We start from the raw sequence: 57671 nt of genomic DNA, 5'->3' as shown, positions 1-57671 counted from the left end.
AGCAAAAGCCATGCTGCGCGACATCTTCGATACTTCCGATTTGTTCAGCACACCCAAGCCTGTCGAATTGATAGAACGTCTATTGCGCATGATCAGCGACCCCAATGCCATCGTGCTGGATTTCTTTGCCGGTTCGGGCACCACGGCGCAGGCTGTGCTGAATCTGAATCGCGAGGACGGTGGCGAGCGCCGCTTCATTCTTGTCTCCAGCACCGAAGCCACGTCCGATGCGCCAGACAAGAACCTCTGTCGGGACGTCTGCGCCGAGCGCGTGCGGCGCGTGATCGCCGGTTACGACAACAAGAAGGGGCAAGCGGTAGCCGGGCTGGGCGGCGGATTCGCCTATCTGCGCTGCCGGCGGATTCCGGCGGCGACGGTGTTTCGTGGCATCCAGCACGCACAGGTGTGGACGGCGCTTCAGATGATTCACGACGTGGCGCTAGCGCCCTATCAAGACGCATTGCCGATCCAGTCTGCGGAAGGGCAGCGCGGCTTGGTGATCTATCTGCCCAAGCTGACGGACGCGGTACTCGAAGCGCTACAAAGTTCGATTCACGCCGCCGGGCAGGCGGTGGTGTACTCGTGGCAGCCGGCCTTGCTGGCGCAACGGCTGACCGATCCGCGCCTGGCCTTCGAGCCGATTCCTGCCTTCTTGGTCAATCGCTTCGGCGCTCGTTCCTCGGCGGTGGGGCGGCCATGAGCGCGCCAGCACCCAAAGGGTATCAGCGTGAGGCGGTGACCAACGCGCTGGAGATCTTCCGCTACGCCGAAAGTCAGTTGCGCCAGGCAGAGGATGAACCCAGCCGCGCAGCAGCGACGGCCTTCAACGGCTGCCTGCTGCTGGAAGCGCCAACTGGTTCGGGCAAGACGCTGATGGCGGGGATGATCGCCGAGACCTTTTCGGCACCCGACTGGGATGCCAATGCGCGCATCGTCTGGTTCTGGTTCACCCCCTTCGCCGGACTGGTCGAGCAGGCCAAGGGGGCGATCAAATCCACCTTCGTCGGCCTGCGCGTGCGTAACCTGCAAGGCGACCGCAAGACACGCGGCATCAAGAGCGGTGACGTGTTTGTCACCACCTGGGCCTCGGTGGCGGCCACGAACAAGGAAACGCGCAAGATTCGCAGCAGCGGCGACTCTGTGGTGGCGCTGGACGACTTGATTGGCGAACTGCGTGCGGAAGGTTTCCGCATCGGAGTCGTGGTGGACGAGGCGCACCATGGTTTCACGCGAGCGGCAGAGGCCGTGCGCTTCTACCGCGAGACCATGCGGCCGGACTTCACGCTGATGATTACCGCCACGCCCGACGATCAGGACGTGGACAAGTTCAAGAAGGCGGCGGGTATTGGGCACTTGCACCGCGTCTGCGTCAGCCGCAAGGAGGCGGTGGATGCGGGGCTGATCAAGGACGGCATCAAGTCCATCGCCTATCTGGCGGCGGACGATCAGAAAGAACTGGTGGACTTTCCGGCGACCGCGCTGGCCGATGGCTGGGGCATGCACGGGGCCATCAAGCAGGGTTTGCAGGCTGCCGGCATTGGCCTGGTGCCGCTGATGCTGGTGCAGGTGGGGAACAGCAACGCGGCGGTCCAAGAAGCGCGGACCCTGCTGGCCGCTTTGAGCGTGCCGGAATCGAAAATCGCCTGGTACACGGCGGACGACCCGAACGACGATCTGTTGGCGGTCGCTATCGACGAACAGAAGGAAGTGCTGATTTTCAAGGTAGCCGTTGCGCTGGGTTTCGACGCGCCGCGCGCCTTCACGCTGGTGTCGATGCGCGGGGCGAAGGACACGGATTTCGGCATTCAGGTGGTCGGTCGCATCCTGCGCGTGCATGGCCGGTTGCAGGGGCCGACGCTGGAACAGAAGCTGCCCGAGCTGCTGCGCTACGGCTATGTGTTTCTGGCCGATGCGGCGAATCAGAGCGGGCTGGTGCATGCCGGCGAGAAAATCAACGCGATCCAGAGCGAGCTATCCCAAGTTTGCCCGTTCACGATGGTGGTGAAGGTGGCCGGACGCAACGAAATTCAGGTCACGCACAATGGCCAGGCGCAATTGCTGTCGGTGCCCTACACGCCGCCCGCTTGGTCTGTAGCGGACGCGGGCAGCGGCAACGCTGGGGCGCATGTGGCTGCACCACCGAGCTGGCAGCCGACCGGGATTTTGACGCATCTGGTGCTGACGCCACCGGAAACCGCACCGCAATCGCCGGACACACCCCGCAGGAGCCCGCTGCTCTCGGGCAATCGGCGCTTTCCCGTTCGCAACGGTGTGCCGCGCGTCCATCGCGCTGAGCGTCTGCCGCTGTCAACCGGCGATCTGTTGACCTGCATCGCTGCCAGCATCGCCATTGACCATCAGGTCTTTCAAGCCGGCTTGCGTCAGTCGGTGAAGGTGACTCGGCGAATCGTTGACGTGTTCGAGGGCAGCGAGGAAACAGAGTCGCTGCAGGCTCGCCTGTCCGACGACGAAATCGCGCGACGGGCGCAAAGCGTGTTGTTCGACGCCGGCTATGTCGATCCACGGGATCTACACGATGCGCTCCTGACGCGGTTGAAAAGCGAGTTTGGCCACCGTGGGATCGACGTCGACCACACGGGGCTGGAACGTGCCTTGAACCGCATCATGGCCACCTGTCCCCACTTGATCCGGGTGGCGGCGCGTACCTGCGCGGCCCGCTTCAAGGAGGTTTTCGATACGGCACCATTGCCGGAGTTTGTCGAAACGCAGGCTGGCGCGCAGCGGTCGCGCCGCAATGTCTATGGCGTCATGCCGCAAGATCTGAACGGGCCGGAACGGGCGTTCGCCGACCTGCTCGACGCCGACACCACCGGCACGGTCGACTACTGGTTCCGCAACGAACCGCGCAAGCCGTGGTCTATCTGCATCGTGATGCCCAGCGGCGACCGCTATTTCCCCGATTTCGCCGTCAAGGTGGCTGGCCCTGGGCCGGATAGTAGACTGCTCCTAGTGGAAATCAAGGGTAGGCACATCCTCAACGGCGATGCTACGGTGGACAAGATTCTCGCCGAACACAAGCTGTACGGCGTGCCTTTGATGCTGACACAGAATGATGACGGTCGCTTCATGACAGTCAGGTTCTTCCCCAAGACCGGGCGCAACGAGGAAGACCAGATTTTCCGCCTGGAGAATCTAGCGGGCTACTGTCGCGCATCATTCATCTGACTCCGGGCAGATCGCTGCCCTTGGCGCGATTAGGTAGCCTGGCTGCGGTATTGCTGGCTGTCGTCGGGCCGCGATCCAGGCTATTGACGGGTCGCATCTGTCGGAAACGACAGATAGCCAAACCGAGACGCGCACGGTTACTGCGTAACGGTCCCGACCTGTGCAAGCGCCGGAGGATTGGGACTGTCACGAAGTAGGCTGCCGACGCTGGCCGGCCTGTCACTTGGTTTTCGCCAAGCGGGGATTTGCGAATCTCTCGCGAGCAAGTGATCGCCGACCAGGCCGGGCTGAAAACCTGTCGGCCGGCGTCGCACAGGGGGACAACCTAAAGAAGTGTGCCCATAGTTGTGCCCATTGCGGGCCTTCGCATTTTTCACCGCCTTTAACGGCAAGGCTTTGCACCTAGTCGCTAGCTTCTGCATCGATAGCGAGCCTTCCGACGCCGGCAAGGATTCCGAGCGACCGCCCGACGAGATCCATGAATCGACGGGCAGTGACCCCAGTGCGGCCGGACCCGCCTGCGGGTGGTGAGGACGCCAGGTGGCGACCCGCGGCCCGAGCCGCCCGGACGATGCGTCCCCAGCGGCCGGAGGTCAGCACAGGTCCGTCTGCACGTCGGATCGAGGAAGCGGGATCGACCACTTCGCTGGCCTGCTTCTCCTCCCGTCAGCTTCCCTGATGTGGCAGAATGCGCCTGCTCGCCGGGGCCGCCAAGCGCCGGCGGACCGTGCGGAACAGAAGCTGCTGGCGCAGCACGCATCGGCGATCAGGGATCCGGCGGAGGGCCTGGCGTTGCCGTTGTCGCTGCCTGCCTGAGAATCGAAAGGAAAACCATGTCGCAGTTCGACAACGTCTCGGTGGTCAAGAAGGCCAACATCTATTTCGACGGCAAGTGCGTGAGCCATACGCTGCTGTTCGCGGACGGCACGCGGAAGACGATCGGTGTCATCTTCCCCTCGTCGTTGACCTTCAACACCGCCGTGTCCGAGGTGATGGAACTCAATGCTGGCCGCTGCCGCATCCGGCTCGCGGGCGAGAGCGAGTGGCGCAGCTACTCGGGTGGTGAGCGCTTCGTGGTGCCCGGCAACTCGAGTTTCGACATCGAGACCCTCGAAACCCTGGATTACGTCTGCCACTTCGGATGATCCGCCGCCCTCGGCGCCGCCAGTTGCCGCGCTGAGCCAAGCCGCCGCCGGCCTTCGCCGCGCCGCCTTCAGGCGCTCACGCGGCCGCACCGGCTGGCGCGGATGATGCGGCACAGGCGGGCCGTCGCCGATTCGATCAGCGGCCCCGCCATTCGCATGGATTCGTCAAGTGGCATCGGCCGCTCGCAGATGCTCATCGTCGCGTCGATTCCCAGGGCCAGGACATCGTCCGCACCTTTGCCGAGAGCACCCGAGAGGCAGAAGACCGGAACGCCGAATCGCTTCGCGAGCTTGGCGACGCCGACCGGTGCCTTGCCGAAGGCCGTCTGGAAGTCCGTTCGGCCCTCGCCGGTGACCACGAAATCGGCTTGCCTTACGATCTCGGCGAAGCCCACCGCTTCGAGGACGATCTCGACTCCCGGCCGGAGTTTCGCCGGCGTGAAGAAGAGTAGCCCGGCACCGAGTCCGCCGGCGGCTCCGGCACCCGCCAATCCGGCGACGTCGCGACCGGTTGCCCGGCGAAGCTGCTCGGCGTAGCGATCGAGAGCCGAGTCGAGCACGGCGACGGCCGCGGCACTCGCTCCCTTCTGCGGGGCGAAGGTGGCCGCGGCGCCGCGCGGCCCGCAGAGCGGGTTGTCGACGTCGCAGGCGACGATGATCTCGGCTTCCTGCAATCTTCGGTCGAGGCCACCGATGTCGACCCGCTCGAGACGCGCCAGTGCCGCGCCGCCGTCTGGCAACTCGCGGCCAGCCGCATCGCTGAAGCGCGCCCCGAGGGCGCGTGCCATGCCGGCTCCACCATCGTTGGTCGCGCTGCCACCGAGCCCGATGATGATTCGGCGCAGTCCGCAGTCGAGTGCGGCGCGGATCAGTTCGCCGGTGCCGAAGGTCGTCGTCAGGCACGGATCACGCTGCCCGGGCGCCAACAGGGTGAGCCCCGATGCCGCCGCCATCTCGATGACCGCCGTCTTTCCATCGCCGAGTACGCCCCATTGCGCCCGTACCGGCTCGTGCAGCGGCCCGCTGACGCGTGTCTGGCGAAGCGTACCGCCGGTGGCGGCGACCAGCGCGGCGACCGTACCCTCCCCGCCATCGGCGATCGGAACCGCTCGCACATCGGCAGCGGGAAACACCAGCCGAATGCCGCGCTCCATCGCCACAGCGACGTCGCTCGCCGGCAGGCTGCCCTTGAAGGAATCCGGAGCGACGACGATGCGCAAGGCCATTCTCCCAGTAGTCACGATGCCGCACCGTCCGCTCCGGTGTATTGCCGACGCGGCTGCGAATGTCAGGGCGGCGCTTCAGCCACGGATACGCACCGACTGGACCACCGCTTCGAAGCGTCCGACGTTGCGCGCATAGTAATGGCTGCGCGCCGCCTCGAATATCAGCAGATACAGCTTGCCAGCGCGGACCGCACCGTAACCGATGCCGCGCATCTCGAGCTCATCCGCCTTGCGCACACGCGAGAACTCGAAGCGGAAGCCGTCGCCACCGGCGAAGGGAGCCGGCGCCAGCTTCAGGCGCTGGAACGAGCTGCCGTCGTGGGTGGCGAAGACCTCGTACATCTCGACGACCTCGTGCGCCCGCATGCTTGCCCGGAACTTCGGGATCTGACGGTCCTTGCGCTGCGCCAGTTCGGCCAGCGCCTCACCGTCGGCGATGCCGACGAAGAAGACGAGACGGTCCAGCGGCAGACCGTCGAGGGTCCACACTTCGCTCTTGCGCGTCAGGCCGATCGCATATTGGTTCCAGGCGCCATCCAGGGTCACCGCGAGCGAGTCGCGCACGGTCACCTCGCCCGGACCGACCTTCGCCATGCCGGCACAGCCCGCGAGGAGCGTCAGCAGCAGAAGCAGCAGCCAGCGTGACATCTCAGCGTCCCTCCTGCAGATAGCTGCGGATCATTTCGGCGTCGTCGGCCGCGGGGCGCAGCGCAAGGTAGCGGCTGAACGAAGCGCTCGCTGCAGCCGTCTCGCCAGCCTGCCGCTGCAACAGGCCACGCGAACGGTACATCTCCGGCGGGCAGTCGCTGCGTGACCCGGCAAGCGCGTACTCGGCGAGCGCTCGCGCTCCGTCGCCGTCGCCGGCGCGCAGCCGGTAGGCCTCGCCAAGGAAGAAACGGGTTTCGCCGTCATCGGACTGTCGCAGCAAGCGCTCGCAGAGTGCAATCGTTTCGCCCGCCTTGCGCCGTCGTAGCTCGTCTTCCAGCCACTGCCGGCGGTGGCCACGGATCTGCCGTGCGTAGGGGGCGCTCGCCACGTCGCCGCGGTCACCGTTCATCTTCGCTGCCCGACTCGCCATCACCTGGCTGCGTTCCTCCGGATCCGGGTGGCTGGCGAAGAAGATGCTGCGGCTACCGGCGTCCCCCGACCACTCCGCCTCCGCCTTGAGTTCGGCAACCAGTTGTTGCCAGACCTTCGCCGCTTCGATCGGCGGGTAGCCGGCGGCGGCGACGAGTTCCTGCCCGATGCGATCCGCCTCATGTTCGTGCTCGCGCGAGTAGGCAAACATGCCGGCGAGCAGGGCCAGCTGCGCGATCGAACCGGCCGCGCCGACACCGGCGGCACCGAACGCCATGCCGAGAAACTGGCCGAGAGCGGTGCGCGACTTGGCGTCGCGCAACTGCTCGAGGCTGTGGCGGCCCACGTAGTGACCGATCTCGTGACCGAGAACGGCCGCCAGTTGCGCTTCGTTGTCCATCCGCAGCAGCAGGCCGGTCCACACCTGCAACATGCCGTTGGGCGCCATCGAGGCGTTGGGTGATTGCCGCGAATAGTCATACCGTGGAAGCTGGCCGGATCAGGATGTCCCACTTGGGCAGGAGCGGGTTTCTTGCCAGTCGGGACTCAACAGCCTGCATGGCAACCTTGGCCACGGTGACTCCTTTTTCATAGGTGGTCCGGCTCAGTTGGACGACGGGATGGATGCCTTTCCAGGTCATGCTTTTCGCCCACGCCAACATTGTTTCGGTATCGGTGAGCTTGGCGCCGTTCCAGTGCTTCTCGAGGATTCCCCAGCAGCGCTCCACGGGATTGTATTTGCTGTGGTACGGCGGATAGTAGAGGAGGCGAATGGACTTGTCGATGTGGTCGGCGAACTCGACCATGCGCTTGAGAAACTGCGTGCGCCGACCATTGCTCTCGGGCCCGTTGTCGGCCTTGATCTGGATGTGGGTGACGCGCGCACACGCATCGGGGTCTTGACATGCCCACCAGGCGTACAGGCTGTCGATGATGAAATCGCTGGTCTTCGCCGAACTTCCGAAGGACAGATGAAGGGAGCCACTGTCTTCGTTGACGACACCAAATGGGGTGTGCTTCTCTTGGCACCCCATGTCGTGGTCTGCCGCCTGGTTGTCACCCCGCGTCTTGCCACCGCGCGAGTAGTCGCCAATATTCACCGTCGCCTTGCAGTCCATGCTCAGGCGCATGAACGCTGCGCCTTGGCAATCCCGGTCATGTTCCCGGATGTTGGCGAAGATGGCGTCGGTTTCGGGGACTTTTTTTGGGGTTTGGCCTTGAGCACCGGACGCAGCCGGTACCCGTTCCGGTTCAACACTTCCGACATGCAGCTTCGGGACGGCAGCACCTCGTCGGCAAATCCCAGCGCTTGCAACTGCTTGCGGGCCTCCTCCGCCGTCAAGCGGGTGAACGACAAGGTCGTGCGAAAAGTCGGATCCTGCTGGGCATGACTCTCCGCCAGTCTCCACAGCGCTTCCGCCACCTCCGGGTGTTTCTGCTCCCACAACTTCGCACCACAGAACGCGTGATGCCCCACACAAACGATCCCGGTGCGTTTCTCGTTCAGACCAAGCCGAACAGCCTCCCGACTCCAGCCGAAAACCTCCTCTGCGCACCGAGCGCTGCCGCTACAGTACTTCACCGCCATCTCCGCCTGAAACGCCCGGCGCTCCGATCCCGTCATCTTGCTCGACGCAAGCCGGATGTCTTCCACATGACTGGCTTCAAGAGAAACCCCCCCTTCACTTACCATGGCGACCTTCATCAGTGACTCCAACAATCTGAGAACTGACTCGAAGTATCGCATACAACACTATGAGCAAGAGACCATATCTAATCAGACAAGCCTGCCACCATGGCCGCTGGTATGACGTCTTGCGGAAATCGCCTTGAAAAAGGGCGAGCGAACGATATACACGCGGACATCCGGGCAATGCTCGCCGGCCAGACGGCAAGCGAGTCCGGACACGTAGGCGTTGAGGGCTTCGTCGCGCAGCAGGAAGCGGCTTCGCTGCAAGCGTTCCTCTTCGCGCGTCAGCAGCGACCAGAGCCCGCCCTCGTCGCTGCCTGGCTCTGGCCGGTCGAGGCGTGCCGGCAACACAGCCTGGCCGGCCACCAGCAGCGTCGATGCGCTGGCCAGTAGCCCGCAGCAGGCGCAACCAGTGACGAACCGACGTCGCTCCACGGATCCTACTCCGGGAACTTGTCGAGCAGCGCGTCGCACGATTCGCGTGCCTTTTCCGGGTCGCGGAGGTCGCCGGAAGCGCGCAGCAGGGTGTTGAACCAGACGACCCGTCCGGTCGAGAGATCGACCAGCGAAGCGTAGCCCACCTGCATGCCACCGCCGAGGCCGACGCCGAGCAGGAGACCGACGACCATCATGGCGACCCGTTCACTGCTCGCGTAACTGTCACGAACGAAGGCGAAGAGCGCGTAGTCGGCGCCCGTGCGCTCGCGCATCAGCGCCGCCTCCTCGCCGAGCGACCAGTCGAGCCTGCCCTCCTTGCTCGGTAGCGCGAAGCCACCTTGGTGGTGCAGGGCGATCGCTTGGCCGACCGCGCCATGCAGGCGGTTCAGCCGCTCGACGACTTCATCGACCTCGCCCGGCAGCGGCATGAAGTTGATCTTCAGCGCGCTGCTGCGGGTCAGGAAGGCCTGCCTGAGGTTTGCGTGCGCTCTTTCGGTCCACTCGGCCTGCGGTTCGAGAATTCCACCGGCGCTGACCGAGAAGAGCTCGATGTCCAGCGGCATCAGCAGAACGACGGCGCCTGCCGGCAGGCGGGAAAACCCTTCGGCGAGGCTCGCAGCCCTGACCGGTAGCGCCGAGAGGACGATCAGAACCAGCCAGATCCAGCGACTGCAACGACGCATGGCCATTCCCCGGCGACCACCACAGGACGACGCAACGGACACCCTGCAACTGTCACGGATTATGCGCCGGGAGCGGTCTGCTGGTCAACGAGGGTGCAATCGGAAGTGCGACTGTGGATCAGGCGGCCTGTTGACGTGTGGACTGCCAATAGCGGTCCCACTCCTGGTTGGCGCGGCAGACACGCAGCGCCAGCATGTGCTTGGCGTTTTTCAGTTTCCACCAAGCGCCGGCCCGCTTGAGACGGTCCTGGATGACGTAACGGTGTGCGCTTTCGATTTCGCCGGACCCTATTGGCAGCCCGGCCACGAGCGCGTCTTGATAGTTGAACTGTCCCGGGCGATTGGTGAGATAGCGATGCGCCGCGCGCACCGGGGCGTTGGCATCGGGAACGGTGTCGTCCTCGACGAATCGCTGCAGTTCCTCGACGACGTCCTGGAGGCGGTTCTGTTTCAGCCGATCCTTCTGCGTTTCCAGCCAAGCCCTCGCCGCCGTGCCGGCGATCGTGTCCCCTGCGGCCGTCAGGTAGTCACAGACATGGTAGAAATCGACGAGAAAGTGGCCTTGCAGTCCGAATTGCTCACTCACCTGATCCGCAATCCATGCGGCGCCGTCGCTGACCGCATGGACCTTGGTCTTACGCCCCAGTCCGGCCTGAACCGCCGTGCGCAACAGCGTCTCTCCGACCTGGTCGGGCGGGCCCACGGTGGCGCCGAACACCGGGGTGACGGAGCCCGGCGCATGGACCAGACTCAAACGCGCTTCCCTCCAGCCCACCCGGCGGGTCTTGCGGCGGTCCACTTTCGCGCTCTGGTCGTCCGATTCGGCCGTCTCCACGACGGGAATCATGCTCCCATCGATCTCGCCGATCAACTGCTCTACGCCGTCTCGTGCCGGGATTTTTGCCGCCGCTTTCGGGCGCTCGTCGATCGTCGCGGCATGCCGCAAGACGATCGGCCAGCACGTACTGGCGGACACCTCGATACCGTAGTGCTCTTTCAGCTTCTGCGGAATGCGCGCCGCGGGCGCGTCCGCCCCGAAATCAACGATCGCTCGCTGCAGCGGCTCCGAGCAGCCCCGGCAGACCACCTCCGCCGAACGCGTGAATGGCCGGATCTCCGGCCCGCGCGTCCCTTGCCGGAAGACCTGCTCCGCTACTTCGATCTGTCCGTACCGGGTCTGCCAATAGACGTTTTTTTTCCTTCCGCTGCACGCCCGGTTGTTGCGCCACCTCTTCTTCCTTCCGCTGCGCTTGCCGTCGCGCCCAGCCGTGCAACGCTTCGTTGCCCAACTGCCGCAATTCCTCCGTCACCCGCCGCTCCGCCTCCGCCGCCTTCTCAACATCGCCGGCCGCATTCTCGACCACCGCCAGCAACGACTCGATCTTGGCTTGGAGCTCGGGATGATCTCTAAACCGCTCTTCCAAACCCCGACTCGGCTTGAGTCGCCCCTCCATTTCCGACCACCTTTCTGTCATGGGTCTCGCTCCAAGGTGAAGTAACCCATCACTATTTACCCCACCTCCGCCCAATTGTCTAGTGCCGAATGCCACCGCCAACCACCTCGCCCCGGCGTCAGTCGCACTTCCGATTGCACCCGGTCAACGAGCGGTCAGCCGGCAGGCCACGATGCTTCTCCGCTGGCGCAGCCGCCGATTGTCGTCTCGCTGCCGGCGACGCGGGCGGCTGCCGCCGCCGCTGCCGACGCGTTCAGCCTGCCGGCGACGCCGCCAGCGGCCGCCGCAACGGTCCGGTGTAGAGCTGTCGTGGACGCGCGATGCGGTACTCCGGATCGGTCAGCATCTCTTCCCAATGCGCCATCCAGCCTGCAGCCCGTGCCATCGCCTGGGTGCAGGCGAACATCGATGACGGAACTCCGAGTGCATGCTGCGCGACCGTGCAGTAGAACTCCGTGTCCGGCTGCAGCCTGCGCTCGGCAAGAACGCGATCCTCGAGTGCGACACCTTCGATCGCCCGCACCAGCCTGCCGAAACGACCGTCCGCCAGACCGGTCTCCCGCAGGACTTCGTGGCAGGTCTCGCGCATCACCGGCAGGCGCGGGTCCTCCGCTCCGCAAACGCCGCCGCCGAAGCCGGGCAATCGTGCGCCTGCGGGCAATTCGCGCGCCCGCGCGACGAGCTCGCCGGCGCGGGCGGCGTCACCGATGCCGGCGAGCATCGCCAGGCACGCTTCGCCGGATCCGCCAAGTGCCTTTCCCGACAGACAGGCGATCCCTGCCGACAGGCAGGCGTAGGGGTTGGCCCCCGACGAACCGGCCATGCGCACCGTCGCACTCGCGGCATCCAGTCCACAGTCGGCGTGCAGCGTCAGCATCCGGTCGACGGCGCGGACGAGCACGGGATTGGGGACGTACTCCTCGCGCGGCGTCGCGAACAGCATGTAGAGGAAGTTCGCAGCGTAGGAAAGGTCCCGGCGCGGCTTCATGAACGGCTGTCCGATCGAATACTTGTAGGCCATGGCGACGATGGTCGGCAGCCGGGCGATGACCTGCTCGAAGCGAAGCTGTCGCTGCTCGGGCGCGTTGAACTCGCCGGCGGCGTGATCGAATGCCGACAGGGCGCCGACGACACCGACCATCACCGCCATCGGCCGGGCGTCGCGGCGAAAGCCCTCATAGAGCTTCACCATCTGCTCGTGCAGCGCCGCCTGACGCCCGATCGCCGCAGCGAAGGAGGCACGTTGCCGCAAGTCGGGCAGCTCGCCGCTGCGCAACAGGTAGGCGACCTCGAGGTAGTCACACTGCTCGGCCAGTTGCTCGACCGGGTAGCCACGATAGAGAACGTCGCCGCTCTCGGCGTCGACCGTGCTGATCCTCGACCGGCAACAGGCAGTCGAGCCGTAGCCGGAATCGTACGCGAAGCAGCCGCTGGTGGCGCCGAGACTGCGAATGTCCAGGCAGGTGCTGCCCTGCGTCGAGCGCAGCAGCGGCAGTTCGACCGCCGGCTCGGCATCCACCTTGAAGATCGCTACCGGTATCCCGCTTCCCATGTCGTTCCTCCCGAGTCTTGAAGAACCTCGTCGCTCACTCCTGGCATGCAGCGTTCGGCACGAGCCAATGTCCATTCCAGGGACCCCGTGGCGCGGCGACGCTCCGGCATCGTGCCACCGGTCAGCTGCCAGCGGAGCGCATCGTGCTTGCAGGCATGGCTGGCCGCCGCGGCGCTGCCACACCCAACAGCAAAGCAAGACGCGTACCTGATCGCAACCGCAGACGCCCAAGCGCCTCTTGCGTTGCGGCAGGAGCGCCCTGCGCCGTGACCGGCTGGTCGCTGTGAACTCAAGAGCGAATCACCGGTGCCCCGGCCCTGTTGGACAGGAGGAAGGACCGCCGTGGTTCGCGGACCGCAAACCGTTCGTTGCAGCAGGGCTGCCGTTGCCGGCAGCGGGCGAGCCGCTCTTGTCGCCGGCCAATGCCCAGTCCTGGGGCCCCATGGCGGGTCGACGCACCGTCTTTGTGCCGCCATGCCCCCGACCAGGAGGGTCCTTGCGATTGCTGGTCGAAGCTCCCGGCCACCGTGCCCTCGGCCGCAGCAGGGCGTCTTCCGGCAACCCGGCGGGCCACCGACGACTCGGGCGGCGGAGCGGCGGCAGCCTCGCCGGACCGACGAACGGCAAGTGCACGCCGCGTTGCGATCGGTGCTCGCATGGATCTTGCTTGACAAGAGGGCCAAGACCCCGGTCGCGCCAGTCGGCAGGTCAGGCCTGGCACCGCGTGGCCGCCGGATTTTCGTCTCCCGGCGTGTAGCGCCGGGCCAAACGCAGAGTGGAGCAACACCGATGAGAACACCGATGCTTCTTCCCTGGCTGGCCAGCCGGGCACGAGTCAGCGAAGCGCGCGCCGAGGTCCTGTGGCGCGCAGCGATCTTGCGCGCCGAGGAAGTGGTCGGCGAGACGGATTCGTCCGCCTACTGGGGTGCGTCCCTCGCGGCGCTGCAGGAACTGCTCGAGCTCGAGCGCTGGCGCCCGCAGGCGGCGGTGTTGTGGCCCTGGCGCATGCTGCGGGGTGGTCTCGAAAGCTGGTCGTGGTGGTCGCGCCACTGGCTGTGGTCCGGACTGCTGTCGTCCGCCTGGTCTTCCAGGCGGCTCGCGCCCCTCGTCACCCGACGATGAGCGGGCAGACGCCAGCGCGGAAGACGCTCGTCGCCGACCTCAAGGCCAGGCTGCTGGACGGGCAAAAGGCCATCGAGGAGTCCTTCGCCGCCACCGCCGATGCCGCGATCCTCCTGCGCGACCGCTGCCGGCTGACCGACGCGGTGTTGCGCGATGCCTGGGAAGCGCTGGCTGTACCGGCATCGCTCGCCCTCGTCGCGGTCGGTGGCTATGGCCGTGGCGAGCTCTACCCGGCGTCGGACATCGACCTCCTCGTGCTGCTGCCGGCAGAGGCCGATGGGCCGCTGGCCGAGCGTCTCGAACGGCTGGTCTGCCTGCTTTGGGACATCGGACTGGAGACCGGGCACAGCGTGCGCACCGTCGAGCAATGCCTGGAAGAGGCCGCCGGCGACGCCACCGTGCAGACGGCGATGATCGAATCCCGACTGCTCATCGGCGACCAGCGGCTGTTCGCCGGCTTCCGCTCGATCCTTGCCGACAGCATCGACGCGGGCGTCTTCCTGCAGACGAAGCGGATCGAGCAGGAAGACCGCCACCGCCGCTTCAGCGATACGCCGAACAGTCTCGAGGCGAACTGCAAGGATGGGCCGGGTGGGCTGCGTGACCTGCAGCTCGTCCTGTGGGTCGCCAAGGCTGCCGGTTTCGGCGAGTCCTGGCACGACCTCGTGCACGGTGGCTTCATCACCGCGGACGAGGCCAGTTTGCTGGTTGAGTGCGAAGACTTCCTGCGTCATCTGCGGACACGGCTCCACCTGCATGCCGGACGTCGCGAAGACCGCCTGCTCTTCGAATACCAGATTGCCCTGGCCGAGAAGTTGGGTTGCACCGGCAGCGCGACGCAGCTTCCGAGCGAGCAACTGATGCAGCGCTACTACCGGCGGGCGAAGACGGTCACGCAGGTTTGCGGCATCCTGCTGCAGAACCTGGCGGCGACCCTCTTGCCACCGCCGGACGAGCCACCGCTGGCGATCAACGAGCGTTTCCAGAACCTGCACGAGTTCCTCGATGTCGTCCACGAAGAGGTCTTCGTCGACGAGCCATCGGCGATCCTCGAGGCCTTCCTGCTGCTGCAGGGGCATCCCGAGCTCAAGGGCATGAGCGCGCGGGCGCAGCGGGCGCTCTGGCGGGCGCGCAAGCTGGTGGACGATGATTTCCGCCAGCGGCCGGAGAACCGTTCGCTCTTCCTGCAGATCCTGCAGCACGAACGGGGGCTCGTCCAGGTGTTTCGCCTGATGAACCGGTTCGGTGTCCTTGGCCGCTACCTGCCGTGCTTCGGGCGCATCGTCGGCCAGATGCAGCACGACCTGTTTCACGTCTACACGGTCGACCAGCACAGCCTGCAGGTCCTGCGCAACCTGCGCCGCTTCACGATGGACGACTTCGCGCACGAGTATCCGCTGTGCAGCCGCCTGATCAGCGACCTCGGCAGGCCCTGGCTGCTCTACATCGCCGCGCTGTTTCACGACATCGCCAAGGGGCGCGGTGGTGACCATTCGGAACTCGGTGCCATCGACGCGCGCGAGTTCTGCGACGAGCATGGTCTCGCGGCCGAGGATGCCGAACTGATCGTCTGGCTCGTCCGCCACCACCTGCTGATGTCGCGCGTGGCGCAGAAACAGGACGTCGCCGATCCGGCCGTCGTGGCGGCATTTGCCGCCGTCGTCGGTGACGAGCGACACCTGATCGCCCTCTACCTGTTGACGGTCGCCGATATCCGTGGTACCAGTCCAAAGGTGTGGAACAGCTGGAAGGCGCAACTGCTCGAACAGTTGTTCGACACCACCCGGCGCAGTCTGCTGTCGAACGGCGAGACCCTGATGAGCCGCGGTGTGATCGCCCAGCGGCAAAGCGAGGCAATGCGCCTGATGCGTTACCTGGCGCTGCCCGAGGGAGCGCAGGAAAGGCTGTGGCAACAGCTCGATACGGTTTATTTCCTGCGCCAGTCGCCCGAGGAGATCGCTTGGCATGCATCTGCCCTGTACGACCGTGTCGACAGTGTCCAGCCGGTCGTCCGCGCCCGTCTCAATCCGCTCGGTGCCGGCATCCAGGTGATGGTCTACACGCACGACGAGGCGGAGCTCTTCTTGCACATGGTCGGTTTCTTCAGCCGTGCCGGCTACAATATCGTCGATGCCCGCATCCACACCAGCGCGCATGCCTATGCCCTCGACACCTTCGTCCTGCTCGACGTCAGCGACCGCGACTGCGACCGGGCGATGATCAGCTACATCGAACACGAACTCGGCGACCGGCTGGCCCACCGCCTGCCGCCCGAGGCGCCGGCGAACGGGCGCATGCCGCGGCAGGTGAGGTACTTCCCGCTGCAGCCACAGGTCAGCATCAGGCCGGTGATCAGCCTCGAAGCCGACGACAGCGGCCGGCTCTTCGTCCTCACGGTGGTCGCCGCCGACCGGCCGGGCCTGCTGTTCATCGTCGCCAGGGAACTCGCCGGGCACGGCGCCAGCCTGCACACGGCAAAGATCGCCACCCTCGGCGAACGCGTCGAGGATACCTTCCTGATCAGTGGCGGCCATCTCGAACAGAGCGCCAGTCGCGTCAGGCTCGAGACCGACCTGCTCAGACAGTTGCAGCTCTGAGCCGACAGCGCCTCATCCTGCAACAGCAAGCCAGTCAACCACCCCCGGAGCCGAACGTGTCCATCCATGTCGCCCTCAACCATCTGACGCGCTACCGCTATGACCGCCCGGTCTCGCTCTCGCCACAGGTCGTCCGCCTGCGCCCCGCGCCGCATTCGCGAACGCCGATCCTCAGCTATTCGCTGAAGATCACTCCAGCGCAGCACTTCATCAACTGGCAGCAGGATCCGCAGGCAAATTACCTGGCGCGCCTCGTCTTTCCGGAGAAGACGCGCGAGTTCTGCGTAGAGGTCGATCTGGTCGCCAGCATGTCCGTGATCAACCCCTTCGACTTCTTTCCCGAGCCCTATGCGGCGACCTTTCCCTTCGCCTACGAGGAATGGCAGCAGGAGGAACTCGAGCCCTACCTGCACTGCTTGCCGCTGACACCACTGTTCGGCGAACTGCTGGCGAGCGTTCCGCGGGCGCCGCGCGGCAGCGTCGACTTTCTCGTCGACCTCAATCGACAGATCCAGCGCGCCGTCAGCTACGTCATCCGTCTCGAACCCGGCGTGCAGACGCCGGAAGAGACGCTGGCGCTCGGTCGCGGCTCGTGTCGGGATTCAGCTTGGTTGCTGGTGCAGTTGCTGCGCCATCTCGGGCTGGCTGCGCGTTTCGTCTCCGGTTACCTGATCCAGCTCGTGCCCGATGTGAAGTCGCTCGACGGTCCTTCGGGAACCGATCGTGATTTCACCGATCTGCACGCCTGGTGCGAGGTTTACCTCCCCGGCGCCGGCTGGATCGGCCTCGACCCAACCTCGGGCCTGTTCGCCGGCGAGGGACACATACCGCTCGCCTGCTCGCCGCAGCCGTCTTCGGCCGCACCGATAACCGGCTTCAGCGAAGAATGCGAATGTGAATTCGAGCACCACATGCGGATCGAGCGCTGCTGGCAAGCGCCACGCGTGACGCTTCCCTACAGCGACGGGCAGTGGCGGGCGATCGACCAGCTGGGTGAGCGGATCGATGCCGAGCTCGCGAGCGGCGACGTTCGCCTGACGATGGGCGGCGAACCGACTTTCGTCTCGATCGACGATCACGACGGTGCCGAGTGGAACACCGACGCCCTCGGACCGAGCAAGCGACTGCGCGCGGCGGAGGTCTACCAGCGTCTGCGCGAGAAGTATGCGCCACATGGCCTGCAGCATTTCGGTCAGGGCAAGTGGTATCCGGGCGAGCAGTTGCCACGCTGGTCGCTGAACTGCTACTGGCGGCGTGACGGTCAGCCGATATGGAACGACCCGGCGCTCTACGCCGACGAAGGTCGCGACCACGGCGCAGACGCGGCTCTCGCCGGTCGCTTTCTGGAAGCCCTTGCCGAGCGGCTGCGGATCGATCGGCAACACGTGTTTGCCGCCTACGAGGACGTCTACTACTACCTCTGGCGCGAACACCGGTTGCCGGCAAACGTCGACCCGCTCGATTCCCGGCTCGACGATCCACTCGAACGCGAGCGCCTGCTGCGCGTCTTCCGCCAGGGGCTCGACCACGTCGTCGGCCATGTGCTGCCGATCAGGCGCGTGCCGACAGGTGGCTGGCAGAGCGGACCATGGTTCCTGCGCGGCGGTCGCTGCTATCTGATCCCTGGTGACTCGCCGATCGGCTACCGTCTGCCACTCGATTCGCAGCCGTGGGTGCGCAAGGAGCACTATCCTTACATCCACACGCCCGATCCGACACAGGCCTTTCCACCGCTGCGCGAGCATGCCGAGATCCGCGCCCAGTTCGCCGTCAGCCACAGCGCAGGCTTCGCTGCCGAAGAGGCGGCGATCAGTGGCGATCGCTTCGGCGAGCGCGAACTGCAGCATGTCTCCGAGGCAATCGGGCATGCTGCCAGCGTGCAAGCGGGCACGTGGCGTCAGGACGCGGCGGCGGACGTCGTCCGTACCGCACTCTCGGCGCAGGCCCGTCATGGCGTGCTCCACCTGTTCATGCCGCCGACCGAGGCGCTCGACGACTATCTCGAACTCGTCGCTGCGCTTGAGGCGACCGCTGAGGCACTCGCGACGCCGATCATCATCGAAGGTTACGAACCGCCGCCCGATCCCCGTCTGGCCAGTTTCCGCGTCACTCCCGACCCGGGCGTGATCGAGGTCAATATCCAGCCTTCAGCGAGCTGGCCCGAACTCGTCGAGCGGACGACGCACCTCTACGAAGCGGCGCGCCTGTCCCGCCTGTGTACCGAGAAATTCATGCTCGACGGGCGGCACACCGGCACCGGCGGCGGCAACCACTTCGTCTTCGGCGGTGCGCAGGTGCTCGACTCGCCATTCCTTCGCCGCCCTGACCTGCTGCGCAGCCTGATCAGCTACTGGCACAATCATCCGTCGCTGTCGTACCTTTTCTCCGGCCTGTTCATCGGGCCGACCAGCCAGTCGCCGCGGGTGGACGAGGCGCGCAACGACTCGGTCTATGAACTCGAGATCGCCTTCAGCCAGTTTCCGGCTGGCGGTGGCGATGGCGAGTGTGTCGCGCCGTGGGTCGTCGACCGCGTCCTGCGCAATCTGCTGATCGACTCGACCGGCAACACGCATCGCGCCGAGTTCTGCATCGACAAGCTGTATTCGCCCGACGGACCGAATGGCCGTCTCGGACTGCTCGAGATGCGCGCCTTCGAGATGCCGCCGCATGCACGCATGTCGCTTGCCCAACAGTTGCTGTTGCGCGCCCTGATCGCCCGCTTCTGGCGCTCGCCTTACGCCCCGGATCGGCTGGTGCGCTGGGGCACCGAACTGCACGACCGCTTCATGCTGCCGCATTTCGTCCAGCAGGACTTCGCCGATGTCCTCGCCGAGATGCGCGCCGCCGGCTACGCGTTGCAGGACGAGTGGTTTGCACCGCACTTCGAGTTCCGCTTCCCGCTGCATGGCAGGATCAGCGCCCTCGGCATCGAACTCGAGTTGCGGCACGCACTCGAGCCTTGGCATGTCATGGGTGAAGAGGGCAGCATCGGCGGCACCGCGCGTTACGTCGACTCGTCGCTCGAACGCCTGCAGGTCAAGGTCACGGGAATGGCCGGCGATCGCTATGTCGTCAGCTGCAATGGCCAGGCATTGCCGATGCGCTCGACCGGCCGGGTTGGCGAATTCGTTGCCGGCGTGCGCTACCGCGCGTGGAATCCGCCGTCGGCGTTGCATCCGACGATCGGAGTGCATGCGCCGCTGATCTTCGACCTCGTCGACACCTGGATGAAGCGCTCGCTCGCCGGCTGCCAGTACCACGTCGAGCACCCTGGCGGACGCAATCCCGATCGCTATCCGGTCAACGCCAATGAGGCCGAAGGTCGCCGCCTGGCGCGCTTCATCCCCTTCGGTCACACGCCCGGCGCGATCGACCTGCAGCCGGTTCCGGCGAATGTCGGCTTTCCGTTTACGCTAGACTTGCGGCGATCCTGATCATCCCTGGCGCGGCGTCGTCGCCGCGTCTCGTTTGCATGCCGCCATCGCTCGTTTCGTTCTACCCGAAGAAGGCCGACCGCTTCGACGAAATGCTCGCCGACGACGGCAGCGTGCGGCCGTCGTGGCAGTCTTTCGTCACCCAGCTCGATGCGGCAACGCCGGAGCAGATGCGCCATCGGCTCGACTACGTGCGGCGGCGCATTCTCGAGAACGGCGTCACCTACAACGTCTACGCCGATCCCAAGGGCGCCGATCGTCCCTGGGAACTCGATCCGCTGCCGCTGATCCTCTCACCCGGCGAGTGGCGGCAGCTCTCGGCCGCGGTCACCCAGCGGGCACGCCTGCTGAATGCCGTGCTGCAGGATCTGTATGGCCCGCAGACCCTGCTCCATGACGGCAGCCTGCCGCCGGCACTGATCTTCGGGCACAAGAACTATCTCTGGCCCTGCCGCGGGCTGCGGCTGCCGGGGGAGATTCACCTGCACCTCTACGCCGCCGATCTGGCGCGCTCGCCGGACGGTCGCTGGTGGGTGATCGCCGATCGCACGCAGGCGCCTTCGGGCGCCGGCTATGCCCTCGAGAACCGGACGATCGTCGGCCGGGTGTTTCCCGAGCAGTTCCGCGACCTGCACGTGCAGCATCTCGCGTCGTTCTTCCGTGACCTGCAGGACAGCCTGGCCTACTGGGCGCCAACCAGCGGCGAGACGGCGCTGGTCGTCCTCCTGACGCCGGGACCGTACAACGAGACCTACTTCGAACACGCTTACCTGGCGCGTTACCTCGGCTTCCCGCTGGTCGAGGGGCACGATCTGACGGTGCGCGGCGAGCGCGTGTACCTGCGCACGCTCAGCGGCCTGCGCCGCGTCCATGCCATCCTGCGGCGTCTCGATGACGATTTCTGCGATCCGCTCGAGTTGCGCAGCGACTCGGCCCTGGGCATCCCCGGACTGATGCAGGCGGTGCGCGCCGGCAACGTGCTGGTTGCCAATGCGCTCGGCAGCGGCCTGCTCGAATCGCCGGCGCTGCCCGGCTTCCTGCCGGCGATCAGCGAGAAGCTGCTCGGCGAGAAGCTGCTGATGCCTTCGGTTGCCACCTGGTGGTGCGGCGAACGGGCAGCCCTCGAATTCACCATCGAGCACCTCGACGATCTGGTGATCAAGGGATCCTATCCCTCACAGCGCTTCGACCCGCTCTTTGGCAACGAACTGAGGGGCAGCCAGCGGCAGGAGATGATCGCCCGCCTGCGCGCCAGACCGCAGGCCTATGTCGCCCAGGAACTCGTCAACTTCTCGCAGGCGCCGGCGTGGCACGAGCGTCACGAGCGCGCGCTGCTGCCGCGCGGAGTTGGCCTGCGCGTCTTCGTCGCGGCGACGCCGGCCGGCCACGTCGTCATGCCGGGCGGCCTGACGCGCGTCGCCGCGGTCTCCAACGCGCGCATCATCTCGATGCAGCGCGGCGGCTCGAGCAAGGACACGTGGGTGCTCACGGAGCAGGCGGTCAATACCTTCAGCCTGCTCAAGCACTCGGTCGGCAAGGCGGACCTCGTCCGTGGCGGGCGCAACCTGTCGTCGCGCGTCGTCGAGAGTCTCTACTGGTTCGGACGTTATGCCGAACGCTGCGACAAGACCTCCCGTGTGCTGCGCGTTGCCCTGGCGCGGCTGATCGATGCCGGTGGCGACGCGCAGAACGCGCTCGGCGCCGTCTGCGATCTCGCCCGCATCCTGCAGGTGCTGCCGGCCGCCGAACAGGAAAGTGGCAAGGTCGACACGACCGAAGCGCCGCCATCGCGCGAAGCCGAACTGCTGCGCGCCGTCTGCGGCAAGGAGTGGGGCGAGGGTCTGGCCGGTGACATCCGCCGCCTGCTCTGGGTGGCGACGCAGGTGCGCGAGCGCTTCTCGCTCGACAACTGGCATGCGATCAATCGGCTGCAGCAGAGGTTGCAGCATTACAGCACCGCTGGCAAGGCGCTGCCGCCGGCACCGAGCGATGCGCTGGCCTTCCTCGACGAGGTGCTGCTCACCTCGTCGTCGCTCGCCGGTTTCGCGATGGACAACATGACGCGCGACGATGGCTGGCGTTTCCTGATCATCGGCCGGCGGATCGAGCGGCTGATGTTCCTTGCCAACATGGTCGCCGGCTTCCTGCGACTCGAGTCGACGCGAGCTGCCGGCAGTCTGGAGTGGTTGCTCGAGCTGAGCGACAGCATCATCACCTACCGTTCGCGCTACATGACGCAGCCGCAGGTGTTGCCAACCATCGACCTGATCGTCTTCGACGAGGGCAATCCGCATTCGGTATCGTTCCAGCTGCAGATCCTCGTCCGCTACCTCGACAACCTGACCCGCCTGCTCGGCGGCCCGCCGGAAGAGAGCATGCGCTCGGCGCGCGCAGCGCTGCGGGGCTTCGACCTCGGCCGCTTCGAGGGATTGAGCTTCAGCCAGTGTCGCGTGTGCGATCCCTGCCTCGACTTGGCGCTGCTTCTCGGCGACATATCGCTCGCTGCCGCGGCGCTCTCCGATCGTCTGGAGATGCGCTTCTTCAGTCACGTCGGCGATGTCAGCCGGCAGACCTTCGCTTCCTGATCATCGTGACCTCGCCGCCGGCCCGCTATCACATCCTGCACGAGACCAGATACCGCTACGAGAGCCCGGTATCCCTGTCACGCCAGCTGCTCCACCTGACGCCGCGCGATTGCGGTTGGCAACGCTGCCTCGAGCACCGGATCGGTGTTTCGCCGCAGCCCACCGCCGAGCGCGAGCGCCACGACTGCTTCGGCAATCTCGTCCGCGAACTCGCGCTCGAATTCCCGCACGACACGCTCGACGTGCGTGCCGAGAGCACGGTCGAGGTGGCGTCGCACCTGCCGCGGGAAGCGGCAGCGGCGCTTGCCGGTGCCAGGGCGGCCGCGGCAGCCGGTTCGCCACGTGCGCCCGGTTACCTGAGTGCCTCGCCGGCCTGGGAGAGCGTGCGTGATGCGCTGGCCTACGGCGTGCGGCCGGTCCTGCTCGACGCCGCGTGCTACCAGTTCGAGTCGCCGCACGTGCGCGTGAAGCACGAGTTCGCCGCCTATGCGCGCAGCTGCTTCACGCCCCGACGCCCGGTGCTGGAGGCGGTGCAGGCCCTGATGAGCCGCATCTACCATGAATTCGAGTTCGATCCCGAAGCGACGACGGTGGCGACGCCGGTTCTCGAGGTGCTGGCGGAAAAGCGCGGCGTCTGCCAGGACTTCGCCCACCTGATGCTCTCCTGCCTGCGCTCGCAGGGTCTTGCCGCACGTTACGTCAGCGGCTACCTGCTCACCCATCCACCACCTGGCCAGCCACGGATGGTCGGAGCCGACGCCTCGCACGCCTGGGTTTCGGTCTACTGCCCCGAACTGGAGGGCGGGCGATGGGTCGATTTCGACCCGACCAACAACCTGTTGCCCGACGCGCAGCACATCACCCTCGCCTGGGGGCGGGACTTCGCCGATGTCTCGCCACTGCGTGGTGTCATCCTGGGCGGTGAGACACACGATCTGGAGGTGGCCGTCACCGTGACGCCGCTCGCCGAAGCCGGCGGCGAACACCTGGCATCATCCTGAGTCGCGGCCTGCCGGCCGCTGCCGCGGTGGCCAGCGCACGGCTGCCGGCAAGGACCCGGCGTTCACAGTTCCAGTCTGACGTGGACGACACCAGCGACGCGGCGTCGTTGCATCGGCAGACCGCTGCGCTCAAAAACCGCCAGCATCGCCTGGTTCGCCGGCAGCATTTCGGCGATGAAGCAGCTGATTCCCTGCGCCCGCGCAATGTGCGCCAGGTGCCACAGCAGCTTGCCGGCAAGGCCCTGGCCCTGGAAGTCTTCCTCGACGGTGAACGAGATCTCGGCGCTGGCGGCCTCAGCGGCTGCCAGCCTGAAGCTCGAAGCGCCGCCGATGATGCGTTCGCTGCCGTCATCGGCGGCGATGCATGCCACCAGGCGGGTGGTCGATACGAAATCGACTTCGGTCCACTCGCGCAGTTCCTTCGCCGTCGGCTCGCGGCGTGGGGCAAAGAAGCGCATGTACAGGGTGGCCGGGTCGAGACCATGGTAGGCCTCGAGCATGGCTGCCTTGTCTTCGGGAGTGATCGCACGGATGACCACGTTTCTGCCGTCACGCAGCTTGTCCTCGGCACGATAATGGCGGGCGTCGATCATCTTCTCCTTCCTCTTTGGTGGGTTGCTGCCGCGCCGCCAATATTCTGACTCCTGGACGCTTCGCTCACACCGCCGCCCATTCCGCGGAGAGCAGAGCGGCCTGCTCCAGCACGGTTGCCGTTGCCTTCTCCTGCTTGTCCGGCGGATAACCGTAGCGCCTGAGAATCCGCTTCACCAGCACGCGCAATCGCGCGCGGACAGTCTCGCGCAGCGTCCAGTCGATGGTCACATTGGCGCGCACGGTTTTCACCAGCTCCTGCGCGATCGTCCGCAGCGTTTCGTCGCCGAGCACCTTCACCGCGCTGTCGTTGGTTTCCAGCGCGTCGTAGAAGGCCAGTTCGTCCTCGGAGAGCCGCAGCGCGCTGCCGCGTGCGTGCGCCTCGCGCATCTCCTTGGCCAGCCCGATCAACTCCTCGATGATCTGCGCCGCTTCGATCGCCCGATTCTGGTAGCGGCGGATCGTTTGCTCCAGCATCTGGGCGAACGAGCGCGCCTGGATGACGTTCTTGCGCCGCCGCGCGGCCAGTTCGCCCTGCAGCAGCTTCGCCAGCAATTCGACCGCCAAGTTGCGCTGCGACATGCCGCGCACTTCGGCCAGGAACTCCTCGGAGAGAATCGAGATGTCGGGCTTGGCGAGCCCTGCCGCGGCGAAGACGTCGATCACGCCCTCCGGCGCCACCGCGCGCGAGATGATCTGCCGCACTGCGTGCTCGATGTCTTCTTCCGGCCGTGAATCGCCGGGCGCGCGCTTGGCGAGAACCGCCCGTACCGTCTGGAAGAACGCCACGTCGTCGCGGATGCGCAGCGCCTCGCTGTGCGGCACCGCCAGCGCGAAAGCCTGCGACAGCTCGCGCACGGCACCGACACACCGCTCCTTGCCGTTCTCCTGCGCCAGGATGTGCTCCTGCGCGAGCGGCAGCAGGGCCAGCCGCTGCTGCGGCGTGCCGGTCGTCCAGTGCGACCAGTTGCAGCCGTGGAAGAGTCCGCAGCAGACGTCGTACTTCTCCAGCATCACGGCCACCGCTTCGTCCTGGTCCAGCGCCGTGCGCCCGCTGCCGCCACTCTCGGTGTACGTCGCCAGCGCTTCCTTCAGCTCCTGCGCGAGGCCGAGGTAGTCCACCACGAGCCCGCCGGGCTTGTCCCTGAACACGCGGTTCACGCGTGCGATCGCCTGCATCAGACCGTGTCCACGCATCGGCTTGTCGAGGTACATGGTGTGCAGGCTCGGCGCGTCGAAGCCGGTGAGCCACATGTCGCGCACGAGGACAATCCTGAACGGGTCCGTCGGGTCGCGGAAGCGATTGGCCAGCGCCTCGCGCCGCGGCTTGCTGCGGATGTGCGGCTGCCAGTTCGCAGGGTCGGAGGCCGACCCGGTCATCACCACCTTGAGCGCGCCGCGCTCGTCGTCGGTGCCGTCCCAATCCGGCCGCAGCCTGACGATCTCGCGGTACAGCTCGACGCAGATGCGCCGGCTCATGCAGACAATCATCGCCTTGCCGTCCAGCGCCTCGAGCCGCTTCTCGAAGTGCTCGACGATGTCCTTGGCCAACAGTTCCAGCCGCCTCTCGGCGCCAACCACGGCCTCGAGTTGCGCCCATTTGGTCTTGAGCTTTTCCTTGCGCTCGACCTCCTCGCCTTCGGTCGCTTCCTCGAAGCCGGCGTCGATCATCGGCCGCTCGGCCTCGTCGAGCGCGAGCTTGGCCAGACGGCTCTCGTAATAGATCGGCACCGTGGCGCCGTCCTGCACGGCGCGCTGGATGTCGTAGATGCTGATGTAGTCGCCGAACACCGCGCGCGTGTTGGCGTCGGTCAGCTCGATCGGCGTGCCGGTGAAGCCGATGAACGAGGCGTGCGGCAGCGCGTCGCGCATGTGGCGCGCGTAGCCGTCGATGAAATCATACTGGCTGCGGTGCGCCTCGTCGGCGATCACGACGATGTTGCGCCGGTCGCAGAGCATCGGGTGGCGGTCGCCTCTCTCCTCCGGGAAGAACTTGTGGATGGTGGTGAACACCACCCCGCCTGCCGCCACGCTGAGCAGCTCGCGTAGGTGCGCGCGACTTCCGGCCTGCACCGGCGGCTGGCGCAGTAGGTCGCGGCAGCGCGAGAAGGTGCCGAAGAGCTGGTCGTCGAGGTCGTTGCGGTCGGTGAGCACGACCAGTGTCGGGTTCTCCATCGCCGGCTCGCGGATGATTCGGCCGGCGTAGAACGCCATCGTCAGGCTCTTGCCCGAGCCCTGCGTGTGCCACACCACGCCCACGCGGCGGTCGCCGGGCTGGCCACCCGGCTTGCGGCCGGCCTCGTAGCGGCCCTGTCCCGCCAGCAACCGCTGCGCTCCCCGCTGCAGCTGCGCCGCGCGCAGCGTTTCGCCGACCGCGACCTGCACCGCGTGAAACTGGTGGTAGCCAGCCATCTTCTTGGTGATGCGACCGCCGTCGTCCTCGAAGACGATGAAGTCGCGCAGCAGATCGAGGAAACGACGCGGCGCGCACAGGCCTGCGATCACCACCTGCAACTCGGGCAGGTGCGCATCGGCCAGGGTCTCGCCCGCGATCGTGCGCCAGGGCTTGAACCACTCGCGACCGGCGCCGAGGGTGCCGACCCGCGCCTCGACGCCGTCGGAGACGGCGAGCAGCGCATTCGGCGCGAACAGCGTCGGCACCTCGGCCTGGTAGGTCTGGAGCTGCTGAAAGGCGTTCCAGATCGTGGCGTCCTCGGCGGCAGGATTCTTCAGTTCGAGCACCGCCAGCGGCAGGCCATTCACGAACAGCAGCACATCCGGCCGCCGCGAGTGCTTGTTCTCGACGACGCTGAACTGGTTCACCGCCAGCCAGTCGTTGCCGGCCGGGTCGGCGAAGTCGATCACCCGCGCCTGCGCGCCACGGATGCTGCCGCCGGCTTCGCGGTACTCGACCGTAACGCCATCAACCAGCAGGCGCTGCAGCGCGCGGTTGCGCACGATGAGGTCGACGCCTTCAGGCCGCGCCAGCTTGCGGAAGGCATCGTCCAGCGCTTCGGCCGGCAGTGCCGGGTTGAGCCGCGCGAGCGCATCGCGCAGGCGCAGGGCCAGGACGACCTGCCCGTAGTCGTCGCGCTCGGCAGCGGCTTCGCCGGGGGCGATCCCGGCGCCACTGCGAACTCGCCAGCCGACGTTTTCAAGCCACGCCAGCGCGGCCTGCTCGACGACGGATTCGGTGAATCCGCTCACGTGACCGGCTCCGCGAGCATGTTCATCACCAGCCGGATCATCACCTCCTTGTCCGTCGGCGCCGATTCGGCCACCAGCAGCGCCAGCGCAGCCAGCCCGTCCTCGCGCTCCCGTCCGAAGAGTTCGGTCGCCGCGCCGCGCGCGAGCAGATCCCGCTTGAGGCGCACGATGGCGGCACGCGCTTCGGCGACTGGCGGCAGCAGGCCGCCGACCATGCCCTTCGGCTCGACCCCCAATCCCTCGTCGTAGCGCTGCAGGAGGAGGAAGGTCAGTGTGTAGCGGGCGATGACATCGACCAGCCCGCGTCCCTGATCGGTGCTCAACGCCTCTCCGGCGGCGGCCTTGCGCACCAAAGCCAGTGAGGCTTCCAGTTCGCGGGCGTTGTGCTCGAAGCGCTGGCGGTTGAGGGTGTAGCCCTGCACCAGGTGGTCGCGCAGCGTGCGCGTGGCCCATTGGCGGAAACGCGTTCCCTGGGCAGACTTGACCCGGTAGCCGACGGATATGATCACGTCCAGGTTGAAGTGGTCGACCTGGTACGTCTTCCCGTCGGCGGCAGTATGTGCAAATTTTGCACATACTGCTTCCACGTCGAGTTCTCCCTCCCGGAAGACGTTGCGGACGTGCTTGGTGATGACCGAACGCTCACGCCCGAACAGTTGGCTCATCTGGTCCTGCCGGAGCCAGACCGTGTCCCGCTCCAGGCGCACATCCACCCGGGCGGCACCGTCGGGCGCCTCGTAGACAAGGACTTCGCCGCGGGGGATATCCGCTTCGCCCATGTTGGTCACCTTCGTGCCTCCTGAAGCACGGGAACGTAGGCATTGGCCAGCGTATCGCCCGCGAAGGTGCACAAGTGCTTTAACCGCTCGCTCGCGGCGCCGAGCGTGCCCACGCGCGCCGCCACGCCGTCGGAGACTGCGAGCAGCGCATTCGGTCCGAACAGCACCGTGACCTCGGCCTGGTAGGTCTGGAGCTGCTGGAACGTGCTCCAGATCGTGGCGTTCTCGGCGGCGGCATTCCGCAGTTCCAGCACCACCAGCGGCAGGCCGTTCACGCACAGCACCACGTCGGGCCGCCACCAGTGCTTCTGCTCGCCGACGCTGAACTGGTTCACCGCCAGCCAGTCGTTGCCCGCCGGGAGGTTGAAGTCGATCACCCGCGCCTGCGCGCCGCGGATGCTGCCGTCGGCATAGCGGCATTCGACCGTCACGCCATCCACCAGCAGGCGGTGCAGCGCGCGGTTGCGCACGAGGAGGTCTGTCCCCTCGGGCCGCGTCAGCTTGCGGAAGGCATCGTCCAGCGCCTCGGCCGGCAGTGCCGGGTTGAGCCGCGCCAGCGCATCGCGCAGGCGCAGCCCAAGGACGACCTGCCCGTAGTCGTCTCGCTCGGCAGCGGGTTCGCCGGGGGCGATTCCGGCGTCACTGCGAACTCGCCAGCCGACGTTTTCAAGCCACGCCAGCGCGGCCAGCTCGACGACGGATTCGGTGAATCCGCTCACGTGACCGGTTCCACGAGCATGTTCATCACCAGCCGGATCATCACATCCTCGTCCGTCGGTGCCGATTCGGCCATCAGCGGCGCCAGCGCGGCCAGCCCGACGTCGCTGATCACGGCCTCGCCGTTGCGGATCAGCCGCGCGTTGCGGTGCAGGAACTCGACCAGCAAACCCTCGTCGTAGCGCTGCTGGAGGAGGAAGGTCTGTGTGCCCAAAGGCGCCGCGCCCCGCTGCGGGCTCGCCGGGAGCGATCTCGCTGCCGTTATGGACCCGCCAACCGGTGCTCTCGATCCAGGCGAGAACGGGCTGCTCAACGACGGATTCGGTGCAACCGGAACTCATGTCAGCAGTTCCCCTCGGCCCAGTACGAAGCGGGCGCGCTCGCGGCGCAGCATCTCGTAGGGTGTCATGAATCGCATGCCCAAGCCGATGCAGACGTTGGGAATCTTGATGCGCTTGACGGAGTTGGCGGGCACTTCGTGCGTCACCACGACGTGCCCGTCCGCAAGGGCGTGGGCGATCAGGTAGAAGTCGGCAACCTGCAGGAAGGTGCTGATGGCTGCCGGTTCGTACTGTTGCTGTGTAACCCAAGTGCTGACAGCGCCGAACTGTGCTGCGACCGAGACTCCAGTTCTCAGAAACAGAGCATGGCCACGTTCGCGCATCCAATCGTTCAGCTCGTCAGCGCCCGCGGCGATTTCATCCGCCACTTTATCGATGCTGAACACGCGACCGCACGCGCCGTTGTCGATCAGCCAGTCCCAGAAGGCAGGGCAGAAGTCCAGCCCATAATGCAGGTTCTTGGCCTGGATGAAGACGTTGGCATCGAGCAGGTAGGTCACGACATCACCCCCAGCTCTCGCGCCGCTTGGTAGAACGTGGCCGTCTTCCGTACGCCCAGCATGCGGAAGGCGTCTTGAAACAGCGTCTGTCCTTCGAGCGTGCTGGAGAGCACCGCTCGCGCGAAGCGCCTGCCGGTTCGCGCGCCCAGAGTGCGGTAAAAGTCACCGCCGCCGGTACCGCCTCGGTCGAGCGCCCGTATGCGCGCCAGTTCGTCCCGATAGCCTTGCCAGAGGGTGTCCTCATCGATGAACCGCGCATCGAACAGTCGACGCAGCGCCACCAGCGTGCTCACTTTGAAAATGCGCGCGAGGCGCTGGATTTCATCCCCAATCGGCGCGTCGGCCTCATGCTCACTCCGCAACGCGGCCAAGGGCACCAGGAATTCCGCTGCCACCGCATTGCACCAACGTTCCACACGCTGCGCCGGCGGTTGCCCGGCTACCGGATCCGAAACCCCGCTCTCACCCAGCCACAGGTGTGCCAGTTCATGCGCCAGGGTAAACATCTGCGCGGCCTTGCTGTCTGCCGCATTGATGAACACGAGGGGTGCCAGATCATCCGCCAGCGCGAAGCCGCGAAACTCCTCGACATCCAACTTGCGGTGACTGTTGCTGCCGAGAATGGAACTGGCCATCACCAACACTCCGGCATCCTCGGCCTTGGCGGCGAGTTGGCGCAGCGCGTCGGTCCACGTAGGCACCCGCTGCCGGTCCTCGACAGACAGCGCAAGCGCCTGCCGCATCGCCTCGGCTACGCGCTCCGGGGAGTCCTGTACTCCCGCACTACCCACAAAGGCCAGAGGCGCCAGCGCGTGCACGCGGGCATAGTCGCGGAACCAATCCTGCCGCTGCTGGCACAGGTAAATCGTGTCGAGCAGATTCGGGCTGGGGCGGGCGACGACACGATCGGCCACTGTACGGAAATCGGGAATCGGCAGCGCCTCTTGCGGCGGCGCCGGCAGGAACAGATAGCCGATCGGGACGTGTACCGTGCGGGCAAACTCTTCCAGTTGCCGCAAGGTCGGCAGCAGCGTACCGTCTTCCCACTCGCCGAGCTTCGGGAAACGCCCTGCCAGTTCGAGCGTATTCATCCCGGCGCGCTCACGTGCCCAGGTCAGCAACTCTCGGTTGACAGGGATGCGGTTCATGCTTTCTCGCCCACCATCATGTCCCATTTCCTTCGTCTTGGACTTTCTGCTGCCAAGCAAGGACCACTGCCCTGTTGCCCTTCGCAACCTCGGCGATGGTCGTCGCGAGTGCTTTGGCGCGCCGCGTCTCGCTTGCCGCCACCCGCACCACGTGGAACTGGTGGCGACCGACCATCTTCTTGGCGGTGCAGCCGCCGTCGTCCTCGAACACGATGAAGAGGAGGTCGGCGTCTTCTCGCAGCATCAGCTTGCAGAAGGCATCATCCGGGGCCTCGGCGGGCAACGAAGCATTGAGGCGCGCGATGGCGTCGCGCAGACGCTGCGCGAGGACAACCTGCCCGTAGTCATCACGCTCCGTAGCGCGCTCGCCGGGGCGATCTCGGCGCCGCTGCGGACTTGCCAGCCAGCGCTTTCGAGCCAAGCGAGGGACGCCTCTTCGACGACAGATTTGGTAAGGTCGCCGCTACTCACTTCGCGGCCACTCCTCAGGGACCAATTTCGCTCCGCCGCGCCACCGTTCCACGACTGCGTGCTGGTACCAGTATTCCTTTATGTCTGCGTGCTCGGTCATCACCACCTGGAAGCGCGGGGCCAGCTCACTCACAACCTTGAAGACAAACTGAAACATCCTGACAACCGCCTGCCTATCGTCTTCTACAACCCCAGACATCGATCCATCAATATCCTTCTCGGGCGGGAAGTAGACTTGCGATGGTTGATCGAGGAACAAGAAGCGAGGAACCGGTCGACCGCGCTGCGTGAACCACTCATGCAATGCAAGGTGTGCAATGAGGTGGTAGCCAACCCAGTTCTCACCGCTGCCCATTCGGTCCATCGGTACCGGTCCGTCCACGGTGTCCGCGACAATCGTCAGGCGCTTGAGGTCCAACCTAAGGGGGAACTTCGAGTGCTCTAGATCTAGTTCACGCGCCCAATCCGTCATCCGCCTGCCGAGAATAGACGTGATGGAGTCGATACGCTCCCTGACTCGCTCATCACTGAGTTCCTCCTCAAGCGCAGCCGCTTGAGCCCTCAACCGTCGAGCTTGTTCCTCGAGCGCCTTAGTGTCTGGAAGCTCAGGAAGGCTCTCCAAGTACAAGCCGACGCGCCCAAGGATGAGGGCACGTTTGGCCGTTTCGTCCTGGACCCGCTGCAACTGATCGCTCGAGCTCCGCACCGCCTCCATCTCTGCTCGGTTCTTGCCCAACGCCGCGACGACCTCTTGCAGCTTTGCGTCGAGTTCCGCAATGGCTCGCTCGACCCACGGGGCCGCCCGGGTTACCGACTCCAGACGGGACGACACGTCGGTCAGGGCGTTCCTGATCTGTGCCACAGGCGGAACTGCGCGTGCATCGGGGAGGTCTTGCGAACACAGCGGGCAGACGTGACCCGGCTCCGACCCGTCAAAGATTCCAATTGTCGCAAGTCGAGCTCTTTGCTCAGATGCCTCTCGCGAAAAGCCCGTTTCATCTCGTTCGAACGCGCGCGCGCTGGATACCTCGTCGCGCAATCGGCGTTGCTCTTCGAGTAGACGAGCCCGTTCGGCGACCAAGCGCCCATACTCCTGTCCGCTCGGATGCTCAAGGGCGACCCCTGCGATCGGCGTCCGAGACACTTCCTGAAGCGCCGAGACGGTTTGCTCCCATGTGTTCACCTCGCTCGACGAGAGCCCAACGTCTCTTGCCTGAGCCAATAGGGTCGCCGCTTTGCTAGTTCCTGTACCCCGAAGCGACTGCAGCTCGCTTAGCTGGCGATCGCAAGCCCGGAGCTGCTCGCGCACTCGCCGAAGCTCCTCACGCTTCCGCACGAACTCATCGTCGACCGCCCCAAGGAAATACGGCAGCGTATCCCTCAGCGCCTGCGCGACGAAATTGTCCCCCGCTCCACGGAACAGCTGCTGCCGCCGAATAATCTCGTCCTGCGGCTGAAAGCAGAGGCCCAGCGCGTGGCGCACATTCGCAGATAGTGCCGGTCTGGTCTGACCTGGCAATGGTTCATGAATGTTGTCGTGGATTCCACTCCAGCCGGTCAGGAGGGCGCCAAGGCCTCTCGTATTCGTGGTCTGCCGGAGAGCGCCCGCGTCAGGTGCTTCGACGTGTTCTCCGACCTCAACGAAACACTCTTCGCTAGATACCGATCTTGCATTCGGACAACGTCTTGCGATGAAAGCCTGGCCGCTATCGAGTTGAAGCCGCAGCCCGAACCACGCTACAGCCCGGCGAATAGGACCCTCGGGGACTCGGCATTCGTCCGCACCGAAGCAGTAATCGACAATGTCGACGAGGGCCGACTTACCAGTCTTAGATGCGCCCGTGATGATGTTGACCGCGCCAGCCTTCAGCGAAAGAACACGCCTTTGTCCTTGGTGGCTGAAGACAACAATGGCCAAGATCTGCATCGTCATGGGCGTACCCCGATCAAGGCGAGAACGGTCGCCGCGTTTCCGGCTCGGGCGAACCACTGCCCAATGAAAGCTGCTCGACTAACGGAATTCTTGACTTCGTCACTGGACATTTTGATGACTCGATTCACGACTCGTTGCCAATCCGGGTCTGCGTGCAACCTGCCCGAGTCAAGCCGAATGAGTCCATGGGCGCCGCCGAACGTTAGCGCCTCCTTTGTGAACGGGACTAGGAATCGGGCGCGGCTCGCCACTCGCACCCGCGCCAGCGGGTACTCCTCAAGCCACGCAGCGAGCGAAGTCCGACCAGAGCGCGGCAGTGTCTCCCTCGTCCCACGATGAAGGATAAATGGCAGTACCAAGAAAGATTCCTCAAACGACAGCGCCACGTTCCCCTCAGCAACGTGTCCGCGGGCGGCGTGCCAAAGCAGAGTCGCGCAGAAGCTCGGGTTCAAGAGCGCTCGTTCCTCGTGAGATCGGTTCGCCCAGACCGTCATGAGGTTCTCCCCGTCGTTCTCAAGAGTGCCTCAAGGCGGGCCCGAAACTCGGGGTGCCATCCAATCCGCGCCTCGTCGGCGAGCATGTGAAGCGAGCCCCGGGTAACGAAAGGCTCCGTGACACTAGGCCGAATCGGGATAGGCGTGCGCTCTGCCCAAGCGAGCACCGAGCGTGCAGCTTGCTCTTGCGCCTCGTCGGTAGCGTCATCTCCAACATCGTCGCGCATTGCCTCAAAGACCAGCTCCCACTCCTGGTAGAGCCGTTGCTCGTACTTATGAAGGTCCAGGCCAACCACCAAGTCATCACGCAACCAGCGGGACCGCTGTTCGAATGCCCTGTAGTAGTCGCGAACGGCAGCGGCTATTCGGCGCTTACCGGCCTTGATGAGTCCTAGCTGCCTGACAAACGTAGCGTCCTCATGAGCCGCCGTGGTTGCATCATCAAGCGTGAAACCCAGAAGGTCCTCGTCAATCGGCAGTGCATCGTGCTTGAACTGCTCGCGCAGGTCAGCCATTTGCGCCTCGATCTCGACGGAGCCAACTCGATCGTGCGTTGCTTCGACCAGTTGCCGAAGCACACGGCGAAGCCACCATCCCTCAAGTCTGTCGAGGAACGCCGCGTGGTGCTCCCTCCCAGCTGCCCAAAACACTTCGTCCCGCAACTCCTTGTCGAGATCAACTACTGTGGGCGCAGCATCAATGATGCAGACCTTGGCAAGAATCGCGGTGCGCTCGGTCGGAGACGCCTCTAGATAAGCGGCATACGCGACCTTGTTCCCCAGGTTCGTTGAAGTCGCAGCCGTGGCATCTAGCGCGTGCTGCGCCGCTGAAGCGTCGCGGGAGTTTGCGCGGAGCCGGTATGCCGCGCTGCCGTCAGGCGCAGAACTCGTTGTGACGAGGTAAAGGTTCGCGGTCGGCGGGATCTGTCCCGACGCGTGGCCCTCAAACCAGACCCTCAGCGTCTTCCAAAGATCCGGACTTGCGTCGGTCAGGGATGCGGAACCCTTGCGGTGGTGTTTTGTTTGAAGGAGGTCAGTCGGGTTACCTCCGGTTGTTTCGAATGTCACATCGTCGAGTGTCTCGATCGAGACAAGGAAGTCGGGCTCGTTCTTCTGTCGCCGCAAAGCCCAGAGCAGGGCCGATCGGACCTGATAGAGATATCCAAGAGTTGCGTCGACGGCTGAGAAGACGCCGCGGCTGCCAGTAGTCATTACATCACCTCTGCTACTGGGTTGCGGTGAGCGATCCTCAGTTCACCCGAGATGAGCTTGGGCAGAAGCGTGTCGCGCAAAGCTCCAAGGGTGCGCGATTGCTCGCGAGCCAAGGCGGCCTGTTCCATGAGCGCTTCACTTGGCGCAAACAGTTCCGAAAGCACTGCCTCGGGTGGAACGGCTACCCTCGCTCTCGACAGCATCCCAAGACTCAAGTTCGCTTGCACAGCGTGGACGATGTTACTGTGTAGCTCTTCGCGAAATGCTTCCTGCCTCATCGCCAACGCCAGGAAAGCGGAGGAGATGTTCGATCGTGGGCGAATAACCGCGACTGCCTGGTTGGTGTTCGCCGGCAACAAAGACTCCTCGACGATGGACACGCGGCCAATGGTTCCGGCAATGGTGTAGAGCACATCTTTCGCTCGAAGAACGGAACGTTTCAGTACGCCAAGGTGAACTGACTTCGGCATTGTGGTGAGTTTGTCGAAGAGGATTTCCCCGTCTCCGTCGATAGCGTTGACGCGGACATAGCGGACCGGTGGATCGTCCGGCGCCGCCGCCTCCACGTCCTCTTGAGTCGGCGTAGTGCCCTTCGTAATCACCGCTGTGAGATCAGACAGCGGCACCACTTTCCACCCCTTCGGAATCTCGCCGAGTTCGGAGTCGACCAGGCGGGCGGGGAAGAGGTCGGCGAGGGGCTTGGGGAGGCCGGGGTCGCGGCCTTCGGCCTTGGCGCGGACGGGGTCGAAGTCCACGAACCACGACTTGAAGAGCGCGCGCGCCATTGCCTCCAGCGTCTCGTTCATTCGCCGGTTCAGCTCGATCTTGTCGTCCAGCGAGCCGAGGATGTGGGCGATGGCGCGTTGTTCGCCTATTGGCGGGAGCGTGATTCCGAGCCGCTTCTGATCAATGAGGCTGAGATATGGCGCCATGTCGGTGGACGCCTTCATGCCGGCTAGCTGCTCCGTGAACTCTGGGCTTTTGCTCCAGTAGCGGAGGAACCCGCCTTCGACGCGACTGGGATCAAGACTGCGCCAGTAGCTCAGGTGCGGGGAATAAACGAACGGCGGCATCGATGGCGTTACGTAGGTCGTGCGCCCCGTGCTGTTGCCCTTCGTTGTGATCACTGCGTCACCTGGTTTCGCCACCTTGGACTGAACTCGTGGTTCAAGCGCGACGTGGAAGCGTTCCACACCGTCAAAGTCGATGCGTGTGTCGGTTACGTGTCCGGCTCGAAGAAACATCAACCCATCGCCACCAAGTTCCTCATTCTTGGCGCGATAGCCGTCCCCGATTTCAAGCACGCCCTCGGAGATGAGCTTGAGAAATGTGGTTCGCCCGAACCACTCACCCGCCATACCCAAGCTCCTTCAGGTTGGCGGCGATCGCGGCATCGAGCTTCGCAGCCTCAGCCTGCTGCTCGCGCAGTGTCGCGGTAAGCCGCCGCATCTTCTCCTGGAACGGCTCGCCCTCGTCCTCCTGCGCCTCGGCGCCGACGTAGCGGCCGGGCGTAAGCACGTGGCCGTGCTTGCGCACCTCGTCCAGCTGCGCGCTTTTGCAAAAGCCGGGCACGTCGGCGTACTCGCCCGCATCCTTCTCGCCGCGCCAGGCGTGGTAGGTATTGGCGATGCGGGCGATGTCCTCGTCGGTCAGCTCGCGGTGGGTGCGGTCCACCAGCGGCCCAAGCTTGCGGGCGTCGATGAACAGCACTTGGCCGCGTCGGTCGCGGAAACGGGACTCGCCTCCGGCTCGGGTGCCGTTCCTGCGGTCACGCGCCAGGAACCACAGGCACGCAGGGATTTGCGTCGAGTAGAAGAGCTGGCCCGGCAGCGCGACCATGCAGTCCACGAGGTTGGCCTCGATCAGGTTCCTGCGGATCTCGCCCTCGCCGGACTGGTTGGACGACATCGAGCCATTGGCCAGGACGAAGCCGGCCACGCCGGCCGGCGCCAGGTGGTGCACGATGTGCTGCACCCAGGCGAAGTTGGCGTTGCCCGGCGGCGGCGTGCCGTAATGCCAGCGCTTGTCGTCGCGCAGGCGCTCGCCGCCCCAGTCGGAGATGTTGAACGGCGGGTTGGCGAGGATGAAGTCGGCCCTGAGGTCGGGGTGGCGGTCGTTCTGGAAGGTGTCGCCGTGCGCGATCTGGCCGGAGTCGATGCCGCGGATGGCGAGGTTCATGCGCGCCAGTCGCCAGGTGGTGTAGTTCGACTCCTGGCCGTAGATCGAGATGTCCGCCCTGGCCTTGGCGCCGGCGTTCAGGCCGTGACCGTTGCCCTTGGCGTGCGCGCGGATGAACTCCACCGACTGCACGAACATGCCCGACGAGCCGCAGCAGGGGTCGTACACCCGGCCGCGGTAGGGCTCGAGCATCTCGACCAGCAGCTTGACCACGCAGCGCGGCGTGTAGAACTCGCCCCCCTTCTTGCCCTCGGCGCTGGCGAACTGCGAGAGGAAGTATTCGTAGACGCGGCCGAGCACGTCCTTCGCGCGGCTGGCCTCGTCGCCGACCTTGATGTTGCTGATCATGTCGATCAACTGGCCGAGGCGTTGCTTGTCGAGCGCGGGGCGGGCGTAGTCCTTGGGCAGCACGCCCTTGAGCGCCGGGTTGTCGCGCTCGATGCCGGCCATCGCGTCGTCGACGAGCTGGCCGATGGTGCTCTGGCGCGCCTGCGCCTTTAGGTGCGGCCAGCGCGCTTCGGGCGGCACCCAGAAGATCGAGAGCGCGCGGTACTCGTCGGGGTCTTCGGGGTCGGCGCCCTCCGCCTGCTCGGCCAGCAGCGCGGCGTGCTTCTCCTCGAAGGCGTCGGAGATGTACTTGAGGAACAGCAGGCCGAGGCAGACGTGCTTGTACTCGGCGGCGTCCATGCTGCCGCGCAGCGCGTCGGCCATCTGCCAGAGCTGGGCTTCATAGCCGACGTTGGCGCCGGTGCTGCCCGTCATCCCGGAATGGTCCTTGCGTCTTGCCAATGGCTACCTCGTTCGATCGTTCCGTCAAGCACTATAGCATGCAGGCGGAGCGGACCTGCGCTTGCCCGAGCGATCGGCAGATCACGGATAGTCATCGTCACGCCGTGCCACCAGCAGCCCGCAAGCCCCTGCCGATCGGCAAGGCGCGCAGCCCCGGAGCCAGGCGCTTGCCAAGTGCCGGTGCGCGGCGCAAGGGGTAGGTTCGGTCGAACGCGCGACACCATCGAGCAGCGCGATGAAGTTTCGTTTCTTCCTGAATTGCAGGCGAGGTTCGGCGAGGTTGTTGCCGAGGTCCCGCGACTGATCCAGCGCCCTCGATGACCAAGCAGTGGCATTGCTCACGCGCTTTGAGCAACGCGCCAATCCGGGAATCGGAACCCGCCGCCGGGCCGGTGCGGCGCAAGGCTTGTTCCACGATGCTGAGGAATGGCGTCGTCCAGCGATCGGACCGGAACCCCAGCCACTCCTCGACCACCTGTTCATGGACCCCACACCCGCCGGGCATCGCGCGTGCTCTCCCCGCCAGCCCCCTGCGATCTGAGCGCCGCAGCGGCAAGAGGCGGGCCTGCCGGCGAACGGCCCCGATTCGGCTGGCGCATGCGCCAGCGCTGGATCGGCGAGATCGGGGTTGCGTTTCTCGCCGCGCTCGGTTCTAATGTGGCCTTCGTTCGACGACTTCAGGATCTCGCGACAATGCTCCGTTCTGCCAAGCCAGCAACACATCGACCGGCAGTGGCCTCGGCCACGCGGTTCGCTGCGGTTGGTGTGCCTGCAGTCGCTGTAGTACGCCTGGCTGGCGTAGGACCCGACACACCGTCGAGGGTCGAGAGAAGCTAGGTCGCGAAGACGACGACAGATTCCAGAAACCCCCGCCGGTGCAAGCCGAGCGGGGGTTTCGCCTTTATGCGGTCCAGCGTCCGCCGTGTCCCGGGGCGCCTTTTTTCAGGAGATTGCCTTGAGCAGAGAAGCCCCAGAATCCCTCAGCGGTGCCCAGATCGTCGTTCGTCTCCTCGAACGACAGGGCGTCCGCACGCTGGCCGGGATACCCGGCGGCGCCATCCTGCCGATCTACGATGCGCTGTCGGCGTCGAAGCGGATCCATCATGTGCTTGCCCGGCATGAGCAGGGAGGCGGCTTCATGGCGCAGGGCATGGCCCGTGCCACCGGACTGCCGGCGGTCTGCATGGCGTCGTCGGGTCCGGGGGCGACCAACCTGCTGACGGCGATCGCCGATGCCAAGCTCGATTCGATCCCGCTGGTGGCGATCACCGGCCAGGTGCCACGGGCGATGATCGGTACCGACGCCTTCCAGGAGGTCGACACCTACGGCCTGAGCATCCCGATCACCAAGCACAACTTCCTCGTCGGTTCGGCGGAGGAACTGCTGCAGGTCATTCCGCGCGCTTTCCGCATCGCCGCCTCCGGCCGGCCGGGTCCGGTACTCGTCGATATTCCGAAGGACGTGCAGAACCAGGTGGTCGAGGTCGCCGAGTGGCCCGCGCCGGGCAGCGCCGATGCCCTGCCGCCGCCGGCAGCCGATCTGATCAGCGCGGCGGCGGCGATGATCAACGAGGCTGCGCGGCCGATCCTCTACCTCGGTGGCGGTGTCGTCCATTCGGGCGCCGCCGCCGCCGCCGTCGCGCTCGCCGAGAAGGCCAGCCTGCCGACGGTGATGACGCTGATGGCACTCGGCGCGATGCCGGTCGATCACCCGCTCTCACTCGGCATGCTCGGCATGCACGGGGCCCGTTGCACCAACCTCGCGCTCGACGAGTGCGACCTGCTGATCGCCGTCGGAGCCCGCTTCGACGACCGCGCAACCGGCAAGGTCGCGGGCTTCTGCCCGCAGGCGAAGATCGTCCATATCGACATCGACCCGTCGGAACTCGACAAGATCAAGACCGCGCATGTCGGGATTGCCGGTGATGTCGGCGCCGTGCTGCAGTTGCTGTTGCCGGCGGTCGATGGCGCGCTGCGCGTGGACTGGCTGGCGCGCGTCGCCTGTCTGAAAGCCGAGCATCCGCTGCGCACGCCGGGCATCGACGATCCGCGGACGCCCTACGGGTTGATCCGTGCCGTCGCCGATTGTCTCGACGACGAAGCGACGATCACCACCGACGTCGGGCAGCACCAGATGTGGGTGGCGCAGGCGTACCCGCTGCGCCGGCCGCGCCAGTGGCTGACCTCGGGCGGGCTCGGGACGATGGGCTTCGGCATGCCGGCGGCGATCGGTGCCGCGCTTGCCGAACCGCAGCGGACGGTGGTCTGCTTCAGCGGCGATGGCAGCATCCTGATGAACATCCAGGAGCTGGTCACCGCTGCCGAGGAGGGAGTCAACGTCAAGATCGTGCTGATGAACAACGCGTCGCTCGGCCTGGTCTTCCAGCAGCAGACGCTGTTCTACGGCGAGCGCATCTACGCCTCGAAGTTCAAGGGCATGCCCGATTTCGTCCGCGTCGCCGAAGGTTTCGGGGTCGCAGCGATCGACCTCGATGCTGCCGGCGATCCGCGGGCGGCGCTCGCCGCAGCGCTGGCGACGCCTGGCCCGATGCTGATCCACGCCGGCATCGAGATGCGTGAGCAGGTTTTGCCGATGGTGCCGCCGGGCGCCGCCAACAAGGACATGATCGGAGGCTGAACGATGAACTCGCTGACAAGAACCGAGAATCAGGCGTTGACGCGCGCCGTGCTCGAGCTGGATGTCAATAACCACGCCGGCGTGATGTCGCACGTCGTCGGCCTGTTCTCCCGCCGTGCCTACAATGTCGAGGCGATCCTGGTGATGCCGGTCGGCAGTGGTCAGACCAGTCGCATCTGGCTGCTGGTGAATGAGGATGAGCGACTGGAGCAAATGGTGAAGCAGGTGGAGAAGCTCGAGGACGTGCTCGCGGTTCGCCGTCACGGCGCCGAGCATGAGGTCTTCGTCCGCCTCGAGGAGTTCTTCCGCTGATCGCTCCTGGCCGGTAGGCGGCGCTCCCCGGAGCCCCACCCGCCGGCTCAGCGGCTTCGCTGTCGCGGTTCGAAGCGGATGATCGTCCGCCCGTCGGCGGTCTTCCGCGGCTCGCCTTTCCAGGCGTGTCCGTAGACCACTTCGACAGTCGCCGGCAGGCGGCCGTCGCGCGCCAGTCCGTCGTAGGCCGCGCGTGCAGCCGCCCATGCCGTTCGCCCCGTCAGCCCTTGCCGTCGGCCATGCATGGCGCAGCCCGAGCCGCTCCGGCGCAGGTCGGCGAGCAGGTCGTCGAAGCTGGCGTAGGTCACCGTCAGCATTTCGGCATCCATCACCGGGTCGCTGAAACCGCATTCGACGAGCATGTCGCCGTAGTCGTGCATGTCGATGAAGCGCTGCGTGTGCGGCTGCCCGTCGCGGAAGCTCGCGCGCAGCTCCTGCAGGGTGTCCGGACCGAAGGTCGAGAACATCAGCAGGCCGTCGACCGCGAGTACGCGATGCATCTCGCGCAGTGCCGGCAGCGGGTCGGCGACCCAGTGCAGCATCAGGTTGGTCCACAGCAGGCCGAAAGCGCGTGCGGCGAAAGGCAGCGCCGCCGCCTCGGCAGCGAGCAGCGGTGGCCGGTTGCCGCGCAGGAAGGGCAGCAGCCAGTGCAGACGTGAGCGTTGTGTCTTGCCGGCGCGCAACATCGCTTCGCTGAGGTCGGCGCCGATCACCGTCGCCGCTGGATAGCGTTCGTGCAGCGCCGTCAGGCTGGCGCCGGTGCCACAACCGAGGTCGAGGATGCGCTGCGGCTCGATGCGCACATAATCGAGCCGCTCGAGCATGCGGCTGCCCACTTCGCGCTGCAGCACCGCCACCTCGTCGTAGGTCGCAGCGGCGCGGGCGAAGTTGCGCCGCACCTGGCGCTGATCGACGAACGGCGCCGGTGCCACGCCCATCGCGAACTAGATCGGCCGCAACCCGAGCTTCTCGAACAGCGCCTCGTCGCGGTCGGCTTCCGGGTTGCCGGTGGTCAGCAGCTTGTCGCCGTAGAAGATCGAGTTGGCGCCGGCGAGGAAACAGAGCGCCTGTAGTTCATCGCTCATCTCCTGCCGCCCGGCCGACAGCCGGACGAAACTCGTCGGCATGGTGATGCGCGCAGCGGCGATGGTGCGCACGAACTCGAAGCCGTCGATCGGTGCGACGTTGGCCAGCGGTGTGCCCGGGATCGGCACGAGGTTGTTGATCGGCACCGACTCCGGCGGTGGAGCGAGATTGGCGAGCTGGACGATCAGCGCCGCGCGGTTGCGGCGTGACTCGCCCATGCCGATGATGCCGCCCGAGCAGACCTTGATGCCGGCTTCGCGCACCTGGCCCAGCGTGTCGATCCGGTCAGCGTGCTTGTGGGTGGTGATGACCTGGCCGTAGAACGAGGCATCGGTGTCGAGGTTGTGGTTGTAGTAGTCGAGTCCGGCCTCCTTGAGTTCCTCGGCCTGACCATCCTTGAGCATCCCGAGCGTGACGCAGGTCTGCAGCCCGAGTCCCTTGACGGCACGGATCATCTCGCTGACCTTCGCCAGATCCTTGTCCTTCGGGCCCCGCCAGGCGGCGCCCATGCAGAAGCGCGACGCTCCCTTGTCCTTGGCCGCCTGCGCGGCGGCGATCACCTCGTCGAGCGGCAGCATCGCCTCGCGCTCGGTATCCGTGTTGTAGCGGGCGGCCTGCGAGCAATAGCCACAGTCTTCTGAGCAGCCGCCGGTCTTGACGGAGAGCAGCGTCGAGCGTTGAATCTCGTTGGCGTCGAAGTTCTCCCGGTGCACCTGCTGCGCCCGATGCATCAGATCCATGAAAGGCAGCTGATAGAGCGCTTCGACTTCGGCAACCGTCCAGCGGGCTACTGGTTTGACGGTTGGAGCGGTTTCCTCGCGCGGGCGCGCGGCGATTTGCGGAATGGCATTCATGATGGGTGAACCTGGAGTGGGAGTGATATGAGGGCGGACAGCGCGAATTCTTTACGAGCCCCTGCGGGATGTCAATCTTAAAGCAATCCATGGCCCTGATCCGTGCCTCGTACGCGGCGCTGCTGACCCAGGATTGCCTGCTGTGCGCCGCGGAAAGCGGCACGAATCTGCTCTGCGAGGCCTGCGAGCGCGATCTGCCACGCTTGCCGGCAGCGCGCTGCCCGCGCTGCGCACTGCCGACGCCACTTGGCGAGATCTGTGGTCGCTGTCTGAGCCATCCGCCCCATTACGACGCCACGACGGCGCTCTACCGCTATGCCTTCCCGCTCGACAAGCTGGTGCAGTCGTTCAAGTATGGCCACCGGCTCGCCCTTGGCGGCTGGTTCGGGCAGCGGCTGGCGGAGCTGCCGGAGCGGACCGACGCCGACCTGATCATCCCGATGCCGCTGCATCCGCTGCGGCTGCGCGAACGTGGTTTCAATCAGGCAGGCGAACTGGCGCGTGCCTTCGGCAAGCTGCGGCGGATCCCGGTCGACACCCGCAGTTGCCGGCGCATCCGTCACACGCTTGGCCAGGCCGATCTGCCGTGGCGTGAGCGGGCGAGGAACGTCCGTGGTGCCTTCGACTGCGCGACCGACTTCAGTGGCCGGCGATTGTTGCTGATCGACGATGTGATGACCACCGGTGCCTCGGTCGATGAAATGGCGCGCACCCTCAAGCTGCACGGTGCGGCGCAGGTGAACGTCGTTGCGCTCGCCCGCGCGCTGCCGCCGGGTCAGGAGGCCAGCGGGCCTTTCGGCGGCGCAACCGGACGCAGCGGGATCGGTGCCGACATGACGATCGAGGTGCGCGTCTCGCCGTAGTGGTTGATGCTTCCCACCAGTTGCTCGAGGTGCGCGATGTCGCGCGCGACGACGCGCAGCAGGTACGAGTCCTGGCCGGTGACGTGCAGGCACTCGGTCACTTCCGGCAGCATTTCGAGCCGGGCGAGCAGGCGGGCCTTGTCGGCCTGCGGCGTCGTCATCGCGATCATCGCCAGTACACCGTAGCCAAGCGCGGCGACATCGACCGCGGCTCGGTAGCCCGTCACCACATGGGCCTCTTCGAGTCGCTTCAGCCGTTCGGAGACCGCTGGCAGCGACAGACCCACCTCGGCGGCCAGCGCCTTCAGCGAGATTCGCCCGTCACGCTGCACGGCGGCGAGGATTTTCCAGGCTTTCGCGTCGAGTTCCATGATTTCCAGGCTGGTTGTCGTTTCAGCCTGAATTGTGAAGCATGGGCGGCATCTTTTCCTTGATTCTTCCATTCAAATGCGCTTCGCACGCTGCCAGAATGAAGCCTCCTCGATACCTTTCCTGGCTGCTCGCAGTGGATGGCTTCCTCTTTCTCAAGGCAGGACTGATCGGTCTCTCGATCGCCGCACCGGTCGGGCCGATCGGTCTCCTTTGCATCCAGCGCACGCTGGCCCATGGTGCCCGCATCGGTTTCGTCAGTGGCCTCGGAGCCGCCGCGGCCGATGGCGTCTACGGCGCCGTCGGCGCCTTCGGCCTGGCGGCGGTGACGCAGTTCTTCGTCACGCTTGCCCTGCCGCTCGCCGTCTGTGGTGCGCTCTTTCTCGGCTGGATGGGCGTCCAGCTGTACCGCACGGTGCCGCGCGCGCAGCCGGCAGGAGCCGCCGACGGCATCGGCGCCGGGCGTGCCTTTGCTACGGTCTTTGCCCTGACGCTGACCAATCCGATGACCATCCTGTCGTTCATCGCCGTCTTCGCGACGATCGGCGGCAGCGCCGCGACGACCGGCAGCGCGGCAGTGATCATGGTGCTCGGTGTATTCTGCGGCTCGGCGCTGTGGTGGCTGGCGCTCGCTGCGGCGATTGCCGGCATCCGCCAGCGCATCGGGTCGCGTGCCCTGCAGGCGATCAACCGGACCGCGGGTACCGTCCTGCTCGGCTTTGCGGTCTGGCAACTGGTCACCGTTTTCCGGGCCTAGACATCGACAGCTACCCCGGCCCTCACGGTATGGCTGGATCGCTCAGTCGATCTCCCGGACGAGCACTTCGCTCGCCGCGGGCGTGCCACGCTCGACCTGCAGCCGCAGGATGTCGATCGTGCGGCCGTCCTGCGTGGCGACGACGAAGCGCCAGTCGCCCGGTGGCGGGTTCAGGACCCAGGAGTAGCCGCGAAAGCCGCGATCGCGCCCGCCGGTGGTCGTGAACGGCCGACGGTACACCAGCCGCCAGCCGTTCTGCTCGCGGAACTCCCAGCGGTGCTCGAGATCCGCCGTGACGCCGAGTGGCGCGAATACCGCCGACAGCCCATACAGCCGCCCGCCTTCCGGCACATGAACGATTTCCGCCTGTTCCCGCCACCACTGCCACCAAGCCGCACGTTCCACCTGCAGTGAATAGCGCCCGGACGCCTGGACGAAATCCTGTCCCGCTGCCAGCTGCCTCTTGACGAGCGGCACCGGTGCGATCATGTCGAGGCGAAAAGCCAGCATCAGGACCACGGCCAGTGCCCAAGAGGGCCCGATGCGGCCGGGTCGCCCGGGCGCGAGCCAGCGCAGGATGTGCGTCAGCGTGGCGCCGGCGACCGTTGACGCGTAGAACCACAGGGGTTGCAGGCTGCCGAGGGCATGCGGCAGCGCAAAGTTGCAGAGCAGGATCGCATTCAGGGCGAACAGGGTCCAGGTCAGCGTGAAGCGTTGTCCGTAGCGGTTGCCGGCAAACTCGTTGCCGACCAGCAGCGCGGCGAGGAACGATGCGGTGAGCCATGTGCCGAGGTGTCCGGAACTCTTGAAATAGAGAATGAAAAGCGCCGAAAAGATGCCACCGAAGAAGAACTGCAGCAGCAGGTAGGGGGCTTGCCAGGCGAGCGAGGCGAGACGCCCGCGCAGCGTCGCAGCGGGTGCCGGTGGTGCCCGACCAAGCGCCTCACGGCGGGCCAGCCAGAGCGCGAGCAACGCCGCGCCGAGGAGGAAGATCCCCAGGCGCCAGAAGTCGACGACGCGGATGCGCTGGCCGATCGTCAGCGCATCCCAGGTGAAGCCGCCGAGGAAAGCCAGCAGCGGATAGAGGCGGCGCAGGACGGCTGTGCGCCGCTTTGCGCCCGTCTGTGCCGGCAGCGACCCGCCGCCGGCTTGGCGATCGCTCAGCACAGTGGGTCGCGTGCGCCTGTGCGCGCGCGCCACTGGCGTGGACTCAGGCTCGCCCAACTGCGGAACGCGCGCGAGAACGCGTTCGGGTCGTCGTAGTGCAATGCCGTGGCGATCGCCGTCACGCTCAGATCGGTGTTCTGCAGAAGCTGCCGTGCCAGATCGAATCGCGTCCGCCCGATCAGCATCTGCAGGTTGGCGCCCTCGCGCTCAAGGCGCCGTCGCAGCGTGCGCTCGTGCATCGCGAACAGCCTGGCAACGGCCCCGGTCGACGACAGGCCGCTCAGGACCAGTTGTGGCAGGACCTGCTGCACTTGTTCGGCGACACTCAGCGGCGCTTTGGCCTGTGCCGCGCGGATCGTTCGTGCCAGAAACTCGCGGCGTGTCGCGTCGGCACCCTCGATCGTCCGCTGGAGCCAGGTCGAAGCGAAGACGAGTCCGCAGACGTCCGCGTCGAAAGCCACGTCCGCCCGGAAGTGCCGGCGATGCGCCGCCAGGCTGTCCGGCGGGCGGTGCGCGAACTGCACGCGCAGCGGGCGCCACTGCGGGCCGCACAACTCACTCATGATCCGGTTGGCGATGGCGATCGCCGTATCCTGAATCTGGGCCAGAGCCGGCGTGGCGTGGTCAAAGACCGAGTAGCCGAGAAGGACGATCCCCGGCTTGAGGTCGAGCAACAGGGGCGCCGCAGCGCGATCATGGAGATGCAGGTGCTGGATGAGGTCCTCAACCGCGTCGCCGACAGTGGCGCAATGGTGGAGCAACACGCCGAGCGTGCCGAAAGCGGACAGATCGAAGTGCTCGCCGACCAGCAGCCCGAAGTGCGGGCAGCGCGTCAGCCTGGCACAGGCAGCGAGCAGCCGCCCGAGCGACTCGATCGGCGCGCGGCCCTCCGCATCGGCCAGGATCTGCGGATCGCAGCCCGCGGCCGCGAAAGCCTCCAGCGGATTGACTCCCAGCTTGGTGAGCAGATCCGGGATCGCGCGCAGCGGGCCGACGCGCACCACGCCTGGGCCGCTCGTCGCCAGTGCCCGCCACGATCCTGGTTGCGAACTGCCGTCCCGCTTCACCTGCCCGCTCCGTCGTGCTCGATCTCTTCGCCTGCCCGGTCGCCAGTGTCCGCACGGCCTGAGGGTCTCGCTCGCTCGCAGAAAATGTCCGAAACGGCAAGGTATCACAGGATGCGGCCCTGCTATAGTGCCGGGACGATTGATCGAGGGGAGGTCACCATGCAAGGGATTCGCAACTGGCTCTGTGCTTCGTTGGTGTCGGTCATCACCCTGTTCGCCGTTGGTCCGACGGCGGCGCAGCAGGTCACGGGTGTGCTCGGCTCGCCCGACGCCACCACCACCATCGGCAACCGGCAGCTGCCGGCTCCCGACCCCAGGTTCGGTGGCGTGATCAGGGATGACGCGCTGCAGTCCAAGTACTGGTGGGCGCCGCGCATCGTGCCGCCGAAGGGCGCGCCGAACGTGCTGTTGATCATCACCGACGACGCCGGTTTCGGCGTGCCCAGCACCTTCGGCGGCGTCATCCCGACACCGACGATGGACCGCATCGCGCAGGAAGGACTGCGCTACAACCGCGTCTTTTCCACCGCCCTGTGCTCGCCAACGCGGGCAGCGCTGATCACCGGGCGCAACCACCACTCGGCGGGTTTCGGCGTGATCTCCGAGCAGTCCACCGGCTTCCCCGGCTACAACAGCATCATCGGTCGCGACAAGGCGACGATCGGCCGCATTTTGAAGGACAACGGTTACGCCACCGCCTGGTTTGGCAAGGACCACAACGTGCCGGCCTTCCAGGCGAGCCAGGTCGGGCCCTTCGACCAGTGGCCCACCGGCATGGGCTTCGAGTACTTCTACGGTTTCGTCGGTGGCGACGCCAACCAGTGGGAGCCGAACCTGTTCCGCAACACGACTCAGATTTATCCGTTCAAGGGCCAGGAAGGCACCTGGAACCTGATCACGGGCATGGCCGACGACGCGATCGACTACATCGCGCGCATGCACCAGATCGATCCGGCCAAACCGATCTTCATCAAGTACGCGCCGGGTGCGACGCACGCGCCGCACCACCCGACCAAGGAGTGGGTGCAGAAGATCCAGGCGATGAAGCTGTTCGACGACGGTTACGAGAAGCTGCGCGAAACCATCTTCGAGAATCAGAAGAAGCTCGGCGTGATCCCGAAGGATCTGAAGCTGACGCCCTGGCCCAACGACGTGCTGAAGCCCTGGGCATCGCTTTCTGCCGAGGAGAAGAAGCTGTTCATTCGGCAGGTCGAGATCTTCGCCGCCTACGCCGCCTACAGCGACCACGAGATCGGCCGCGTGGTCCAGGCCTTCGAGGACGCCGGCCGCCTGGACAACACGCTGATCATCTACATCAACGGCGACAACGGCACCAGTGCCGAAGGCGGGCCGATGGGCACGCCGAACGAGGTGGCTTTCTTCAACGGCCTGAACGAGCTGCCGGTCGACGTGCAGATGAAGTTCTACGACGTCTGGGGCACGCAGTACACTTACAACCACATGTCGGCCGGCTGGTCGTGGGCCTTCGACACGCCCTTCGACTGGTTCAAGCAGAACGCCTCGCGGCTGGGTGGCATCAACCAGAACATGGCCGTGTCTTGGCCGGCGCGCATCAAGGACAAGGGCGCGCTGCGTGAGCAGTTCGTCCATGTCATCGACGTCGTGCCGACCATCCTCGAGGCTGCTGGTCTGAAGGCACCGGTGATGGTCGACGGCATCAAGCAGGCGCCGATCGAAGGCACGAGCTTCCTCTACACCTTCGATGCGCAGAACGCGAAGGCGCCGTCGCGCCACAAGACCCAGTACTTCGAGATGATGGGCCAGTGGGCCTTGTACGACGACGGCTGGCTGCTCAGTACCAAGGTGAACCGTGCGCCCTGGCAGGCCTTCGGCGCGGCCGACCGCGACCCGGTGAACAACCAGGTCTTCCAGCTGTACGACCTGAACGCGAGCTGGAACCAGCAGGAGGACGTGGCCGCCAAGTACCCGCAGAAGGTCAAACAGATGCGCGCGGCCTTCCTGGCTGAGGCGAAGAAGCACCAGGTGCTGCCGCTGGACGCCTCGGTGGCGGCGCGCATCGTCGCGCCGCGGCCGAACATCACCGCCGGGCGCAACGAATTTGTCTACACGCGGCCGATGACCGGGCTGCCGCAGGGAGACTCGCCGTTCATCCTGAATGCGTCGTACAACTTCAGCGCCGACATCGAGATCCCGCAGGGCGGCGGTGGCGACGGCATGATCGTCACCTCTGGCGGTCGCTTTGCCGGCTACGGCTTCTACATCCTCAAGGGCAAGCCGGTGTGGCTGTGGAACATGGTCGACCTCGAGCGCATCAAGTGGGAGGGACCCGAAGCGCTGAGCCCCGGCCGCCACACGGTCGAGTTCGACTTCAAGTACGACGGGCTCGGCGCCGGCACCTTGGCATTCAACGATTTCAGCGGCGTGGGCCGGCCCGGCACCGGCACGCTGAAAGTGGACGGAAAGGTGGTCGCCGCCAAGACCATGCCCAGGACGCTGCCGATGATCCTGCAGTGGGACGAGAACTTCGACGTCGGCTCCGACACCCTGACCGGCGTGAACGATGCCGACTACAAGCCGCCCTTCCCGCTGACCGCGAAGCTCAACAAGCTGACGATCCACATCGACCGGCCGCAGCTCTCGCCTGCCGACATCGCGCGGCTGCAGGGGGCGATGAAGAACAAGGACTGACTGGCCGGCGCGTCAGCGAATGACTCCGCAGCGCCGCCGCGGCCTTTGGCACCTGTCCGCGGGGCTGGTGTGGGCGGCGTTGCTGCAGTCGGCCGCGGCGCAAACCATCGGCTCGCCGTACGCGGTGCTCGAGGGCCGCTGGGTGCGACCCGACGGCGGCTACACCCTCTACATCCGAAGGGTCGATGCCGACGGCCGCATCGAGGCGAGCTACGCCAACCCGCGGCCGCTGCCCTTCGCGAAGGCGCAGGCGGCGCTGGAGGGCACGACGCTCAAGCTGCAGTTCGAGCTGAGGGCCGGCGGTTACGCCGGCTCGACCTACACGCTGCGCTACAACGCCGCCAGCGACACCTTGGACGGCGAGTACTTCCAGGCCGTGGCACGGGAGACCTATCCGGTGCGCTTCCACCGCCTGACCGGCCCGTGAGGCAGGCTACCGGGGGCCGTCTGGGCTTGGCGGTCGAGCTGTGGGCCTATCCCGGCGTTCATCACGCCGAAGCTGGTCGCCGCGGTGCCGGTACACACCGTGAGGCGCCGGCGGTTGTCGTGACACCACACCTTGGCGATTTCTTCGTCAAGGTGTTGACCGACTCGGAAACGCCTGTATAATGCGCCCCTCTTGCTGCTCGGGCAGCACCGCAGCCAAGCCTTCCGGCCAAGCTGCAGCTCTTTAAAAACGAGACAACCGATAGGTGTGGGTTCTTGATCTGGTGGTGGCATGCGTGGTGGTATGCGTGTGCTGCTGAGAGATGGAAGGACTCGCACGAGCAGTATGCTGCTGATTCTGGGGCATGTAGCCTGGTGTTGATGTGGGTTATGTGGTCTGGGGTTGGTGGCGCGTCGAGCGAGAGTTTTGGGATTTGAACTGAAGAGTTTGATCCTGGCTCAGATTAAACGCTGGCGGCATGCCTTACACATGCAAGTCGAACGGTAGCGCGGGGCAACCTGGCGACGAGTGGCGAACGGGTGAGTAATGCATCGGAACGTGCCCTGGAATGGGGGATAACGTAGCGAAAGTTACGCTAATACCGCATATTCTGTGAGCAGGAAAGCAGGGGATCGCAAGACCTTGCGTTCTGGGAGCGGCCGATGTCGGATTAGCTAGTTGGTGGGGTAAAGGCCTACCAAGGCGACGATCCGTAGCGGGTCTGAGAGGATGATCCGCCACACTGGGACTGAGACACGGCCCAGACTCCTACGGGAGGCAGCAGTGGGGAATTTTGGACAATGGGCGGAAGCCTGATCCAGCCATGCCGCGTGAGTGAAGAAGGCCTTCGGGTTGTAAAGCTCTTTCGGTGGGGAAGAAATTGCACGGGTCAATACCCTGTGTAGATGACGGTACCCGACTAAGAAGCACCGGCTAACTACGTGCCAGCAGCCGCGGTAATACGTAGGGTGCGAGCGTTAATCGGAATTACTGGGCGTAAAGCGTGCGCAGGCGGTTTGGTAAGTCAGATGTGAAATCCCCGGGCTCAACCTGGGAACTGCATTTGAGACTGCCAAGCTGGAGTGTGGCAGAGGGGGGTGGAATTCCACGTGTAGCAGTGAAATGCGTAGAGATGTGGAGGAACACCGATGGCGAAGGCAGCCCCCTGGGTCACTACTGACGCTCATGCACGAAAGCGTGGGGAGCAAACAGGATTAGATACCCTGGTAGTCCACGCCCTAAACGATGTCAACTAGGTGTTGGGAGGGTTAAACCTTTTAGTGCCGTAGCTAACGCGTGAAGTTGACCGCCTGGGGAGTACGGCCGCAAGGCTAAAACTCAAAGGAATTGACGGGGACCCGCACAAGCGGTGGATGATGTGGATTAATTCGATGCAACGCGAAAAACCTTACCTACCCTTGACATGTCAGGAATCCTGGAGAGATTTGGGAGTGCTCGCAAGAGAACCTGAACACAGGTGCTGCATGGCTGTCGTCAGCTCGTGTCGTGAGATGTTGGGTTAAGTCCCGCAACGAGCGCAACCCTTGTCACTAATTGCCATCATTGAGTTGGGCACTTTAGTGAGACTGCCGGTGACAAACCGGAGGAAGGTGGGGATGACGTCAAGTCCTCATGGCCCTTATGGGTAGGGCTTCACACGTCATACAATGGTCGGTCCAGAGGGTTGCCAACCCGCGAGGGGGAGCCAATCTCAGAAAGCCGATCGTAGTCCGGATCGCAGTCTGCAACTCGACTGCGTGAAGTCGGAATCGCTAGTAATCGCGGATCAGCATGTCGCGGTGAATACGTTCCCGGGTCTTGTACACACCGCCCGTCACACCATGGGAGCGGGTTCTGCCAGAAGTAGTTAGCCTAACCGCAAGGGGGGCGATTACCACGGCAGGGTTCGTGACTGGGGTGAAGTCGTAACAAGGTAGCCGTAGGGGAACCTGCGGCTGGATCACCTCCTTTCTAGAGAAGAGCTGGGTTGAGAACCCACAACCTATCGGTTGTCAGAGGCTGCACCTGCGACGGGTCTGTAGCTCAGTCGGTTAGAGCATCGTCTTGATAAGGCGAGGGTCGTTGGTTCGATTCCAACCAGACCCACCAGCGTCGCGACGAAGCTGGGTGCGATGATCGGCTGCTGCGTTGTTGGGCACGGCGGGGGATTAGCTCAGCTGGGAGAGCACCTGCTTTGCAAGCAGGGGGTCGTCGGTTCGATCCCGTCATCCTCCACCAGGCGGTGCAGCGCGTGAGTGGTCAGGCCTGCGGGGTGGTTCACCCTGCAGTCCTGACTCCTTACGGGGTCTTTGTTCTTTAACAAGATGGAAGAAGGTTGTATTGCCGGCATCCCGGGGCATTGGGTTGCTGGTGATACGGTTGTGATTGCATCGAGCCCCTGTGCCGAGAGGTGCGGGGGTGGCACCGAGTTGCCTGTGGCGTTGTGATCTCGAAAGAGAGCGCAAGGTTATAGGATCAAGCGAATAAGTGCATGTGGTGGATGCCTTGGCGATTACAGGCGATGAAGGACGTGCAAGCCTGCGAAAAGCTCTGGGGAGCTGGCAATGAAGCTTTGATCCAGAGATGTCCGAATGGGGAAACCCACTCCGCGAGGAGTATCCCGCGCTGAACACATAGGCGTGTGGAAGCGAACCCGGCGAACTGAAACATCTAAGTAGCCGGAGGAAAAGAAATCAACCGAGATTCCCAGAGTAGTGGCGAGCGAAATGGGAACAGCCGGCAAGTGATAGCGATCGTGTTAGCGGAAGCTTCTGGAAAGTGGCGCCGTAGAGGGTGATGGCCCCGTACGCGAAAACATGATGGTGGTACTGAGCTTGCGACAAGTAGGGCGGGGCACGAGAAATCCTGTCTGAAGATGGGGGGACCATCCTCCAAGGCTAAATACTCGTAATCGACCGATAGTGAACCAGTACCGTGAGGGAAAGGCGAAAAGAACCCCGGGAGGGGAGTGAAATAGATCCTGAAACCGCATGCATACAAACAGTGGGAGCCCCTTCGTGGGGTGACTGCGTACCTTTTGTATAATGGGTCAGCGACTTACGTTCAGTAGCGAGCTTAACCGCATAGGGGAGGCGTAGGGAAACCGAGTCCGAATAGGGCGCTTAGTTGCTGGACGTAGACCCGAAACCAAGTGATCTATCCATGGCCAGGATGAAGGTGCGGTAACACGCACTGGAGGTCCGAACCCACTAATGTTGAAAAATTAGGGGATGAGCTGTGGATAGGGGTGAAAGGCTAAACAAACTTGGAAATAGCTGGTTCTCTCCGAAAACTATTTAGGTAGTGCCTCAAGTATCACCGACGGGGGTAAAGCACTGTTATGGCTAGGGGGTCATCGCGATTTACCAAACCATTGCAAACTCAGAATACCGTTGAGTGCGAGCTTGGGAGACAGACATCGGGTGCTAACGTCCGGTGTCGAGAGGGAAACAACCCAGACCGCCGATTAAGGTCCCGAAGACATGGTTAAGTGGGAAACGAGGTGGGAAGGCATAGACAGCCAGGAGGTTGGCTTAGAAGCAGCCATCCTTTAAAGAAAGCGTAATAGCTCACTGGTCGAGTCGTCCTGCGCGGAAGATGTAACGGGGCTCAAACCATGCACCGAAATCGCGGATATCCGCAAGGATATGGTAGGAGAGCGTTCTGTAGGCCGTTGAAGGTGTCTCGAGAGGGATGCTGGAGGTATCAGAAGTGCGAATGCTGACATGAGTAGCGATAAAGGGAGTGAAAAGCTCCCTCGCCGAAAGCCCAAGGTTTCCTGCGCAACGTTCATCGGCGCAGGGTGAGTCGGCCCCTAAGGCGAGGCTGAAAAGCGTAGTCGATGGGAAACGGGTTAATATTCCTGTACCTCTTTGTAATGCGATGGGGGGACGGAGAAGGTTAGGTCAGCCGGGTGTTGGACGTCCCGGTTCAAGCGTGTAGGCAGGTCCCTTAGGCAAATCCGGGGGGTCAATGCCGAGGCGTGACAACGAGTGGTCTCTGACCGCGAAGTGATTGATACCATGCTTCCAAGAAAAGCCTCTAAGCTTCAGTTACAAGGAGACCGTACCGCAAACCGACACAGGTGGGCAGGATGAGAATTCTAAGGCGCTTGAGAGAACTCAGGAGAAGGAACTCGGCAAATTAGCACCGTAACTTCGGGAAAAGGTGCGCCCTGATAGGTTGTAGCCCCTCGCGGGTGAAGGCTGAAAGGGTTGCAGTGAAATGGTGGCTGCGACTGTTTAATAAAAACACAGCACTCTGCAAACACGAAAGTGGACGTATAGGGTGTGACGCCTGCCCGGTGCCGGAAGGTTAAGTGATGGAGTGAGAGCTCTTGATCGAAGCCCCGGTAAACGGCGGCCGTAACTATAACGGTCCTAAGGTAGCGAAATTCCTTGTCGGGTAAGTTCCGACCTGCACGAATGGCGTAACGATGGCCACACTGTCTCCTCCTGAGACTCAGCGAAGTTGAAGTGGTTGTGAAGATGCAATCTCCCCGCGGTTAGACGGAAAGACCCCATGAACCTTTACTGTAGCTTTGCATTGGACTTTGAACCGACTTGTGTAGGATAGGTGGGAGGCTGTGAATCCGGGACGCTAGTCCTGGTGGAGCCGACCTTGAAATACCACCCTGGTTTGTTTGAGGTTCTAACCACGGCCCGTGAATCCGGGTCTGGGACCGTGCATGGTAGGCAGTTTGACTGGGGCGGTCTCCTCCTAAAGTGTAACGGAGGAGTACGAAGGTACGCTAGGTACGGTCGGAAATCGTGCTGATAGTGCAATGGCAAAAGCGTGCTTGACTGCGAGACCCACACGTCGAGCAGGTACGAAAGTAGGTCATAGTGATCCGGTGGTTCTGTATGGAAGGGCCATCGCTCAACGGATAAAAGGTACTCTGGGGATAACAGGCTTATACCGCCCAAGAGTTCATATCGACGGCGGTGTTTGGCACCTCGATGTCGGCTCATCACATCCTGGGGCTGTAGTCGGTCCCAAGGGTATGGCTGTTCGCCATTTAAAGTGGTACGTGAGCTGGGTTTAAAACGTCGTGAGACAGTTTGGTCCCTATCTGCCGTGGGCGCTGGAAATTTGAAGGGGGCTGCTCCTAGTACGAGAGGACCGGAGTGGACGAACCTCTGGTGTACCGGTTATGACGCCAGTCGTATCGCCGGGTAGCTAAGTTCGGAAGAGATAAACGCTGAAAGCATCTAAGCGTGAAACTCGCCTTAAGATGAGATTTCCCCGGGGACTCGATCCCCCTCAAGGGTCGTGGTAGACCACCACGTTGATAGGCTGGATGTGGAAGCGCAGCAATGCGTTCAGCTAACCAGTACTAATCGCCCGTGCGGCTTGATCCTATAACCTTGCGCAGCAACTCAACACATCACAACCCCTTCTTCCTCCCTTGCGTCCGCAACCCACCGCGGACATACCCGTTACGCTTGGCGGCCATAGCCCTTTGGACCCACCCCTTCCCATCCCGAACAGGACCGTGAAACGAAGGTACGCCGATGATAGTGCATCTCCCATGTGTGAAAGTAGGTCACCGCCAGGCTCCCCAACCACAACAAAAGCCCTCACCACACACGTGGCGAGGGCTTTTGCTTTGCTCCCAACCTGAAGGCGATGCCTGAGGCGCCCTTTGGCGAACGGCAGCTGGTGGCGACGGACGACGGTTCGCATTCGCTTTACCTGCCGACGTTCGACGAGCACTACCACTCTTCGCATGGCGCGCTCCAGGAGTCGCTGCACGTCTTCATCGGCAGCGGCTACGGCGCCGCCGCGCACCTGCCGCGGCCTGCGCTGCGGGTGCTGGAAGTCGGTTTCGGTACCGGGCTCAACGCCCTGCTGACTTGGGCGCGCAGCCGCTCTGGGCTCCTGCAGGTGGCCTATACGGCACTGGAGCCCTATCCGCTGGACGAGCAGTGTGTCGGAAGGCTCAACTACCCAGAGCGGTTGCCCGAGGTTGACGCGCGCGCCGTTTTCGAGACCATTCACCGCTGCGGCTGGGAAGTGCCGCAGCGGATCGATGAACACTTCAACTTGCTTAAACTGGGTTGCTGTTTCAGCGATTTCGAACCGGAAGGCCACTTCGATCTGGTCTATCACGACGCGTTTTCGCCGGCAGTACAGCCCGAACTGTGGACCCGCGACGTCTTTGCCAAACTGGCGGGCTGCATGAGTCCCGGCGCCGTGCTGGTCACCTATTGCGCCAAAGGCGAGGTTCGCAGACACCTGCGCTCGGTCGGCCTGACGGTGGAGAGGCTGCCCGGCCCGCCAGGAAAGCGCGAAATGACGCGGGCAACGCAAAGCTGAGGCCTGATCGCTGACCGGCCGGCGCGCTTGTCCGTCGCCCACGCCACCGAGCCGGCTGCCGGTGTGTCGTGCAGCTGGCCGCGTGCTTTGTGCTCGCCGGGCTTCACGGCGGCAGCAATCGATCCGAAAGGTCACCGAGAGGGTCGTCCGCGGCCATCACGACGCGCCGCGCCTGTCGCGTGAGTACTGAAAGGGAGGGACGCTGTCGCCCTGTGCTGTCGAAATTGCTGCTGTCGAGCCAACGCTCGAAGGCTACGGCCAGAGCGGGCCATTCGCGATCGATCGCTGCGTACCAGGCGGTGTCCCGGTTACGACCCTTGACCACGGCGGCCTGGCGGTGGATTCCCTCGAACGACAGTCCCAATCGCAGCGCGGCGGCACGCGAAGCGGAGTTTAGTGCATCGCACTTCCACTCGCAGCGGCGGTAGCCCAGGTCGAACGCCTGTCTGAGCAGCAAGTAGATCGCCTCGGTGGCACCGGCCGTGCGCTGCAGGCGCGGCGAGAAGTTGATGTGGCCGATCTCGATCGTACCGCTGGGCGGCGTGATCCGCAGGTAACTCGCGACGCCGGTTGCGAGATCGGAATCCTGTTCAACGATGGCATAGAACAGAGGGTCCGGGCCGCGGCAGTAGGTGTCGATCCATGCGGCGTAGTCGTCCACCTCAGCAAACGGACCATAACCGAGGTAGGTCCAGTTTTGACCCCGGCTGTCGAGGCGATTGGCGGCATGCAGGCTCGCCGCATGCCGTTCGGCAGCAAGTGGCTCGAGGCGGACCCGATTGCCCGCAAGCTCGCGCCAAGGAGGATGCGCGGGGACCCGCCAGCCGACGAGCCGCCCGCCAACCGGCTGTCCGAGATCGTTGACCGAAACCATGGCGATCGCTCCTCTTGTCTGCAACTTGTCATCCGTGCCCCCTCGCGACTACCCCGCTGTCTGCATCCGTTCGCCGCGGTCAGTCGTGTCGCGTTGAGCGCCATTGTAGTGTCAGACGCCTGAACGCAACGCGACTTGGGGGTCGCGGTATCGTCCTGCGGCTGGCCGCAGTTTGACTGCGGCCAGCAGGATTCGGGATAATCTCGCGATTCCGTCATTGCAGAGCTGCTCCGCTGGCGATGTCGGAGGCGGCTTCCCCGATTTTCCATTCGCTGGATTGACGAGGCGATGCCCCCTTGCGGGCACTGCCACAACCCATGAACCGCATTGTAGCCGCCAACGCTCGCGCCTTCGAGCGTGCCGATCTGATCCGGGCCGAACGCACGCTGCTGCGCGATGGCCGCTGGGCCAACGCGCGCGTAGAACGGGTCGCGATTGCCGGTGAGGAGTGGACAGTCATGGTCGCGATTGCCGGTGAGGAGTGGACAGTCAAGGATTTTGCCAGTCGCTCCTGGTGGGTGCGGAATACCCTCGGTCGTCTGTTGCTGCGGCGGGAGCTGCGGGCCCTGCAGCGCCTCCGGGGGATCTCGGGAACGCCGGCCGATGCCTTCAGGATCGATGCCCATGCCATTGCAGCACGCTTCGTCCCCGGCCGTAGCCTGGCGAAGATCGACCGCGCGCTGATCACTCCAGGCTATCTCGAGCACCTCGAAGCGTTGC

The 57671-nt window shown here is 64.8% G+C and carries 42 protein-coding genes, 2 tRNA genes, 3 rRNA genes and 2 pseudogenes (2 of these 49 cut by a window edge); 21 read left to right on the top strand and 28 right to left on the bottom strand.

Features of this window, described 5'->3' with window-relative positions; translation table 11 throughout:
* The 3 genes from V5B60_RS05225 to V5B60_RS05215 all read left to right on the top strand — a co-directional run.
* On the top strand, positions 1-700 hold the 3' end of the coding sequence (locus tag V5B60_RS05225; protein ID WP_332345959.1) for a site-specific DNA-methyltransferase. Its footprint begins 974 nt before the window's first position; the window shows 700 of its 1674 coding nt (coding positions 975-1674); its start codon lies beyond the left edge, outside the window; its stop codon occupies positions 698-700.
* A complete protein-coding gene (locus tag V5B60_RS05220; RefSeq protein ID WP_332345958.1) occupies positions 697-3186 on the top strand; it encodes a DEAD/DEAH box helicase in 2490 nt (829 codons plus the stop codon). The genes V5B60_RS05225 and V5B60_RS05220 overlap by 4 nt, the downstream gene beginning before the upstream one ends.
* Positions 3187-4019: 833 nt before the next feature.
* Positions 4020-4331 (top strand): pyrimidine/purine nucleoside phosphorylase, encoded by a 312-nt coding sequence (locus V5B60_RS05215; protein WP_332345957.1) that lies wholly within the window; start codon positions 4020-4022, stop codon positions 4329-4331.
* Between the two features lie 68 nt (positions 4332-4399).
* Here the strand turns inward: V5B60_RS05215 and V5B60_RS05210 are convergent, their stop codons facing one another.
* From V5B60_RS05210 to gltA, 9 genes and pseudogenes are all read right to left on the bottom strand, one after another.
* On the bottom strand, positions 4400-5551 hold the full coding sequence (locus tag V5B60_RS05210) for a glycerate kinase (RefSeq protein WP_332350425.1): 1152 nt from the start codon (positions 5549-5551) through the stop codon (positions 4400-4402).
* Between the two features lie 81 nt (positions 5552-5632).
* On the bottom strand, positions 5633-6205 hold the full coding sequence (locus tag V5B60_RS05205) for a hypothetical protein (RefSeq protein WP_332345956.1): 573 nt from the start codon (positions 6203-6205) through the stop codon (positions 5633-5635).
* Between the two features lies 1 nt (position 6206).
* Positions 6207-7091: pseudogene (locus V5B60_RS05200) on the bottom strand (M48 family metalloprotease); the annotation flags it as partial.
* A 19-nt stretch (positions 7092-7110) separates the two neighbouring features.
* Positions 7111-8222, bottom strand: a pseudogene (locus tag V5B60_RS05195) (ISAzo13 family transposase).
* Between the two features lie 189 nt (positions 8223-8411).
* Positions 8412-8759: a hypothetical protein gene (locus tag V5B60_RS05190; protein ID WP_332345954.1), complete on the bottom strand. Its 348-nt coding sequence runs from the start codon at positions 8757-8759 to the stop codon at positions 8412-8414.
* Positions 8760-8764: 5 nt separating this feature from the next.
* Positions 8765-9445, bottom strand: a complete 681-nt coding sequence (locus tag V5B60_RS05185) for a hypothetical protein (protein ID WP_332345953.1) — start codon at positions 9443-9445, stop codon at positions 8765-8767.
* A 118-nt stretch (positions 9446-9563) separates the two neighbouring features.
* On the bottom strand, positions 9564-10532 hold the full coding sequence (locus V5B60_RS05180) for an ISKra4 family transposase (RefSeq protein WP_332345952.1): 969 nt from the start codon (positions 10530-10532) through the stop codon (positions 9564-9566).
* On the bottom strand, positions 10486-10920 hold the full coding sequence (locus V5B60_RS05175) for a hypothetical protein (protein ID WP_332345299.1): 435 nt from the start codon (positions 10918-10920) through the stop codon (positions 10486-10488). The genes V5B60_RS05180 and V5B60_RS05175 overlap by 47 nt, the downstream gene beginning before the upstream one ends.
* Positions 10921-11152: 232 nt before the next feature.
* The gene (gene gltA, locus V5B60_RS05170; RefSeq protein ID WP_332345951.1) at positions 11153-12451 is read right to left on the bottom strand and encodes a citrate synthase; all 1299 of its coding nucleotides are present in this window, start codon (positions 12449-12451) and stop codon (positions 11153-11155) included.
* Positions 12452-13240: 789 nt separating this feature from the next.
* Here gltA and V5B60_RS05165 point away from each other — a divergent pair.
* Genes V5B60_RS05165 through V5B60_RS05145 form a run of 5 tightly spaced genes read left to right on the top strand, consistent with a single transcriptional unit; the run spans position 13241 to position 23190 of the window.
* Positions 13241-13573: a hypothetical protein gene (locus V5B60_RS05165; protein WP_332345950.1), complete on the top strand. Its 333-nt coding sequence runs from the start codon at positions 13241-13243 to the stop codon at positions 13571-13573.
* Positions 13570-16170 (top strand): [protein-PII] uridylyltransferase, encoded by a 2601-nt coding sequence (locus V5B60_RS05160; protein ID WP_332345949.1) that lies wholly within the window; start codon positions 13570-13572, stop codon positions 16168-16170. The genes V5B60_RS05165 and V5B60_RS05160 overlap by 4 nt, the downstream gene beginning before the upstream one ends.
* A 56-nt stretch (positions 16171-16226) precedes the next feature.
* Positions 16227-19604 carry a DUF2126 domain-containing protein gene (locus tag V5B60_RS05155; protein ID WP_332345948.1) on the top strand — a complete coding sequence of 1126 codons (3378 nt, stop codon included), beginning with the start codon at positions 16227-16229 and terminating at the stop codon, positions 19602-19604.
* A 38-nt stretch (positions 19605-19642) separates the two neighbouring features.
* Positions 19643-22189, top strand: coding sequence for a circularly permuted type 2 ATP-grasp protein (locus V5B60_RS05150; protein WP_332345947.1), 2547 nt, complete (start codon positions 19643-19645; stop codon positions 22187-22189).
* A 5-nt stretch (positions 22190-22194) separates the two neighbouring features.
* A complete protein-coding gene (locus V5B60_RS05145; protein ID WP_332345946.1) occupies positions 22195-23190 on the top strand; it encodes a transglutaminase family protein in 996 nt (331 codons plus the stop codon).
* A 62-nt stretch (positions 23191-23252) separates the two neighbouring features.
* Here the strand turns inward: V5B60_RS05145 and V5B60_RS05140 are convergent, their stop codons facing one another.
* The 13 genes from V5B60_RS05140 to V5B60_RS05085 form a co-directional block, all read right to left on the bottom strand.
* Positions 23253-23783, bottom strand: a complete 531-nt coding sequence (locus tag V5B60_RS05140) for a GNAT family N-acetyltransferase (protein WP_332345945.1) — start codon at positions 23781-23783, stop codon at positions 23253-23255.
* A gap of 64 nt (positions 23784-23847) precedes the next feature.
* Positions 23848-26988 carry a type I restriction endonuclease subunit R gene (locus V5B60_RS05135; RefSeq protein WP_332345944.1) on the bottom strand — a complete coding sequence of 1047 codons (3141 nt, stop codon included), beginning with the start codon at positions 26986-26988 and terminating at the stop codon, positions 23848-23850.
* Positions 26985-27767, bottom strand: a complete 783-nt coding sequence (locus V5B60_RS05130) for a virulence RhuM family protein (RefSeq protein WP_332350424.1) — start codon at positions 27765-27767, stop codon at positions 26985-26987. Before V5B60_RS05130 ends, V5B60_RS05135 begins: the two co-directional genes overlap by 4 nt.
* Before the next feature lie 5 nt (positions 27768-27772).
* A complete protein-coding gene (locus V5B60_RS05125) occupies positions 27773-28486 on the bottom strand; it encodes a type I restriction endonuclease (RefSeq protein ID WP_332345943.1) in 714 nt (237 codons plus the stop codon).
* Positions 28483-28698, bottom strand: coding sequence for a hypothetical protein (locus V5B60_RS05120; RefSeq protein ID WP_332350697.1), 216 nt, complete (start codon positions 28696-28698; stop codon positions 28483-28485). Before V5B60_RS05120 ends, V5B60_RS05125 begins: the two co-directional genes overlap by 4 nt.
* A gap of 123 nt (positions 28699-28821) precedes the next feature.
* A complete protein-coding gene (locus V5B60_RS05115) occupies positions 28822-29325 on the bottom strand; it encodes a DUF4411 family protein (protein WP_332345942.1) in 504 nt (167 codons plus the stop codon).
* Entirely contained in the window at positions 29322-30473 is a 1152-nt protein-coding gene (locus tag V5B60_RS05110) for an ImmA/IrrE family metallo-endopeptidase (protein WP_332345941.1), read from the bottom strand. Before V5B60_RS05110 ends, V5B60_RS05115 begins: the two co-directional genes overlap by 4 nt.
* A gap of 16 nt (positions 30474-30489) precedes the next feature.
* On the bottom strand, positions 30490-30894 hold the full coding sequence (locus tag V5B60_RS05105) for a hypothetical protein (RefSeq protein ID WP_332345940.1): 405 nt from the start codon (positions 30892-30894) through the stop codon (positions 30490-30492).
* A gap of 42 nt (positions 30895-30936) precedes the next feature.
* Entirely contained in the window at positions 30937-32877 is a 1941-nt protein-coding gene (locus V5B60_RS05100) for a DUF3732 domain-containing protein (protein ID WP_332345939.1), read from the bottom strand.
* The gene (locus V5B60_RS22145) at positions 32874-33371 is read right to left on the bottom strand and encodes a three component ABC system middle component (protein ID WP_434735305.1); all 498 of its coding nucleotides are present in this window, start codon (positions 33369-33371) and stop codon (positions 32874-32876) included. Before V5B60_RS22145 ends, V5B60_RS05100 begins: the two co-directional genes overlap by 4 nt.
* Entirely contained in the window at positions 33368-34582 is a 1215-nt protein-coding gene (locus tag V5B60_RS05095; RefSeq protein ID WP_332345938.1) for an ABC-three component system protein, read from the bottom strand. The genes V5B60_RS22145 and V5B60_RS05095 overlap by 4 nt, the downstream gene beginning before the upstream one ends.
* Positions 34582-35940: a restriction endonuclease subunit S gene (locus V5B60_RS05090; protein WP_332345937.1), complete on the bottom strand. Its 1359-nt coding sequence runs from the start codon at positions 35938-35940 to the stop codon at positions 34582-34584. The genes V5B60_RS05095 and V5B60_RS05090 overlap by 1 nt, the downstream gene beginning before the upstream one ends.
* On the bottom strand, positions 35930-37522 hold the full coding sequence (locus V5B60_RS05085; RefSeq protein ID WP_332345936.1) for a type I restriction-modification system subunit M: 1593 nt from the start codon (positions 37520-37522) through the stop codon (positions 35930-35932). The genes V5B60_RS05090 and V5B60_RS05085 overlap by 11 nt, the downstream gene beginning before the upstream one ends.
* Positions 37523-38504: 982 nt before the next feature.
* Between V5B60_RS05085 and ilvB the strand changes: the two genes are divergently transcribed.
* Positions 38505-40187, top strand: coding sequence for an acetolactate synthase large subunit (ilvB, locus tag V5B60_RS05080; RefSeq protein WP_332345935.1), 1683 nt, complete (start codon positions 38505-38507; stop codon positions 40185-40187).
* A 3-nt stretch (positions 40188-40190) separates the two neighbouring features.
* Entirely contained in the window at positions 40191-40499 is a 309-nt protein-coding gene (ilvN, locus tag V5B60_RS05075; RefSeq protein ID WP_332345934.1) for an acetolactate synthase small subunit, read from the top strand.
* A 47-nt stretch (positions 40500-40546) separates the two neighbouring features.
* On the opposite strand, the gene bioC is transcribed toward ilvN, so the two are convergent.
* On the bottom strand, positions 40547-41437 hold the full coding sequence (gene bioC / locus V5B60_RS05070; RefSeq protein WP_332345933.1) for a malonyl-ACP O-methyltransferase BioC: 891 nt from the start codon (positions 41435-41437) through the stop codon (positions 40547-40549).
* A 6-nt stretch (positions 41438-41443) separates the two neighbouring features.
* A complete protein-coding gene (gene bioB, locus V5B60_RS05065) occupies positions 41444-42439 on the bottom strand; it encodes a biotin synthase BioB (protein WP_332345932.1) in 996 nt (331 codons plus the stop codon).
* 68 nt (positions 42440-42507) lie between these two features.
* Here bioB and V5B60_RS05060 point away from each other — a divergent pair, with 68 nt between their 5' ends.
* Positions 42508-43302 (top strand): ComF family protein, encoded by a 795-nt coding sequence (locus V5B60_RS05060; protein WP_332345931.1) that lies wholly within the window; start codon positions 42508-42510, stop codon positions 43300-43302.
* On the opposite strand, the gene V5B60_RS05055 is transcribed toward V5B60_RS05060, so the two are convergent.
* Positions 43215-43673, bottom strand: coding sequence for an Lrp/AsnC family transcriptional regulator (locus tag V5B60_RS05055; RefSeq protein ID WP_034932140.1), 459 nt, complete (start codon positions 43671-43673; stop codon positions 43215-43217). The two genes, V5B60_RS05060 and V5B60_RS05055, sit on opposite strands and share 88 nt — an antisense overlap.
* A gap of 98 nt (positions 43674-43771) precedes the next feature.
* Between V5B60_RS05055 and V5B60_RS05050 the strand changes: the two genes are divergently transcribed.
* Positions 43772-44428: a LysE family translocator gene (locus V5B60_RS05050; protein WP_434735304.1), complete on the top strand. Its 657-nt coding sequence runs from the start codon at positions 43772-43774 to the stop codon at positions 44426-44428.
* Positions 44429-44470: 42 nt separating this feature from the next.
* Here V5B60_RS05050 and V5B60_RS05045 read toward each other — a convergent pair whose 3' ends face one another.
* Positions 44471-45595, bottom strand: coding sequence for a DUF2914 domain-containing protein (locus V5B60_RS05045; RefSeq protein WP_332345930.1), 1125 nt, complete (start codon positions 45593-45595; stop codon positions 44471-44473).
* A complete protein-coding gene (locus V5B60_RS05040) occupies positions 45589-46662 on the bottom strand; it encodes an AraC family transcriptional regulator (RefSeq protein WP_332345929.1) in 1074 nt (357 codons plus the stop codon). The genes V5B60_RS05045 and V5B60_RS05040 overlap by 7 nt, the downstream gene beginning before the upstream one ends.
* Positions 46663-46821: 159 nt before the next feature.
* Here V5B60_RS05040 and V5B60_RS05035 point away from each other — a divergent pair, with 159 nt between their 5' ends.
* The 8 genes from V5B60_RS05035 to mnmD all read left to right on the top strand — a co-directional run bounded on the left by V5B60_RS05035 (position 46822) and on the right by mnmD (position 56077).
* Positions 46822-49332, top strand: coding sequence for an arylsulfatase (locus V5B60_RS05035; protein WP_332345928.1), 2511 nt, complete (start codon positions 46822-46824; stop codon positions 49330-49332).
* Positions 49333-49351: 19 nt separating this feature from the next.
* Positions 49352-49759, top strand: a complete 408-nt coding sequence (locus V5B60_RS05030) for a hypothetical protein (protein WP_332345927.1) — start codon at positions 49352-49354, stop codon at positions 49757-49759.
* A gap of 435 nt (positions 49760-50194) precedes the next feature.
* Positions 50195-51730: ribosomal RNA gene (locus tag V5B60_RS05025) — 16S ribosomal RNA — on the top strand.
* A gap of 61 nt (positions 51731-51791) precedes the next feature.
* A tRNA-Ile gene (locus V5B60_RS05020) sits at positions 51792-51868 on the top strand.
* A 53-nt stretch (positions 51869-51921) separates the two neighbouring features.
* Positions 51922-51997, top strand: a tRNA-Ala gene (locus tag V5B60_RS05015).
* A 235-nt stretch (positions 51998-52232) separates the two neighbouring features.
* Positions 52233-55119 (top strand): 23S ribosomal RNA (locus tag V5B60_RS05010).
* An 83-nt stretch (positions 55120-55202) separates the two neighbouring features.
* Positions 55203-55316, top strand: a 5S ribosomal RNA gene (rrf, locus tag V5B60_RS05005).
* Together the 16S, 23S and 5S rRNA genes with 2 tRNA genes alongside form the textbook arrangement of a ribosomal RNA operon.
* 71 nt (positions 55317-55387) lie before the next feature.
* Positions 55388-56077, top strand: a complete 690-nt coding sequence (mnmD, locus tag V5B60_RS05000; RefSeq protein WP_332345926.1) for a tRNA (5-methylaminomethyl-2-thiouridine)(34)-methyltransferase MnmD — start codon at positions 55388-55390, stop codon at positions 56075-56077.
* Positions 56078-56180: 103 nt separating this feature from the next.
* Here the strand turns inward: mnmD and V5B60_RS04995 are convergent, their stop codons facing one another.
* Positions 56181-56951: a GNAT family N-acetyltransferase gene (locus tag V5B60_RS04995; protein WP_332345925.1), complete on the bottom strand. Its 771-nt coding sequence runs from the start codon at positions 56949-56951 to the stop codon at positions 56181-56183.
* Between the two features lie 317 nt (positions 56952-57268).
* On the opposite strand from V5B60_RS04995, the gene V5B60_RS04990 reads away from it, so the two are divergent.
* Positions 57269-57671, top strand: the 5' portion of a protein-coding gene (locus tag V5B60_RS04990; protein WP_332345924.1) for a hypothetical protein. The gene runs 329 nt beyond the window's last position; 403 of the gene's 732 nt are visible here — the first part of the coding sequence; its start codon is at positions 57269-57271; its stop codon lies beyond the right edge, outside the window.

The sequence above is a fragment of the Accumulibacter sp. genome (genome assembly GCF_036625195.1).
In the GTDB taxonomy this organism is placed as follows: domain Bacteria; phylum Pseudomonadota; class Gammaproteobacteria; order Burkholderiales; family Rhodocyclaceae; genus Accumulibacter.
The sequence above is the reverse complement of the archived record's forward strand: the minus strand, read 5'-3'. Positions and strand labels throughout refer to the sequence as shown.

Coding starts and splice junctions, on each gene's coding strand:
- V5B60_RS05110 (WP_332345941.1), bottom strand. CDS start 30,473: ATGAACCGCATCCCTGTCAACCGAGAGTTGCTGACCTGGGCACGTGAG.
- V5B60_RS05215 (WP_332345957.1), top strand. CDS start 4,020: ATGTCGCAGTTCGACAACGTCTCGGTGGTCAAGAAGGCCAACATCTAT.
- mnmD (WP_332345926.1), top strand. CDS start 55,388: ATGCCTGAGGCGCCCTTTGGCGAACGGCAGCTGGTGGCGACGGACGAC.
- V5B60_RS05050 (WP_434735304.1), top strand. CDS start 43,772: ATGAAGCCTCCTCGATACCTTTCCTGGCTGCTCGCAGTGGATGGCTTC.
- V5B60_RS05175 (WP_332345299.1), bottom strand. CDS start 10,920: ATGACAGAAAGGTGGTCGGAAATGGAGGGGCGACTCAAGCCGAGTCGG.
- V5B60_RS22145 (WP_434735305.1), bottom strand. CDS start 33,371: ATGACGGTCTGGGCGAACCGATCTCACGAGGAACGAGCGCTCTTGAAC.
- V5B60_RS05130 (WP_332350424.1), bottom strand. CDS start 27,767: ATGGGCGAAGCGGATATCCCCCGCGGCGAAGTCCTTGTCTACGAGGCG.
- V5B60_RS05030 (WP_332345927.1), top strand. CDS start 49,352: ATGACTCCGCAGCGCCGCCGCGGCCTTTGGCACCTGTCCGCGGGGCTG.
- V5B60_RS05090 (WP_332345937.1), bottom strand. CDS start 35,940: ATGGCGGGTGAGTGGTTCGGGCGAACCACATTTCTCAAGCTCATCTCC.
- V5B60_RS05220 (WP_332345958.1), top strand. CDS start 697: ATGAGCGCGCCAGCACCCAAAGGGTATCAGCGTGAGGCGGTGACCAAC.
- V5B60_RS05085 (WP_332345936.1), bottom strand. CDS start 37,522: ATGACGGGCAGCACCGGCGCCAACGTCGGCTATGAAGCCCAGCTCTGG.
- bioC (WP_332345933.1), bottom strand. CDS start 41,437: ATGGGCGTGGCACCGGCGCCGTTCGTCGATCAGCGCCAGGTGCGGCGC.
- gltA (WP_332345951.1), bottom strand. CDS start 12,451: ATGGGAAGCGGGATACCGGTAGCGATCTTCAAGGTGGATGCCGAGCCG.
- V5B60_RS05160 (WP_332345949.1), top strand. CDS start 13,570: ATGAGCGGGCAGACGCCAGCGCGGAAGACGCTCGTCGCCGACCTCAAG.
- bioB (WP_332345932.1), bottom strand. CDS start 42,439: ATGAATGCCATTCCGCAAATCGCCGCGCGCCCGCGCGAGGAAACCGCT.
- ilvN (WP_332345934.1), top strand. CDS start 40,191: ATGAACTCGCTGACAAGAACCGAGAATCAGGCGTTGACGCGCGCCGTG.
- V5B60_RS05060 (WP_332345931.1), top strand. CDS start 42,508: ATGTCAATCTTAAAGCAATCCATGGCCCTGATCCGTGCCTCGTACGCG.
- V5B60_RS04995 (WP_332345925.1), bottom strand. CDS start 56,951: ATGGTTTCGGTCAACGATCTCGGACAGCCGGTTGGCGGGCGGCTCGTC.
- V5B60_RS05095 (WP_332345938.1), bottom strand. CDS start 34,582: ATGACTACTGGCAGCCGCGGCGTCTTCTCAGCCGTCGACGCAACTCTT.
- V5B60_RS05140 (WP_332345945.1), bottom strand. CDS start 23,783: ATGATCGACGCCCGCCATTATCGTGCCGAGGACAAGCTGCGTGACGGC.
- V5B60_RS05100 (WP_332345939.1), bottom strand. CDS start 32,877: ATGACGATGCAGATCTTGGCCATTGTTGTCTTCAGCCACCAAGGACAA.
- V5B60_RS05055 (WP_034932140.1), bottom strand. CDS start 43,673: ATGGAACTCGACGCGAAAGCCTGGAAAATCCTCGCCGCCGTGCAGCGT.
- V5B60_RS05205 (WP_332345956.1), bottom strand. CDS start 6,205: ATGTCACGCTGGCTGCTGCTTCTGCTGCTGACGCTCCTCGCGGGCTGT.
- V5B60_RS05150 (WP_332345947.1), top strand. CDS start 19,643: ATGCCGCCATCGCTCGTTTCGTTCTACCCGAAGAAGGCCGACCGCTTC.
- V5B60_RS05165 (WP_332345950.1), top strand. CDS start 13,241: ATGAGAACACCGATGCTTCTTCCCTGGCTGGCCAGCCGGGCACGAGTC.
- V5B60_RS05035 (WP_332345928.1), top strand. CDS start 46,822: ATGCAAGGGATTCGCAACTGGCTCTGTGCTTCGTTGGTGTCGGTCATC.
- V5B60_RS05185 (WP_332345953.1), bottom strand. CDS start 9,445: ATGCGTCGTTGCAGTCGCTGGATCTGGCTGGTTCTGATCGTCCTCTCG.